The sequence below is a fragment of the Saccharothrix mutabilis subsp. mutabilis genome, assembly GCF_039521145.1.
Taxonomy (GTDB): domain Bacteria; phylum Actinomycetota; class Actinomycetes; order Mycobacteriales; family Pseudonocardiaceae; genus Actinosynnema; species Actinosynnema mutabilis.
The window spans coordinates 227049-284088 of the sequence record NZ_BAAABU010000002.1; the positions used below are offsets into that span (position 1 = coordinate 227049).

The 57040-nt window shown below is 72.7% G+C and carries 51 protein-coding genes (2 of these 51 only partly in view); 27 read left to right on the forward strand and 24 right to left on the reverse strand.

Going from position 1 to position 57040, the window contains the following annotated elements; all coding sequences use genetic code 11:
- Positions 1–1253, forward strand: partial view of a neutral zinc metallopeptidase gene (locus ABD126_RS04850; RefSeq protein WP_343932401.1) — the 3' portion only. 16 nt of this gene lie to the left of the window's left edge; 1253 of the gene's 1269 nt are visible here — the last part of the coding sequence; its start codon lies beyond the left edge, outside the window; its stop codon occupies positions 1251–1253.
- A 15-nt stretch (positions 1254–1268) separates the two neighbouring features.
- Positions 1269–2168, forward strand: a complete 900-nt coding sequence (locus tag ABD126_RS04855; protein ID WP_343932402.1) for a neutral zinc metallopeptidase — start codon at positions 1269–1271, stop codon at positions 2166–2168.
- Here ABD126_RS04855 and ABD126_RS04860 read toward each other — a convergent pair.
- Positions 2138–2584, reverse strand: a complete 447-nt coding sequence (locus ABD126_RS04860) for a hypothetical protein (RefSeq protein ID WP_343932403.1) — start codon at positions 2582–2584, stop codon at positions 2138–2140. The genes ABD126_RS04855 and ABD126_RS04860 overlap by 31 nt on opposite strands.
- 300 nt (positions 2585–2884) lie before the next feature.
- Here ABD126_RS04860 and ABD126_RS04865 point away from each other — a divergent pair, with 300 nt between their 5' ends.
- From ABD126_RS04865 to ABD126_RS04890, 6 genes are all read left to right on the forward strand, one after another.
- The gene (locus tag ABD126_RS04865) at positions 2885–3562 is read left to right on the forward strand and encodes a response regulator transcription factor (RefSeq protein ID WP_343932404.1); all 678 of its coding nucleotides are present in this window, start codon (positions 2885–2887) and stop codon (positions 3560–3562) included.
- A complete protein-coding gene (locus ABD126_RS04870; RefSeq protein ID WP_343932405.1) occupies positions 3559–5259 on the forward strand; it encodes a sensor histidine kinase in 1701 nt (566 codons plus the stop codon). The genes ABD126_RS04865 and ABD126_RS04870 overlap by 4 nt, the downstream gene beginning before the upstream one ends.
- Before the next feature lie 231 nt (positions 5260–5490).
- Positions 5491–5886 (forward strand): hypothetical protein, encoded by a 396-nt coding sequence (locus ABD126_RS04875; protein ID WP_343932406.1) that lies wholly within the window; start codon positions 5491–5493, stop codon positions 5884–5886.
- Positions 5887–5920: 34 nt separating this feature from the next.
- On the forward strand, positions 5921–7879 hold the full coding sequence (locus tag ABD126_RS04880; protein WP_343932407.1) for an ATP-binding protein: 1959 nt from the start codon (positions 5921–5923) through the stop codon (positions 7877–7879).
- 99 nt (positions 7880–7978) lie between these two features.
- Entirely contained in the window at positions 7979–8647 is a 669-nt protein-coding gene (locus ABD126_RS04885) for a response regulator (protein ID WP_343932408.1), read from the forward strand.
- Positions 8648–8730: 83 nt separating this feature from the next.
- Positions 8731–9654 carry a hypothetical protein gene (locus ABD126_RS04890; protein ID WP_343932409.1) on the forward strand — a complete coding sequence of 308 codons (924 nt, stop codon included), beginning with the start codon at positions 8731–8733 and terminating at the stop codon, positions 9652–9654.
- Here the strand turns inward: ABD126_RS04890 and ABD126_RS04895 are convergent.
- Positions 9623–10690: a potassium channel family protein gene (locus ABD126_RS04895; RefSeq protein ID WP_343932410.1), complete on the reverse strand. Its 1068-nt coding sequence runs from the start codon at positions 10688–10690 to the stop codon at positions 9623–9625. The genes ABD126_RS04890 and ABD126_RS04895 overlap by 32 nt on opposite strands.
- A complete protein-coding gene (locus ABD126_RS04900; protein WP_343932411.1) occupies positions 10687–12099 on the reverse strand; it encodes a M20/M25/M40 family metallo-hydrolase in 1413 nt (470 codons plus the stop codon). The genes ABD126_RS04895 and ABD126_RS04900 overlap by 4 nt, the downstream gene beginning before the upstream one ends.
- A 59-nt stretch (positions 12100–12158) precedes the next feature.
- Here ABD126_RS04900 and ABD126_RS04905 point away from each other — a divergent pair, with 59 nt between their 5' ends.
- A complete protein-coding gene (locus tag ABD126_RS04905; protein ID WP_343932412.1) occupies positions 12159–12539 on the forward strand; it encodes a DoxX family protein in 381 nt (126 codons plus the stop codon).
- Between the two features lie 78 nt (positions 12540–12617).
- Positions 12618–13154 (forward strand): hypothetical protein, encoded by a 537-nt coding sequence (locus ABD126_RS04910; protein ID WP_343932413.1) that lies wholly within the window; start codon positions 12618–12620, stop codon positions 13152–13154.
- Here the strand turns inward: ABD126_RS04910 and ABD126_RS04915 are convergent.
- Together ABD126_RS04915 and ABD126_RS04920 are read right to left on the reverse strand one after the other, a co-directional pair.
- A complete protein-coding gene (locus ABD126_RS04915; RefSeq protein WP_343932414.1) occupies positions 13151–16585 on the reverse strand; it encodes an ATP-dependent helicase in 3435 nt (1144 codons plus the stop codon). The genes ABD126_RS04910 and ABD126_RS04915 overlap by 4 nt on opposite strands.
- Before the next feature lie 456 nt (positions 16586–17041).
- Positions 17042–20203, reverse strand: a complete 3162-nt coding sequence (locus tag ABD126_RS04920; RefSeq protein ID WP_343932415.1) for an ATP-dependent helicase — start codon at positions 20201–20203, stop codon at positions 17042–17044.
- Positions 20204–20377: 174 nt separating this feature from the next.
- Between ABD126_RS04920 and ABD126_RS04925 the strand changes: the two genes are divergently transcribed.
- The gene (locus ABD126_RS04925; protein ID WP_121222825.1) at positions 20378–20704 is read left to right on the forward strand and encodes an MGMT family protein; all 327 of its coding nucleotides are present in this window, start codon (positions 20378–20380) and stop codon (positions 20702–20704) included.
- Here ABD126_RS04925 and ABD126_RS04930 read toward each other — a convergent pair.
- The 3 genes from ABD126_RS04930 to ABD126_RS04940 all read right to left on the reverse strand — a co-directional run bounded on the left by ABD126_RS04930 (position 20667) and on the right by ABD126_RS04940 (position 22300).
- The gene (locus ABD126_RS04930; RefSeq protein WP_343932416.1) at positions 20667–21056 is read right to left on the reverse strand and encodes a tetratricopeptide repeat protein; all 390 of its coding nucleotides are present in this window, start codon (positions 21054–21056) and stop codon (positions 20667–20669) included. The two genes, ABD126_RS04925 and ABD126_RS04930, sit on opposite strands and share 38 nt — an antisense overlap.
- Position 21057: 1 nt before the next feature.
- A complete protein-coding gene (locus ABD126_RS04935) occupies positions 21058–22014 on the reverse strand; it encodes a pirin family protein (RefSeq protein ID WP_343932417.1) in 957 nt (318 codons plus the stop codon).
- A 94-nt stretch (positions 22015–22108) separates the two neighbouring features.
- Positions 22109–22300: a hypothetical protein gene (locus tag ABD126_RS04940; RefSeq protein WP_343932418.1), complete on the reverse strand. Its 192-nt coding sequence runs from the start codon at positions 22298–22300 to the stop codon at positions 22109–22111.
- A gap of 160 nt (positions 22301–22460) precedes the next feature.
- On the opposite strand from ABD126_RS04940, the gene ABD126_RS04945 reads away from it, so the two are divergent.
- A complete protein-coding gene (locus tag ABD126_RS04945) occupies positions 22461–23378 on the forward strand; it encodes an ECF-type sigma factor family protein (RefSeq protein WP_343932419.1) in 918 nt (305 codons plus the stop codon).
- Between the two features lie 11 nt (positions 23379–23389).
- On the forward strand, positions 23390–24859 hold the full coding sequence (locus tag ABD126_RS04950; protein ID WP_343932420.1) for a hypothetical protein: 1470 nt from the start codon (positions 23390–23392) through the stop codon (positions 24857–24859).
- Between the two features lie 529 nt (positions 24860–25388).
- Here ABD126_RS04950 and ABD126_RS04955 read toward each other — a convergent pair.
- The 11 genes from ABD126_RS04955 to ABD126_RS05005 form a co-directional block, all read right to left on the reverse strand.
- Positions 25389–26057 carry a sirohydrochlorin chelatase gene (locus ABD126_RS04955; protein WP_343932421.1) on the reverse strand — a complete coding sequence of 223 codons (669 nt, stop codon included), beginning with the start codon at positions 26055–26057 and terminating at the stop codon, positions 25389–25391.
- Positions 26054–27169, reverse strand: coding sequence for a uroporphyrinogen-III synthase (locus ABD126_RS04960; RefSeq protein WP_343932422.1), 1116 nt, complete (start codon positions 27167–27169; stop codon positions 26054–26056). Before ABD126_RS04960 ends, ABD126_RS04955 begins: the two co-directional genes overlap by 4 nt.
- A complete protein-coding gene (gene nirD, locus ABD126_RS04965) occupies positions 27166–27486 on the reverse strand; it encodes a nitrite reductase small subunit NirD (RefSeq protein ID WP_309116780.1) in 321 nt (106 codons plus the stop codon). The genes ABD126_RS04960 and nirD overlap by 4 nt, the downstream gene beginning before the upstream one ends.
- Positions 27483–29975 (reverse strand): nitrite reductase large subunit NirB, encoded by a 2493-nt coding sequence (gene nirB, locus ABD126_RS04970; protein WP_343932423.1) that lies wholly within the window; start codon positions 29973–29975, stop codon positions 27483–27485. Before nirB ends, nirD begins: the two co-directional genes overlap by 4 nt.
- Positions 29976–30106: 131 nt before the next feature.
- Positions 30107–31459, reverse strand: a complete 1353-nt coding sequence (locus tag ABD126_RS04975; RefSeq protein WP_343932424.1) for an MFS transporter — start codon at positions 31457–31459, stop codon at positions 30107–30109.
- 93 nt (positions 31460–31552) lie between these two features.
- Positions 31553–32998 carry an FAD-dependent oxidoreductase gene (locus tag ABD126_RS04980; RefSeq protein ID WP_343932425.1) on the reverse strand — a complete coding sequence of 482 codons (1446 nt, stop codon included), beginning with the start codon at positions 32996–32998 and terminating at the stop codon, positions 31553–31555.
- Complete coding sequence (locus ABD126_RS04985) at positions 32995–35010, reverse strand: molybdopterin oxidoreductase family protein (protein WP_343932426.1); 2016 nt, start codon at positions 35008–35010, stop codon at positions 32995–32997. The genes ABD126_RS04980 and ABD126_RS04985 overlap by 4 nt, the downstream gene beginning before the upstream one ends.
- 95 nt (positions 35011–35105) lie before the next feature.
- Complete coding sequence (locus ABD126_RS04990; protein ID WP_343932427.1) at positions 35106–35903, reverse strand: TIGR02569 family protein; 798 nt, start codon at positions 35901–35903, stop codon at positions 35106–35108.
- A 227-nt stretch (positions 35904–36130) separates the two neighbouring features.
- Complete coding sequence (moeZ, locus tag ABD126_RS04995) at positions 36131–37303, reverse strand: adenylyltransferase/sulfurtransferase MoeZ (protein ID WP_343932428.1); 1173 nt, start codon at positions 37301–37303, stop codon at positions 36131–36133.
- A gap of 144 nt (positions 37304–37447) precedes the next feature.
- Positions 37448–38467 (reverse strand): DUF3152 domain-containing protein, encoded by a 1020-nt coding sequence (locus ABD126_RS05000; protein WP_343932429.1) that lies wholly within the window; start codon positions 38465–38467, stop codon positions 37448–37450.
- 75 nt (positions 38468–38542) lie between these two features.
- A complete protein-coding gene (locus ABD126_RS05005) occupies positions 38543–39520 on the reverse strand; it encodes an alpha/beta fold hydrolase (protein WP_343932430.1) in 978 nt (325 codons plus the stop codon).
- A 142-nt stretch (positions 39521–39662) separates the two neighbouring features.
- On the opposite strand from ABD126_RS05005, the gene ABD126_RS05010 reads away from it, so the two are divergent.
- Positions 39663–40307 (forward strand): TetR/AcrR family transcriptional regulator, encoded by a 645-nt coding sequence (locus ABD126_RS05010; RefSeq protein ID WP_343932431.1) that lies wholly within the window; start codon positions 39663–39665, stop codon positions 40305–40307.
- A gap of 44 nt (positions 40308–40351) precedes the next feature.
- Here ABD126_RS05010 and ABD126_RS05015 read toward each other — a convergent pair whose 3' ends face one another.
- Both ABD126_RS05015 and ABD126_RS05020 read right to left on the reverse strand, forming a co-directional pair.
- The gene (locus ABD126_RS05015) at positions 40352–41221 is read right to left on the reverse strand and encodes an alpha/beta fold hydrolase (protein WP_343932432.1); all 870 of its coding nucleotides are present in this window, start codon (positions 41219–41221) and stop codon (positions 40352–40354) included.
- Positions 41218–42117, reverse strand: a complete 900-nt coding sequence (locus ABD126_RS05020) for an AurF N-oxygenase family protein (protein WP_343932433.1) — start codon at positions 42115–42117, stop codon at positions 41218–41220. The genes ABD126_RS05015 and ABD126_RS05020 overlap by 4 nt, the downstream gene beginning before the upstream one ends.
- A gap of 66 nt (positions 42118–42183) precedes the next feature.
- On the opposite strand from ABD126_RS05020, the gene ABD126_RS05025 reads away from it, so the two are divergent.
- Together ABD126_RS05025 and ABD126_RS05030 are read left to right on the forward strand one after the other, a co-directional pair.
- Positions 42184–42906 carry a TetR/AcrR family transcriptional regulator gene (locus ABD126_RS05025; protein ID WP_343932434.1) on the forward strand — a complete coding sequence of 241 codons (723 nt, stop codon included), beginning with the start codon at positions 42184–42186 and terminating at the stop codon, positions 42904–42906.
- Complete coding sequence (locus ABD126_RS05030; protein ID WP_343932435.1) at positions 42906–43217, forward strand: DUF4873 domain-containing protein; 312 nt, start codon at positions 42906–42908, stop codon at positions 43215–43217. The genes ABD126_RS05025 and ABD126_RS05030 overlap by 1 nt, the downstream gene beginning before the upstream one ends.
- A gap of 212 nt (positions 43218–43429) precedes the next feature.
- Here ABD126_RS05030 and ABD126_RS05035 read toward each other — a convergent pair whose 3' ends face one another.
- Positions 43430–43657, reverse strand: coding sequence for a DUF3107 domain-containing protein (locus ABD126_RS05035; protein WP_343932436.1), 228 nt, complete (start codon positions 43655–43657; stop codon positions 43430–43432).
- Between the two features lie 66 nt (positions 43658–43723).
- Positions 43724–44404: a ferritin-like fold-containing protein gene (locus tag ABD126_RS05040; protein ID WP_343932437.1), complete on the reverse strand. Its 681-nt coding sequence runs from the start codon at positions 44402–44404 to the stop codon at positions 43724–43726.
- 398 nt (positions 44405–44802) lie between these two features.
- On the opposite strand from ABD126_RS05040, the gene ABD126_RS05045 reads away from it, so the two are divergent.
- The 3 genes from ABD126_RS05045 (at position 44803) to ABD126_RS05055 (ending at position 48888) form a co-directional block, all read left to right on the forward strand.
- Entirely contained in the window at positions 44803–46428 is a 1626-nt protein-coding gene (locus tag ABD126_RS05045; protein WP_343932438.1) for a DEAD/DEAH box helicase, read from the forward strand.
- Between the two features lie 81 nt (positions 46429–46509).
- Complete coding sequence (locus ABD126_RS05050) at positions 46510–47928, forward strand: Rv3212 family protein (protein WP_343932439.1); 1419 nt, start codon at positions 46510–46512, stop codon at positions 47926–47928.
- Between the two features lie 84 nt (positions 47929–48012).
- Complete coding sequence (locus ABD126_RS05055) at positions 48013–48888, forward strand: alpha/beta fold hydrolase (RefSeq protein WP_343932440.1); 876 nt, start codon at positions 48013–48015, stop codon at positions 48886–48888.
- Position 48889: 1 nt separating this feature from the next.
- On the opposite strand, the gene ABD126_RS05060 is transcribed toward ABD126_RS05055, so the two are convergent.
- The gene (locus ABD126_RS05060) at positions 48890–49561 is read right to left on the reverse strand and encodes a prepilin peptidase (protein ID WP_343932441.1); all 672 of its coding nucleotides are present in this window, start codon (positions 49559–49561) and stop codon (positions 48890–48892) included.
- Positions 49562–49781: 220 nt separating this feature from the next.
- On the opposite strand from ABD126_RS05060, the gene ABD126_RS05065 reads away from it, so the two are divergent.
- The 8 genes from ABD126_RS05065 to ABD126_RS05100 form a co-directional block, all read left to right on the forward strand.
- Complete coding sequence (locus ABD126_RS05065) at positions 49782–49976, forward strand: Flp family type IVb pilin (protein ID WP_343932442.1); 195 nt, start codon at positions 49782–49784, stop codon at positions 49974–49976.
- A 75-nt stretch (positions 49977–50051) separates the two neighbouring features.
- A complete protein-coding gene (locus tag ABD126_RS05070; protein WP_343932443.1) occupies positions 50052–50447 on the forward strand; it encodes a TadE/TadG family type IV pilus assembly protein in 396 nt (131 codons plus the stop codon).
- On the forward strand, positions 50435–51499 hold the full coding sequence (locus tag ABD126_RS05075; RefSeq protein ID WP_343932444.1) for a pilus assembly protein TadG-related protein: 1065 nt from the start codon (positions 50435–50437) through the stop codon (positions 51497–51499). Before ABD126_RS05070 ends, ABD126_RS05075 begins: the two co-directional genes overlap by 13 nt.
- Before the next feature lie 10 nt (positions 51500–51509).
- Positions 51510–52262 carry a Flp pilus assembly protein CpaB gene (gene cpaB, locus ABD126_RS05080; protein WP_343932445.1) on the forward strand — a complete coding sequence of 251 codons (753 nt, stop codon included), beginning with the start codon at positions 51510–51512 and terminating at the stop codon, positions 52260–52262.
- Positions 52263–52266: 4 nt separating this feature from the next.
- Positions 52267–53418 (forward strand): CpaE/TadZ family protein, encoded by a 1152-nt coding sequence (locus ABD126_RS05085; protein WP_343932446.1) that lies wholly within the window; start codon positions 52267–52269, stop codon positions 53416–53418.
- Positions 53415–54773, forward strand: coding sequence for a TadA family conjugal transfer-associated ATPase (locus ABD126_RS05090; protein ID WP_343932447.1), 1359 nt, complete (start codon positions 53415–53417; stop codon positions 54771–54773). The genes ABD126_RS05085 and ABD126_RS05090 overlap by 4 nt, the downstream gene beginning before the upstream one ends.
- Positions 54770–56626 (forward strand): VWA domain-containing protein, encoded by a 1857-nt coding sequence (locus ABD126_RS05095; RefSeq protein WP_343932448.1) that lies wholly within the window; start codon positions 54770–54772, stop codon positions 56624–56626. Before ABD126_RS05090 ends, ABD126_RS05095 begins: the two co-directional genes overlap by 4 nt.
- A 1-nt stretch (position 56627) precedes the next feature.
- On the forward strand, positions 56628–57040 hold the 5' portion of the coding sequence (locus ABD126_RS05100) for a type II secretion system F family protein (RefSeq protein ID WP_343932449.1). It continues 487 nt past the right edge of the window; only the first 413 of its 900 coding nucleotides appear in the window; it begins with the start codon at positions 56628–56630; its stop codon lies off the right edge, out of view.

The following is a 57040-nucleotide window of genomic DNA, read 5'->3' on the forward strand; positions in this document are numbered from 1 at the left end:
ACCCCCAGCCCACGCGTCCCTGGCCGACCCAGCAGCAGCCCGGCCAGCAGCAGCCGCCCATGCAGCAGCCCGGCCAGCAGCCGTGGCCGCCGGCCCAGCAGCCCGCTTCCCAGCCGCAGTTCCCGGGCCAGCAGTTCCCGGGTCAGCAGCAGTACCCGCCCACGCCGCCGCCCGGAATGCCGCCGGTGGGCCCGCCGCAGCCCCCGCCCATGGCTGCACCGCAACCGCCGCCCGCGAACTGGGGCCCGCAGCCGGGTTGGGGACCGCCCGGTCAGCCTTATCCGCCGCTGCCGCGCAAGAAGAACAACGGACCGCTTGTGGCGGGCGTGGTCGTCGGAGTCGTCGTCCTGGGTATCGCGGCCATCGGAATCATCGCCACGACCACCAAACCGAAACGTCTGAACGACTCCGCGTATTCGGGCTACTCCAGCTACACGTACTCGTACCCGACGACGACCACCACGACGACAACGACCACCACGACGACCACTACAACGCGGACAACGTCCACTAGCACCACCAAGGCCGGCCCGAAGGCGGTTATCGCGCTCGGCGACAACCCGATTCACGGTGCGGGTCTGGGCGCGTTCAACATCGACGGGTGTCCGCTGCCCGCCATGAACTACTCGCCGGCGGGTCAGGACAGCTTCCTGCGGGCGGCGCTGCCGTGCATCGAGGCCATGTGGAAGCCGTCCTTCCAGAAGGCGAACCTGCCGTACCAGCCGGTGGAACTGGTCATGGTGACCTCGCAGATCACCAACCCGTGCGGCGGCATGGGGCCCGACCGGACCGCTATGTACTGCGAAGGCACCATCTATTGGACGCCGAACCACTACGCGAACGAGCAGGGCGCGGCGAACCCCAACCACCCCGGCAAGTACCTCGGGCAGTTGGCGCACGAGTACGGCCACCACGTCCAGTGGCTGTCGGGCATCCTGCGCGCGTCCGGCCAGGCGCAGTACGACAAGGGCGGCTGGGACACCCCGGCGGGTCTCGACCTGAACCGGCGCAAGGAACTCCAGGCGACCTGCTTCGGCGGCATGACGCTGGCCCCGCTCTCGCACGGCGCGGTGCCCGGCGACGTGATCTCCGTGGCGCTGAGCGACGCCGGCAGCCGGGGTGACTACCCGATCTACCCGCACCGTGACCACGGCGCTCCGGAGCGGAACGCCGCCTGGGTCAACCACGGCTTCAAGAACAACGAGACGAGCGCATGCAACACTTGGCTCGCGAGCGCGGAGGATGTGAGCTGACCCGACTGGAGGACCGTGCACACGCCTGAGGAGCCCAAGAACAACCCGATGGTGCTCGTCGGCGTGTTCGCGTTGATCGTGTCCTCGGTCCTCGGTCTCGGTCTGGTGACCCAGTGGGACAACGCGCGCAAGATCCCCGGTAAGGCGGTCGCGGGTCCTTACACGCCTCCGTCGACCCCTACGACGACGGAGGCACCACGTCCGCGCGCGGTGCACCGGTTGGCCGACCACCCGTTGTTGACCACGCCCGTGAAGTTGACGGCGACGGGGTGCGTGTTGCCCGAGTTCGGGGTGTCCGACGCGGAGCTGTCGGCGTACTACACCGCCGGGGTGGCGTGTCTGGACCAGGCGTGGAAGCCCGCGTTGGCGCAGGCGAACCTGCCGTTCGAGGCGCCTGCGCTGGACTCGTCGCCGGACCTCAAGGAAGGCCCGTGTGGCGCCGCGCCCGCTGAGAGCGAGGCCGTGGCGTACTACTGCGGTCGCAACCGCACCATCTACATGCCTACGAGCAGGCTGCGGGACAACGGCGGTGGCGAGCGCCCTGGGATGCACCTGGCGACGTTGGCGCACGAATACGGGCACCACGTGCAGGCGTTGAGCGGGATGCTGCGGGCGGCGGACAGCAAGATCGCCGACGCGGGCGAGGACACGCCGGCCGGGCTGGAGATGTCCCGCCGGATCGAACTGCAGGCCAACTGCTTCGCGGGGATGTTCCTCACGGCGGTGTCCGGGACCATCGGTGAGGACCTGGCGCGAGAGGCCACGGACGACTTCCAGTACGCCGTGGAGGAGCCTGCGGACAAGAACGCGCACGGGAGCCCGAAGAACCAGGGCATGTGGGCGTCTTACGGGTTCGACACGGGCACTACGACGTCGTGCAACACCTATACGGCTTCGGCGGAGGCCGTGGCCTGAGGTCTGTGCCGTCCGCCGACGAGGTGGGCGTAGAGGCCGCCGGCCATGCCGCTGAGGCAGGTGAGCAGGACGGCCAGCCTGGTTTCCAGCGGCATGCCGACCGGGGCGCTGGTCGCCGCCTGCACGGTGAAGTCGCCGCTGGTGTCGGCGGGGACCACGACCTCGACGACCTCGTTCTGCTGGTGGCCGCAACCGTCGAGGCGGGCGGTGCGGGTCTGGTCGTCCACCTTGAGTTCGACCCGGTCGTAGGCGTCGCCGCCGCCGCAGGGCGCCGGGGTGACGACGGTCGCGGAGGTCCGGTGGGCGGTCGCGGCGGAGCCGGCCGGCCACCAGAACGCGACCGCCGTCGCAATGCCCGCGAGTCCCAGGACCAGCAGGACCAGCGCCCAGCGCACTGGGCTCAGCCGAACCGCCACAGCGTGGATGGTCGCAGACGGGGTGGCCGGTTGTCGTGCGGCCCGGGGTGCGTGGAGGGCCGGCCACGATCACCCGAAAGTGATCTTGACGCATTCGAACACCAGTTCGAAACTGGATCCATGAAGAACCGACCCGATCCAGTCCCCCGACCGATCCCGACCCGTTCCGGCCCGGCCAGATGTCCTTCCCGTCGCGCGCGGGGGCCGTGAGGCGCGGCGGAGCTGAGCGGTGGCTGAAGAGGTGGGCGGTGCCCGACGTCCACCACACGTTCCCCGTTGCCGACCACGCAGAATGAGGAGGTGTCGACTGCAGCCAGGGTGCTGGTGATCGAAGACGCCGAGGCCATCGGCGCCGCGGTGGGTTCGGCCCTGCGCGAGGCCGGGTACCAGGTCCAGGTCCGTCCGGACGGCCGGGACCTGGAAGGCGACCTGGCGCGGTTCCGCCCGGACCTGGTGGTGCTCGACGTGATGCTGCCGGGCCGGGACGGGTTCATGCTGCTGGAGGTCATCCGGCGCACCAGCGGGGCGGGCGTGGTCATGCTGACGGCCCGCGACGGTGTGGCGGACCGGCTGCGCGGGCTGGACCGCGGCGCGGACGACTACGTGGTGAAGCCGTTCGTGCTCGCGGAGCTGGTCGCGCGGGTCAGCGCGGTGCTCCGGCGGCTGGGCCGGACGCCGTCGACCGTGCAGATCGGCGACCTGCTGGTGGACGCGGACTCGGCGGTGGTGCTGCGCGGCGACGTGCCGGTGGAGCTGACCGCGACGGAGCTGCGGTTGCTGCGCTACCTGGCCGCCCAGCGGGGCCGGGTGGTCGGCAAGACGCAGATCCTGACGGCGGTGTGGGGCTACGAGGACTACGACCCGAACCTGGTCGAGGTCCACGTGAGCGCCCTGCGCCGCAAGCTTGAGGAGCACGGCCCGCGGTTGCTGCACACCGTGCGGGGGCTGGGGTACGTGTTGAGGGCGGACGAGACGTGAGCCTGCGGACGGTGTCCCTGCGCCGCCGGGTCACCATCTCGGCGATCGTCGTCCTGGGCCTCGTGCTGGTCGGCTTGGTGCTGGTGGTGGACGCCATGTTCGCCGCGCAGTCCCGGCGGGACGTCGAGACCGCGTTGTCCGACAAGTACCGCGCGGCGCAGGGCATGTTCGCGAAGCAGCCGCGGATGCGCGGGCAGGAGTTGGTGAGCCGGCTGGAAGGCCGGGGTGTGCAGGCGTACGTGGTGATGCCGGACGGCACGGCGTTCGGCCACTCACCCGCGGAGGACGTGGCGCACAAGGTCAGCCGGGAGCTGCCGGACGGGTCGAAGCTGACCTTGTGGGCCGAGTCGTCGGTGATCACCGACGCGCAGGCCCGGCTGCGGCGGTTGCTGCTGCTCGTCGGGTTCGCGGCGCTCGGGGTGACGGCGGTGGCGCTGGTCTGGGTGGTCCGGCGGGCCTTGGCCCCGTTGGACGCGATGACCACGCTGGCGCGGTCGATCGCGAGCGGCGACCGGGGGCACCGGCTCAACCCGTCGCGGACGGACAACGAACTCGGCCGGACGGCGGCGGCGTTCGACGACATGTTGGACTCGTTGGAGGGATCGGAGGAGCGGACCAGGAGATTCGTCGCGGACGCCGCGCACGAGCTGAGGACGCCGATCGCGGGCGTGCAGGCCGTGTCGGAGGCGATGATGCAGACCGGCAGCGCCGAGGACCGGGAGCGGCTGAACCTGTTGCTGGTGCGGGAGTCCCGCCGAGCCGGCCGGCTCGTGGACGACCTGTTGGCGCTGGCGCGGATCGAGGCGGGCCTGGAGCTGCACCGGGAGCGCGTGGACCTGCTCGCCTTGGCGGAGGCCGAGGTGGGCCGCACCAGGCTGCTCGCGCCGGACTTCGACATCGCCGCGTCCGGCACGTCGGCCCACGTGTGGGGCGACCCGCAGCGGTTGGCGCAGGTGCTGGCGAACCTGGCCGACAACGCCCGCCAGGCGACGGGCCCGTCGGGCACCGTGCGCCTGCACGTCTCGACCTCGGGCAGCTACGCGTTGCTGACGGTCACCGACGACGGCCCGGGCGTGCCACCGGAGGACCGCGAACGCATCTTCGACCGCCTGGTCCGCCTGGACGAGGCCCGCGACCGCCGCTCCGGCGGCTCGGGCCTGGGCCTGCCCATCGCCCGGGGCGTCGTACGCGCCCACGGCGGCGAACTCTCCTGCACAACCCCGACCACTCTCATCCCACCCCACCCGGCCTCGCACTACCCCACCGATCCGGCGGAGCAGGCAACCCCAACGCCCGCCACACCAACGCCAGCCACCCCGCCCGCCGCACCAGCCACCCCGACGCCCGCCACCCCGACGCCAGCCACACCAACGCCAGCCACACCAACGCCGGCCACACCGACGCCGGGCGGCGCGGGCTCGGAGGGCCGTGGTGTGAGCCCAGGCGACGGCACGGTGCAGGCGAGCAGTGCGGGCGCGGTGAGCGCCGAGACGCCGGCGGGCAATGGCGGGGTGCCCGCAGGCAGCGCAGGCGCGGCGGGCATGGGCCGGGGCGGCGAGACACCCGCAGGCGGCGCGAGCACGGCAGGCAGCGCGAGCACGGCAGGCGGCGAGGTCGAGGGGGCAACGTTGGGGGACTTCGCCGGCGGTGGGGTTGTGGGGGCGGTGTTCTTGTTGCGGTTGCCGTTGGCTGATTGACGGGCTGCGGCTTGCTGGGTTTGGGTCATATGACCTTGTTGGTGGCGTCGGTCTTGGTGATTCTTGTGGCGTGAGTGCCAGGGGCCGCAATTGTGCGGAGCGGCTTGGGCTCGCTTTCACTGGAATGGGTGTCCTGTTCCCGGCTTTTCGGGAAGTCGGCCTCTGGTTTCCGGGAAGTCGGGACCGGAATGCTGCACCACCGGGCACCCCGAGTTCACCGAGGATGTGATCATGTCCGCCCCCACCGAAGACCGAGGACAGCACCAACCCCGCCCGCGCGACCGCCGGACTCCGGAACGCACCGCGCACGAAACCACCGAGCACCGGCACCCGCGACTCGGTGACCTGCGGCTTTGGTACCCCGCGTTCGAGGTGTACGCCGCCAGCGCCGGCCCGCGCAACCCCTACTTCCACGGGCCGCACGTCAGCTCCCCCGTCGATCTCGACCGGGTCTGGCTCGGCATCCAGTGGTTCCAGGACCGGTACGGCGACGGGGCGCTCGGGTTGCCCTCGCTGGCCGAGATGAACGCCGAATTGCGGGTTCGGGGACACGGCGGCGGCGGTCCCGGCGTCACCGACGAAGGGTCGCCCTGTCACAACTTCTGGCACTGGATCCACGGGGAATGAGAAAAGACCCGTTACTTCCCTAGAGGGGGCGGCAGTGCATTCCGGTGGTGCGGCGGCGGCGCGTCGGTCGTGGCCTGATCCGGCGATCGTGGTGTCCCGGCTGCTCGCGGCGGTGGCGGCGGTGCTCGTGGTGGGCGCCGTCGTCCGGGCCGTCGCGGTGGACGGCGTCGCGTCGCACCCGCGGAACTGGTTCGTCGCGGTCGTGTTCACGTTGGTCGGGGTCCGGGTGGTCGCGCACGCGCGGGGCAACGCAGTCGGGTGGACGATGTTGGCCACCGGTGTGTCGTGTGCGGTGGCGGTGGGGGCCGAGGCGTGGCCCGGGGTCTGGTTCGCCGCCTGGGTCGGGACCTGGTCCTGGTGGCCTGGCTATTCGCTGCTCTCCGTGGTGATGCTGCTGTTCCCCGACGGGCGTCCGCTGTCGCGGTGGTGGTGGCCGGCGCTCGTGCTCGCGTTCGCCGGTGTGGTGTTGCCGGCGGTCGGGTTCGGGTGGGCGTCGTGGTCGGCTCCGGCTTCCTTCTGGCAGGACGCGGTGCACGGGGCCGCGCGGCGCGGGGTGCCGTTGGTCGTGGCGGTCGTCGGGTTCCTGTGCTTCGTCGTGGGGCTCGTGGGCGGGCTCGTGTCGCTCGTCGTGCGGGCGCTGAGAGCCACCGGCGCGGAACGGCGGCTGTTGTGCGCCGCGATCGTCGGCGGGGTCGTCGCGGTCGTGGCGTTCGTGTTGGAGGTGGTGGCGTCGCTGGACGGGGCGTGGCTCGCGATGGCGGCGGCGTTCCCGACCGCCGCGGTGGTCGCGATCCTGCGCTACGGCCTGTACGACATCGACCTGGTCATCCACCGGACCTTCCTGTACGGGCTGCTGGCGTCGTCGTTGATCGGCGGGTACGTGCTGACCGTGCTGGCCGCCGCCGCGGTGGTCATGCCGGGCACCGCGCACGTCGTGGGCACGGTCGCCGTCGTCCTCGCGGTCGCGCCGCTGCACCGGGCCCTGCTGCGCGGGCTGAACCGGCTGCTCTACGGCAACCGCGCCGACCCGTACCGGGTGCTGTCCGATCTGGGCCGGCGGCTGGAGCACCCGTTACACCCCGACGCGGTGTTCCAGACCGTCGCGCGGTCGGTGGCTGAGGCGTTGAAGCTGCCCTACGTCGCGGTCCACCTGGAGACCGGGGACGACTTCGAGGTCGTGGCGCGGCACGGGCGGGCGCGTGGGCGGTCGCGGGTGCGGTTGCCGATGGTGGTGAGCGGGCGGCGGGTCGGGGAACTGGTCGCCGAGGCCCGCTCGCCGGAGGAGCGGTTGAGCCGGCTCGACACCAAGCTGCTCGCCGACGTCGCCCGCCAGGCCGCGCCGGCCGCCGAGTCCGCCCGCCTCGCGCGGCAGCTCAGACAGGCCGACGAGCACTTCGAGCAGGAGCGCAAAGAGGACCTGAAGCGGATCATCCGGGACCTGCACGACGCGATCGGGCCGAGCGTGTTCGGCATCCGGCTGCTGGTGAAGGCGGCGTTGCAGGAGGTGGAGAGCGGTTCGCCGTTGAGCGGCCGGCTCTCGCAGGTGCTCGACCGGCTGGACGCGCTGCAATCCGAGGTGCGGGCGGTGGTGCGCAGCGCCCGGCCGCGCGACCTGGACCACGGGCTGGTCGAGGCGGTGCGGCGGCAGGCGGAGCGGTTCACCCGCGAGTTCGACGTCGAGGTGGTCGCCGACCCCGGCGTGGACGGGCTGCCCGACCGGGTGGAGCTGACCGTGTACTGGATCGTGAGCGAGGCGTTGAACAACGTCGCGCGGCACGCGGACGCGTCGTCGTGCCAGATCCGGATCACCCGGACGCCCGAGCTGGAACTGGTGGTCACCGACGACGGGCGGGGCGTCCGGCCCGACCAGGCGCTGTCCGGCGGGCTGGCCACGATGCGCGAGCGCTGCACGGAAATCGGCGGCACATTCAGCGTCGAACCTGCTTCTCCGGGTACCCGAATCGTGGCCCGACTCCCGGTCGGAACGCATTGATCGCGAATGCGTTCGGGTCGGGCCCGCCGGTCCGGTCACCCAACGGGCCGGGGGTACGCTGGCGGCACCGACACCTGATCGGCGGGCTAGGAGTGCATCGTGGCCGAAGAGGCGCTTCCGGTTTTGATCGTCGATGACCACCCCACGTCGCTAATGGGTCTGCGCGCACTGCTCGCCATGTCCGGATTCAGCGTCGTCGACGAATGCCGGAACGGCGAAGACGCGGTGCGAAAGGCGTTGGAGCACAAACCGGCGGCGATCGTGATGGACCTGCGGATGCCGCGCCGGGAGGGTGACGCGGTGACCTCGTGCGGGGCCGAGGTGATCCGGGAGATCCGCGACCAGTGGCCGGACGCCGTGGTCGTCGTGCTCACGATGGACGAGGACGACGAGCCGGTGCTGACCGCGTTGCGCGCCGGCGCCCGCAGCTACCTGCGGAAAAGTGATGAATCGTCGGACCTGGTGCAGCACGTGCGGCTCGCGGTCGCGGGCAAGGCGGTCATCGAGGCGTCCATGTTGGACGCGCTCGCGCGGCGGGTGCCGCAGGCGCCGAACGGGGCGCGCAGGTACCGGCTGACCAACCGCGAGCAGGAGATGGCGGCGCTGCTCGCCGACGGGCTGTCCAACCGGCAGATAGCGCGGGAACTGGGGCTGCAGCCGAAGACCGTGGACAACCGCATCAGCGACATCCGGGTCAAACTCGGGGCGCGGGACCGGGCCGAGGCGGTCGTGATCGCCCGGGACGCGGGATTCGGGCCGGAAAGCTGAGCCGTTCCCGGGAGGGGCATTCCCGGATTCCCGGGAAAACGGGGTCTTGTCCCCGGGACGGCGGGAGGTGGACCGTTCCCGGCGTGACTGATTTGCCGCTGCGGCACCCGGTGTACCGCACGGTGCTGGCCTTCGACGTCGAGGGTTCCACCGGGCGGAACAATCGTGGGAAAGCGTTTCTGCGGGAACAGGTGTTCCAGGTCGTCACGGCCGCGCTGCGGGCGTGGGGCATCGGGGAGCGGGACTGCGACGCGGTGGTCCACCGGGGTGACGGCGTGCTCGTGCTGGTCCACCCGATCGACCACGCGCCGAAGACGGTGCTGCTGGGGTGGGTCGTGCCGACCGTGCGGCGGTTGCTCGACGCGCACAACCGGCGGCGGCCGGAGGACGCGGTGCGGTTGCGGGCCGTGCTGCACGCGGGCGAGATCGCGCACGACCGGCACGGGACGTTCGGCGAGACGCTCGACGTGGCGTTCCGGCTGCTCGACGCGCCGGAGGTGAAGCGGGCGCTGCGGGAGACGGCCGCGCCGCTGGTGCTCGTGGTGAGCGACGACGTGCACCGGTCGGTGGTGCGGCACGGGTACGCGGGGATCACGTCGCGGGAGTTCCGGCGGGCGGTGGCCGTGGAGGTGGGTGGTTCGTGCTGGTCGGGGTGGTTGCACGAGCCGGGTGGGTCGCCGCTGCCGCGGCCTGCGGCCCCCGAGTCGATCGTCTCACGGGGGACCGACAGTGCCGTGGGTGATGGGGAGTGGGGAGTTGTCGGGGACGTGTGGCTGGGTGGCGAGGTGACCTTCGCGGGTGGCGAGGCGGCGTTTGCGGGTGGCGAGGCGGCGTTTGCGGGTGGCGGCGCGACGCTCGCGGGTGGCGAGGTGACCTTCGCGGGTGGCGGCGCGACGGTCGCGGGTGGTGGGGCGGCGTTCGCGGGTGGTGGGGCTCCCGGGGCCGACGGGGTGGGGGCGGCCCCGGGAGGTGTGGTCACGTTTCCTTCGGTGGGGTCACCTTCTTGACGTACAGGAGGCGGTCGCCGGCTTCCACCGCGTCCGCTTCCGGGGCGTCCACGCGGTAGAGGGTGCCGGCGCGGACCACGCCCAGCACTATGTCCGGCAGGTGGCGGGGGGAGCCGCCGATCTCGGACGGTTCCACGTCGCGTTCGGCGATCGAGAGGCCCGCGTCGGGGGTGAGCAGGTCCTCGACCATGTCCACCACGGACGGGGTCGCGGTGGCCATGCCCAGCAGGCGGCCGGCCGTCTCGCTGGACACCACCACCGAGTCGGCGCCCGACTGGCGCAGCAGGTGCTCGTTCTCGCGTTCCCGCACCGACGCCACGATCTGGGCCTTCGGGGCCAGTTCGCGGGCGGTCAGGGTGACCAGGACGGCCGTGTCGTCGCGGTTCGCCGCCACGACCACCGCCCGGGCGCGGGGGACGCCGGCCACGCGCAGCACGTCGTTGCTGGTGCCGGTGCCGTGGACGGTCACCAGGCCGATGGCCGACGCCGCGTCCAGGGCCTCCTGGGTCGTGTCGACGACGACGATCGACCCGGGCTCGATGCCGTCACCGAGCAGGGCGCTGACCGCGGAGCGGCCCTTCGTCCCGTAGCCGATGACGACGACGTGGTCGCGCACCTTGGTCCTCCACTTCTGGATGCGCAGCGCCTGCCGCGAGCGTTCCGTGAGCACTTCGAGGGTCGTGCCGACCAGGACGATCAGGAACAGCACCCGCAGCGGGGTGATGACCAGGACGTTCACCAGCCGCGCGGACGAGCTGGCGGGGGTGATGTCGCCGTAGCCGGTGGTCGAGAGCGACACGGTGGCGTAGTAGAAGGCGTCGAGGAAGGACAGGCCGTCCTCGTTGACGTCGCGGTAGCCGTCGCGGTCGAGGTAGACGATGAGCACGGCGGCGAGCAGGGCCGCCATCGCCCCGACCACCCGCTTCGCGATCGCCCGCGCCGGGCTCTGCACGACGTCGGGCATCCTGATCACGCCGACGAGCGAGTGGCCGGGTCGTTCGGCCAGCGGCTGGCTCGCGTGGAACCGGCGGATCATGACAGCCTCTCCGGGAGCAGCCGCCACAGGCGGGCCGCGGCCTCCGCGCCCCGGAGCAGCTGGGGCACGACGACGCGCTCGTTGGGCGCGTGGATCCGATCATCCGGCAAGGTCGCCCCGAGGTACACGACCGGCACGCCGATGCGCTGGTGCAGCAGCGCCGCGGGGCCGCTGCCGCCGGTGCGGCTGTACCGGACGGGCTGGTCGAACGCGGCCTCGACCGCTTCGCGCAGCGCGCCGACCGCCGGGTGGGTGACGTCCACGGCGTAGGGCGGCGCGCCGTCGCCGGCGGGCAGGACCTGGGCGTGCAGGCCGGCGGGGGTGTGCTCGGCGACGAACTCGCGCAGCGCCGCCGCGACCCGTCGCGGGTCCTGGTCGGGGACGAGCCGGAAGGACAGCTTGATCCGCGCCTCGGCGGGCACGATCGTCTTCAGGCCGGGTCCGCCGTAGCCGCTGTGGATGCCGTTGACCTCGGCGGTCGGCCGGACCCACACCCGTTCGAGGGTGGACCAGCCGTCCTCGCCGGCCAGCGCCCGCGCGCCGCCGGAGTTGGCGAGCCACACGTCCTCGTCGAACGGCAGGGCGGCGTAGTCGGCGCGTTCGGCGGCGGTGGGTTCGACGACGTCGGCGTAGAAGTCGCGCAGCGCCACCCGGCCCTCGTCGTCGTGCAGCGCGGCGACGAGCCGGGCCGCTGCGGTCGCCGGGTTGGGCACGCTGCCGCCGGCGCGGCCGGAGTGCACGTCGGACGCGCCGCCGGTGATGACGACCTCCGCCCCGTACACGCCGCGCTGGCCGGTGCAGATGGTGGGCGCGTCGCGCGCGTAGATCGGTGTGTCGCTGAACACGACCAGGTCGCACGCGAGTTCCGCGCGGTGGTCGTCGAGCAGGCGCAGCAGGTTGGGCGAGCCGGACTCCTCCTCGCCCTCCACGAACAGCTTCAGCGTCACCGACGGGTGGTCCGCGCCGAGGGCCGCGACGTGCGCCTTGACGCCGAGCAGGTGCATCGCGACCTGGCCCTTGTCGTCGCTGGCCCCGCGCCCGAACAGCTCCTCGCCGACCACGGTCGCCTCGAACGGCGGGTGCTCCCACTGCTCGACCGGGTCGACCGGCTGCACGTCGTGGTGGCCGTAGACCAGGACCGTCGGCGCGTCCGGGTCGGCGGCCGGCCAGCAGGCGTACACGGCGGGCAGCGCCGGGCCGGTGTCCCAGACGCGCACGTCCGGCCAGCCGTCGCGGCGCAGGGTGTCGGCGAGCCAGTGCGCGGATCTGCCCACGTCGCCGTGGTGCGCCGGGTCCGCGCCGATCGACGGGATCGTGACCCACTCGCGCAGGTCCGCGAGGAAGTCCTCGGCGAGCGCGGCCACCGCCGCGCGCTCGGGATGTTCCGGATTTTCGGGATCACCGCTCACGATGCGGGAGGATAACCCTGGGCGGGCCGGCGGGCGGGAGGCATGACAGGGTGGGCGGCATGGAACCCACTCGTTCCCGTTCGCGGTCGGCCCTCGCCCTGGCCGCGCTCCTCGGCGCCGCGGGGGTCACGCACTTCGCCAAGCCGAAGCCCTACGACGCGATCGTGCCGCGTTCCCTGCCCGGCAAGCCCCGGACCTGGACCTACGCGTCCGGTGTCGCGGAGGTGGCGCTGGCGGCGGCGGTCGCGGCCCCGCGCACGCGGCGGTTGGGCGGGCTGCTCGCGGCGGGCTTCTTCGCCGCCGTGTTCCCGGCCAACGTGAAGATGGCCTACGACTACCGGACGAAGTCGCCCAAGGCGCGGGCGATCGCTTACGGGCGGCTGCCGCTCCAGGTGCCGCTGGTCCTGTGGGCGCTGCGGGTCCGTCGCGACGCGCCCTGATCACTCTCGGCGTCGGGTTCGACACCCTGAGCGCCCGAGGACTGTCATTGAAACCGCAACCAGCCCTAGGATGCCCGAGTGCAACCGCTCCTCCACCCTGCCGCGTCGGCACTCGGTTGGCGCGGCATCGTCGTACCCGACGTCGCCGTGCTGGGACACCAGGTGTCGGCGGTCGTGCGGGTCCGTGCCGACGTGCACGAGTGGCGCACCGCGAACGGCTGGCCGCCCCAGGCGGACCCGTCGTGGTTCCGGTCCTGGTTCGAGCCGGCCGCGCACGACCGGCTGCCGGTGCCCGCGGTGGAACTGGTCGGCGTCCTGGTGGGTGAGTCGACGGTGGACCGCGCGCTCCAGTCGTGCGGGACGCTGATGACCCTCGCGCCGTGCTCGGTGGTGCTGCCCGCGCCGCAGGGGTCGCAGTCGTGGCCGCTGATCGAGCTGGACTACTACGGCATCGGCGTCGTCGCGGTGGACGAGGCGGGCGCGGCGGAGCTGCTGGTGCCGCCGGAGGACCGGTCGACCGAGTTCGGGCCGTCGCTGTTCGGGCGGTGGCTGCTGGAGGTCCTCTACGACCGGGTGCTCAAGGAAGTGCCCGCGCACGCCCGCGTCAACAGCTAGCCGGGCACCTCGCGGATCAGGTCGCGCAGGCCGTCCGCGTCGAGCAGGTCCGCCGGGCGCAGGGTGTGGTCGTGCCGCACGTAGTGGAACGCGGCCCGCACCTTCTCCACCGGCGTCTTCTTCAACGCCGCCCACGCCAGCCGGTAGGCGGCGAGCTGCACGGACAGCGCGGGCAGGCGCTCCTCGTCGGGCACCGCGCCGGTCTTCCAGTCCACGACGGTCCAGCCGCCGTCGGGGTCGGCGAACACGGCGTCCATCCGGCCGCGCACGGACAGCCCGTCGATCTCGGTCTCGAACGGCACCTCGACGTCGTACGGGGTGCGCTCGGCCCACGCGCTGGCCAGGAACGCCTCCTGGAGGCGCTTGAGCTCGGTGTCGGGCGCGGCGCCCTCGTCGGCCGCGCCGGGCAACTCGTCCAGGTCGAGCAGGCGGCTCGCGCCGAACCGCTGTTCCAGCCAGGTGTGGAAGGCCGTGCCGCGGCGGGCCATCGGGTTGGGCGGGAACGGCAGCGGGCGGCGCAGGCGGCGGGCGAGCAGGTCGGGGTCGGCGGCCAGTTCGACCAGCTGGCTGACCGACAGGTGGTCGGGCAGCACGACCCGTTCGCGCCGGTCCGCGGCGGCGGCCCGTTCGGCGAGCAGCACGTCGACGTCGCGCGCCCAGCCCTCGGGGTCGGGGTCCTCGGGTTCGGGCACTTCTGGTTCGGGCAGTGCGGGTTCGGGCGGCTCGGGTTCTGCGAGGTCTTCCGGCTCGGGTGGTTCGTCGTAGTCGTCCGGTTCAGGCGGGAGGTCGTAGTCATCCGGTTCGGGCGGCAGGGGTTCTTCCGGCGCCAGGACCAGCGGCAGTTCGGTCTGCTCGGGGGTCTGCTCGGCGAGGTGCCGTTCGAGGGCGTCCAAGACCATCCGCGCGCCCTCGGCCACGGCTTCGCGGCGCTTGCCCAGGGGGTCGGCGGGCCAGCGGGAGCTCTTGACCTCGGACGCGAGCGGGTTCGGCTCGTCGTCGGCGGGCGGCGGGGACCAGTGGGCGATGTCGGCGGGCGGGTGGTCGGCGGCCAGCACGGCCTCGCGCAGCTCGACCAGGAACGCCGACGGCCCCTTCGGCTTGTCACCGGTCTCGGCCCACCAGTGGCCGGACACCAGCAGGCTGTGCTCGGCGCGGGTCAGCGCCACGTAGAGCAGGCGGCGCTCCTCGACCAGGCGGCGGGTCTCGAAGTCGTCGGCGTGCCGGTCGAGCGCCTCCTCGACCTCCTTGCGGTTCGCGCCCGGCGGGATGCGCAGCGTCGGCAGGTCCTGGGCGTCGCCGCGCAGCTCGGCGGGCAGCTCCGCGACGGCCTTGAGCCAGCACGACGACTTCTTGCGGCCGGGGAAGACGTCCTTGACCACGTGCGGCAGGGCGACGATGTGCCACTCCAGGCCCTTCGCGGAGTGCATGGTCAGCACCTGCACGCGGTTGGCGGCGACCTCGACCTCGCCGGGTTCCAGGCCGTCCTCGGCGTGCTCGGCGGTGTAGAGGTAGTCCAGCAGGGCGGGCAGCGTCGCGGACGGGCTGGCCGCCGCGAAGTCCGCGACGACGTCGGCGAACGCGTCGAGGTGGGCGCGGCCGACGCCGCCGGGCCGGGCCATCGCCTCGATGTCGAGCAGGAGGGTGCGTTCGACGTCGGCGACGAGTTCGGGCAGCGGCTGGTCCAGGCGGCGGCGCAGCGCCGACAGCTCCGCGCCCAGCCGGCGGATGCGGCGGTAGCCCTCGGCGGAGTAGGTGGTGGGGTCGCCGGGGTCGTCCAGCGCGTCGGCGAGGCCGGCCTGTTCGGCGTGCTCACCGGGCAGGGCGTCGGCGAGGACGGCGAGCGGGTCGTCCACGACGGACTGGCGGCTGGGTGACCCGGCGAGGTCGCGGGCGCGGGACCAGAGCGCGGCGAGATCCTTGGCGGCGACCCGCCAGCGCGACCCGGTGAGCAGGCGGGCGGCGGCCGTGCCGGCGAGCGGGTCGACCAGCACGCGCAGGGCGCTGACCAGGTCGCGGACCTCGGGTTCGTCCAGCAGCCCGCCGAGTCCGACGACCTCGACCGGCAGGCCGCGCTCGCGCAGGGCGGCGGCGATCGGGGCCATGTCGGCGCGGCGGCGGACCAGGACGGCGGCGGTGGGCGGCTCGTCGCTCTCGTCCAGGTGCGCCTCCCACTGGGCGGCGACCGTGTCGGCCATCCAGTCCAGCTCGGCGCGGACGGTGTCGAACAGGGCGATGCGGACGTCACCGGGTCCCGCGCCGGGGCGGGCGCGCAGCTCGTCCACGTCGAGGCCGGAGGCGCGCAGGGGCGCGGAGACGGCGTTGGCCAGGGCGAGGACTTCCGGCGGGTTGCGGAAGCTGGTGAGCAGGCCGTACTCGCGGGCGGGCGGGAAGTCCTGGACGAACCGGGGCAGGTTGGCCGCCGACGCGCCGCGCCACCCGTAGATCGCCTGGGCCGGGTCGCCGACGGAGGTGACGGCCATGGGTTCGCCCCGGCCGAACAGGGCGCGCAGCAGGACGCGCTGGGCGTGACCGGTGTCCTGGTACTCGTCCAGGAGGACCGCGCCGTAGCGCTCGCGCTCGCCCTGCGCGACCTCCGGGTACTGGTCGGCGAGGCGGGCGGCGAGGGACATCTGGTCGGCGAAGTCCATCGCGGCTTCCCGGCGCTTGCGGGCCTGGTAGGCGTCCAGGAGCGGGAGGAGGTTGACGCGCAGGCGTTGGGCGTTGACGACGTCCTTGAGCTTCTCGGGCAGGCCGTCGCGCTGGCGGGCGGTCTTGGGGGCGTTCTCGATGATCGCGGTGAACTTCTCGGCGTGCGCGCGGAGGGCTTGCGGCTCGACGAGGTGTTCGCCGAGTTCGCCGGCGAGGGCGAGCAGGTAGCCGGTGACGGTGGGCGGGACCTTGTCGGTGTCGATGTCCTCGGCCCAGGTGGAGACGACGCGGTGGGCGAGCTGCCAGGAGGCGGTCTCGGTCAGGAGGCGGACGCCGGGTTCGACGGGCAGGCGCAGGCCGTGCTCGCCGACCAGGCGGCCGGCGTAGGCGTGGTAGGTGAGGATGACCGGTTCGGCGGTGAGGACGGCGGCCCGGCGCTCGCCGCCGGGGTCGAGGCGGTCGAGGAGGGGGGAGCCGCCGAGTCGGCGGAGGCGGGCGCGGACGCGGTCGGAGAGCTGGCGGGCGGCCTTGCGGGTGAAGGTGAGGCCGAGGACGCGGTCGGGGGTGACGAAGCCGTTGGCGACGAGGTAGACGACGCGGGCGGCCATGGTCTCGGTCTTGCCGGCGCCCGCGCCCGCGACGACCAGGGCGGGGGCGGTGGGGGCGGCGATGACGGCGGCCTGCTCGGGGGTGGGCTTGGGCAGGCCGAGCGCTTCGGCGACCTCGAACGGGCTGGCGAGCTGTACCCGCCCGTCCGCCCGCTGCTCACCTGGTGCCGCCACCCCTGCATTCTCCGACTCCGGTCGGACGAATCTTCGGCGACCCGCAGTAGTGGGGGTGGAGGGGTGGGTGGGGTGATGTCGGTTACGCGTGTCCGTGGCCTCCGGCCCCCGAGTCGATCATCTCACGGGGTACCGACATTTCCGGGTTGAGGCCGGGCTGGGACGTGGGTCGGAGGCGCGAGGCGTGGGGGGCCGGCTGGGCGGGGGGCGCGACTCGGGCGGGGCCGGATGGGCGGGGGCGCGACTCGGGACGGGCGGGAGTCGCGAGGCGAGCGGGTCCGGGCGGGAGCGCGGGGCGGGCCGGGCGCAGGCGGGCCGGGCGGGCCGGGCGCGGGCGGGCGCGGGCGGGCGCGGGCGGGCCGCGGAGATTGGCGGCGGGGGCGGTGAGTGCGGGGGGGCAGGGTCGGAGTGGGCGCGGGTGGGCCGGGTGCGCGGGTGGGTGGGGGCGTGGCGGGGTTATTGGCTTACTTGGCGGCCTGAGGGGTGGATTGGGCAGGTTGTTCGGGCTGGGCAGCGGTCGCAGTCCGGGTTTTCGGTGGCTGTGTAGGTGGGTCCCACGCTGGAGCCTGCTGCTGCCTGCACCGCTTCCAACCACACTCGGACGCCCTGCTCGTCCAGTGGGGCCTGTTCCAGTTCGGTGGCACCCGTCTTCTTGTTCTCCTTGGCCACGTAGAGCAGGCGGGCGCCGCCCGGGTCCGTGCCCAGGCCCAGGTGGGTGAAGCCGCCCAGTGAGGACGCCAATTGGTAGACGGCCAGCTGCGGGTGTTGGCGGGCCTCCTCCTTCGTCACCGGGGACTTGCTGGTCTTCAGGTCGATCACCACGGGACGGCCCTCGCGGTCGGTTTCCAGGCGGTCTACTCGGCCCTTCACGCGCAGCCACGGGCCGCCGTCCTGCTTCGGGACCTCCACGTTGATCTCGTGTTCCACCGCCACCTGGGTCAGCTGGTCGCGGCTGGAGGCCAGCCAGGACAGGAAGGTGTCCAGCATCTTCTCCACGCGCAGGCGTTCTCGGCGGGAGAACCACGGGGCTCCGGCGTCCACCGCCGACCACGCTTCCGCGAGCTTGGCGCGCAGCTCCTTCTCGTTGGCACCGGTCGCCGCCGCCTGGGCCAGGGCGTGGACCAGGGTGCCCGTCACGGACGCCAGTTCCGCCGGGTCCTGGCCGCCGTGGCGTTCCACCACCCAGCGGAGGGGGCACTTGGACAGGACCTCCACCGTGGACGGGGACACGCTCACCGTGTGCTCCTCCGTCCACAGTGGATCGGCGGTGGTCACCTCCGCCAAGCCGTACCAGGAGTCCGGGTGTGCGCCCGGGACGCCGGCCGCCGCCAGGCGGGCCAGTTGGGCCGCGGCACGGGTTCTGCGGTCCTCGGGCTCGTCGTCGGAGCACACCACCCGGCGCAGTTCGCCCACCAGCTCGGCCAGCACGAGACCGCGTTCGGGGGTGTAGGTGGGCCGCTCGGGCTGGTCGGTGGACAGCTCCTCCAGCTCGTCCAGGAACCGCGACGGCTGCTCGTCCTCACCCCGCACGGCGCTGACCAGCAGGGTTCGCCTGGCGCGGCTCACGGCCACCAGGAGCAGGCGGCGCTCCTCGGCCAGGAGCGGCGCGATGGCGGAGACCTCCTCGCCCACGCCGGTCAGGGTGTCCACCATCCGTTCCACGCCCAGCAGCGAGCCGCGCAGGCGGAGGTCGGGCCAGCTGCCCTCCTGCACGCCCGGGACGGCGACGACGGTCCACTCGCGGCCCGCCGACGCGTGCGCGGTCAGGACCGTCACCGCCTCGCCCACCGGGGCCGATGCGGCGAGCGTGTCGCCGACGATCTCCTGGGACGCCAGGTAGTCCGCGAAACCCTCGGCACCCGCACCCGGCAGGCGGTCCACGTACTTGGCCGCCGCCTCGAACAGGCCGACGATCGCGTCCAGGTCGCGGTCGGCCTGCATGCCGGACGTGCCGTGACGGCCGGATTGCGCTACCCAGCGGTTCTCCAAGCCGGTGGTCTGCCACAGGTCCCACAGCACCTGCTCGACGCTGTTGCCGTCGGCGATGCCCTTGCGCGCCTTGCGCAACAGCCCGGCGACGCGCCGTGCGGGCATGGCCTCGGCGTCTTCCAGAGCGGCCAGACGGTCGCCGGATTCGATGACCTCCACCAGCAGCTCGCCGCTGGGGCGGTCGCCGCCCGCGGCCATCTCCAAGCGGCGCAGGCCGCGGCGCAAGCGACGCAGGGCCAACGGGTCCGCGCCGCCCAGGGGGGACGCCAGGAGCATGGCCGCGGTGTCCTCGTCCAACGTGCCGGGGACCGCGGCGCACCGGAGCAGGGCCAGGAACGGCGCGACGGCCGGTTGTTGCGCCAACGGCAACTCGTCGGTCGGCACCGCCACCGGCACGCCCGCCGCCAGCAACGCCCGTTGCAGCACCGGCAGCGACCGGCTGGTGGACCGTGCCACCACCGCCATCCCCGACCACGGCACCCCGTCGATCAGGTGCGCCCGCCGCAGCTGGTCGGCCACCCAGCTCGCCTCCTGCGCGCCGGACGCGAACAGCCGCACCTGCACGTGCCCCGACCCCTCGGCCGGCAGCACGTCCCGGGTCGGCGACGCGCCGGGCAGCCGCGCGGACAGCCGCCGCACCGCGTCCCGGATCTCCGGCGCCATCCGGTGGCTCCGCCGCAGCACGACGGTCGGCCAGTCGGAATCGGCCAGCAGCACCGGGTCCGCCCCGCGGAAGGAGAACACGGCCTGGTCCGGGTCACCGGTCAGCACGAACTCCTCCGCCGCCGCCCCCAGCCGCGACACGAACTCGAACTGCAGCGGGTCGAGGTGCTGCGCGTCGTCCACCAGCAGGTGCCGGACCCGCCGCTGCTCGGCCGGCAGCACGTCCGGTTCGGTGTCGAACGCCAGCAGCGCGCTGCCGACCAGCTCCGCCGCGTCGTAGGACGCCGCCAGCCCCTGCCCCGCCCCGGCCAGCAGCCCGACCTGCTCGTACTGCGCCGCGAACAGCCCGGCGGCCACCCACTCGTCCCGCCCCTGCGCCCGCCCCAGTTCGACCAGGTCCTCCGGGGCCAACCCCCGCTCGGTGGCGCGCAGCAGCAGGTCGCGCAGCTCGTGGGCGAACCCGGGCAGCGCCAGCGCCGGCCGCAGCCGCTCCGGCCACTTCCGCGCGCCCATGCTCACGTCGCCGGCCAGCAGCTCGCGCACCACCGCGTCCTGCTCCGGACCGGACAGCAGGCGCGGTGTCGGCTCCCCCGCCCGCACGGCCTGCGCGCGCAGCACCGCGTACGCGTAGGAGTGGACCGTCCGGACCAGCGGTTCCTGCGTGGTCGGCAGCACCTCGCCCTCGGCGCGGCTGGTGAGCAGGCGCGTGATGTGGGCGCGCAGGGACACCGCCGCCCGCCGGTTCGGCGTGAGCACCAGGATCCGCTCCGGGTGCACCCCGCCGCGCCGCACCCGGTCGGCCACCACCTCGGCGAGCAGCTCGGTCTTGCCCGTGCCGGGGCCGCCGAGCACCCGCAGCGGCCCGCCGGCGTGGTCGAACACGGCGCGCGCGGGCGCGTCCCAGTGGCGCTCGGGGCGGTCTTCCCGCACCCGGCGCACCAGCAACGGAGCCCGGTTCACTGCCATGTGCCGATGGAACCACGCCCCACCGACAATCCCGGCACCACCCAGCGGTTGCGGTTGACGATCGCGCTCACCGCGGTGTCACGGCGATGGCCTTGGTCACGGTCGCGCCAGGCCGCGCCGACACTTCACGAGGGTCGTGGCCGGCCGCACGGGCCGAGTGGAATCCTTGGCCGGGTGGATGAAGAGCTGCACGAGTTGGTCCGCGAGGTGGTGCGGTCGATCCCCCGCGGACGCGTGGCCACCTACGGCGACGTCGCCGACCTGTCCCGCGCCCCGTCGCCACGGCTGGTCGGCCAGGTCCTGAACCAGGACGGGCACGACCTGCCGTGGCACCGGGTGCTGCGGGCCAACGGCACGTGCGCGCCGCACATCGCCGACGAGCAGTTGCAACTGCTCCGCGAGGAGGGCGTGGTGGCCGACAACGGGAAGGTCAACCTGCGCACGTACCGCTGGGAAGAGGCCGTCAAGGAGAAGGAGGAGGAGCCGCCGGGCCTGTGGTGACCCGCGCGGCGACCCGCTCGACCTCGGCGGCGACGTCGGGGTCGCGGGTCAGCGCGGCGGCCAGCCGCAGTTCCGGCAGCGCCTCCGCGGGCCGGCTCCGCCGGGTCAGCGTGCGACCCAGCAGCAGGCGCGCGTAACCGTCGGACGGGTCGAGGTCGACCAGCGTGCGCAGCACGGCCTCGGCCCGCCCCAGCGCGGCGGACTGGAAGTGCGCCAGCGCCAGCTCGGTCAGCACGGTGCGGTCGGTCGGGGCGTGCTCGGCGGCCTCGGCCAGGAACCGCGCGGCGCCGCTCGGGTCGCCGGCTGCCCGGAACTCGCGGCCCTTGGCCAGCAGCTCGCGGACGTCGGACATGTCAGACCTCCTCGTCCGCCGGGCTCACGTGCGGCACGTGGGTCCGGCCCAGTCGCCCGGCCTGGAAGTCCTCGATCGCGTCGAGGATCTCCCGCCGGGTGTTCATCACGAACGGCCCGTACCGGGCCACCGGCTCGTTCAGCGGCAGACCGCCCAGGACCAGCACGTCCCAGGTCGTGTCGGCCCGCATGGTCAGCGCCGACCCGCCGCCGAACACGGCCAGCCGCCCCTCTTCCAGCGGACGCCGCTCCGCCCCGACGGTCCCCCGCCCGGACAGCACGTAGACCAGGGCGTTGAACTCCTCCGGCCACGGCAGCGCCAGCCGGGCGCCCGCGCTCAGGGTCGCGTGCAGGTAGGTGATCGGCGTGTAGGTCATGCCCGGTCCGCGGTAGCCCGCCACGTCCCCGGCGATCACCCGCACCAGCGCGCCACCGTCGTCGCTGGAGAGCAGCACGGCGTCACGCGCCTTGATGTCCTGGTAGCGCGGCGGGGTCCACTTGGCCGCCTTGGGCAGGTTCACCCACAGCTGCACGCCGTGGAACAGGCCGCCCTTGGCCACCATGTCCTGCGGCGGCAGTTCGCTGTGCAGGACGCCGCTGCCGGCGGTCATCCACTGCGTGGCCCCGTCGGTGATCAACCCGCCGCCACCGGCGGAGTCCTGGTGCTCGAACGCCCCGTCGATCATGTAGGTGACCGTCTCGAACCCGCGGTGCGGGTGCCACGGCGCGCCCTTGGCCTCACCGGGCCCGTACTCGACCGCACCCATGTGGTCGAGCAGCAGGAACGGGTCGGCCAGCGCGAGGTCCACGCCGGGGAACGGCCGCCGGACCTGGAAGCCCTCCCCTTCGAGGAACTCCCGCGCCTGCACCACCTTGCGCACCGGCCGCCAGCCGGTGGCCGCCTCGGGCAGTTCCGGCAGCCTGGGCAGGGTCAGGGTGTCCGCGGTGACGGCGGGCATCGCTGCCTCCTTCGACGGGGACCTCCAGGATGCGGGGGTCGCTCGACCCGCACAACCTGGTTGAAGGCTCAACTATTCCCTCGACCGGCTGCGGTCAGCCGATGAGGCGGTCCCAGAAGAACCAGGCCCCGGCGAAGGCCCCGCCGCCGGTCAAGAAGGCCATCGGCAGCGAATGCATGCCGGCGTGGAACAGCCAGCCGGCAGCGAGCGCCGTCAGTAGCGAGAGCAGTAGCACCAGCGCGGTACGCACGCTGAAGTGCGGCTTCTCCCGGTCGTTGTCGCACATGGCGTTTGCTCCTCGGGTGTGGTTTCGCGGTAGTCCTAGACCTGAGGACGGCTCGTCACCCCCTGTGACGAAGATTGTTGGGGGAGACCGGCGGGGACATGCCTATGACTAGGGCGTGACCACCCGGGAACCTTCGCAGCCCTCGCCCACGGGAGAGCGCATGACTGAAACCGGTTCGCCTGACCTGCCAGAGGTCGGCGAGCAGGTCGACACCGGGCTGATGTTGTCGGACGGCGAGATCGAAGAGGTCGTCGCCGAGGCGATCACCACCGAGGTGGTGGCGGAGGCCGAACGCGATCTCCTGGGCTCGTCGGCGGCCGGCACGTCCGACGCCGAGCGGAGGCAGCGCCTCGAAGCGGACCGACGCATGGTGGAGATGTTGCGATCCACGGGCTTCACGGGCCGCCAGTTCGAGATGGCGACTCGCCGCCTGATGGGCGACTTGATGGCGTACGCCCATCCTGTTCTCCGTTCGATGTTGACGAAGGGCACGATCTTCTCCAAGGCGTTCCGGTTCAGACACCCGATCGCGAAGGACGCCAAGGACGCGACAGCGCGGTGGACAGCCGAAGAACGCGACGAGGCGATCGACGACGCCATGGTCGTGGGCAGCAAGTTCTTCCTCGACTACGGCATCAAAGCCGGCAAGTGGGACCACCGGCGTGGCGCGGCCTTGACGACCTACTTCGTCGGGGCGTGCATCTGCGGCTTCATCAAGGTCTGCAACGAGCGTTGGAAGATCCAACAGTTGGAACGGGCGTTCGTCGAGTCCGCTCCCCACCGCGAGACCGAGCACGGGGTGTACGAGGACCTCGTGCACGCGATCCCCGCCCGAGGTGTGGAGGGGCGGGATCCGGCCGAGGTGGTGGCGGCCAGGGACGAGGCGACGAGGACGCTCGCCAAGATCAAGAGCTCTCAGGTGCGCGAGGCACTGCTGCTCCAGGCCGATGGGATGACCCAGGCCGAAGCCGCCACCGCCGTCGGGCTGACGCGCAAGGGCTTGGAACGTCGCTTGGCTTATCAGCGGTCAAAACTGCGGCCACCGACGAAGACCGACAACACCGAGGACGAGGGGTAGGGGGTACGACTATGAACATCAACGACACCCATTACGCCGCCCCACAGGAAGGCACGGACGGCGAGGCGGAGTTCGCGGAGCAGTTCGAAGAACTGCTGGCGAAGTCCAGCCTCGGCGCGGCCAACGCGCGCGCTGTCCGGGAGCTGACACCGACGTCCAAGGTCGGGGAACTGCTGGACATCGTCGAGAACGCCGATGCCGACCACAAACCCGGCAGGCGCGGAGACGCGGACAAGGCGCTGCTCACACTCGTTCGCACCGTTGCCACCGGCTTCCCCGGTGCCGAAGTGAACCCCGACAGCCCCGCCGAGTCGGACACACCCGTAGTGGACTCCCACCCACCGGGCGTCTCGACGACCGCGGCGGCCGATGCGGCGGTCATGCACCAGTCGGAGCGTCCTCGGGGAAAGTCGGTGTGGTCACTCGGCGCGGTGACTTCCTGGGGGATGTTGCTCCGCTTGGCCGAAGCGGACGTCTTCCGCTACGTCCGTCGTGACATCGCACGCCTTGTGCTCGAAGCCGCGCTCAAGACGACAGCCCCACCGGAACTGGCGAGACTGACCAACGGCGCCATTGAATCGAGCCGGCTCGCTGACGAACTGGTGGAGGCACTCCTGTACCGCGAGGGGGTGCCGACGGACTCCGGTTCACATCCCGGATCCAACCCGGAGCTGGACGACTTGATCGTTGAGGGTTCGACCATGGCGTCTTCGCCTTCCGGGCCGCTGGTCGAGGAGTTCACTGCCGAATCCGGCCGGACCGATCCACCGGAGCCGTGCAGAGCCCAATTCCTGCTCATGCGCCTCGAAGCACCTGTAGAGATGCGAGACGAGTTCGACCGGGCTCGAACGATCAGACAGAACCGCCTCGATGAATTGGCCAGGGAAATCGCGCGGTTCATCCGCCATGCGATCGACGTCGCCACCGCCGCCCCCGGGACACCCGTCCGCGGAGACGACGCCGGGGCCGAACCAGGCGGAGTCGACCTGGCCAGCGCCCTCATACTCGCATCCTTGTACGAAGGACCGAAGAACACGCAGGCACTGCAATACACGATCCGCGCACACCTTGGCCTATCGGAGTTCACGGAGGCCGAACTGAAAGAACGCGTGCGGATGCTGTATCGCCGGCGACTCATCAGCAAGGCCGGAAGACCGGCGGTCAACTCACCTTCACCCATGTGTTTCCGGCTTACCGGAATGGGTGGTCACGCCTTCGCCGAGTGGCTTTCGCGACGACCGGATCGAGATCGCATCAAGCTGGTGTCACGGATCTTGAAATCACCTGCGTTCAGCCACGACCAGCGCGTGTTCAGGTTCATCTTCAGCGACGAGCACTCGCCTGACGACCGTTGCGCACAGAGGATCCGCACCTGGTTCAGCGTTCTCCTAACGCAGCAATCACCCGCACCCTGCTCCTGCGCACAACACCCGACCGAGGCATCGCGCAACGCGCCAGAGAAAGCCATGGGGGAAAGATGAACACGCTCGACCCGGGCGAGTGGGGATCTCCGAGGAAGCGACCTTCCCGCCACCTCCACCGAGCAAGCCGCTTCGGTCGCACGCGAACCGGAAACGGATCGCCTCGCCGCAGACCTCCGGCCAGGCGGTTAAGCTCGGACCAGTTGCGACGGACCAGCCGGCGCGCGTGAGGCCGAACAGTCGCAGCCAACCTTGACGAATCGCGCCACACCGGGCGGTCGACACGGGCAGTTGATCGAACCGAATCGCCAGAAACACCCGTGGCGGATCGAAACCTTCGCATTCGCGATCGGCCGGGGTCGCCTCAAGTGTCACACGTCGACACCAGAGGGGGCCTCGGCCGTGCTTGCACACCCGCGACACATCGCATCGCAACAGGCATAAAAAAGTGCGACACCCACCCGAAGCCGGATAGGTCCGATCAAGATATCACGTCACCCACCGAGAGAGTGAATCCGCGTAGATTCCAATCCGAATGGCATGATTTGCCATGCGGGCTACGAGGAGCGACATCGCCCAGTCGCGCGGCCTATGCGACGTCCTCCAGGCAGCGGGCCTGGTAGTAGCGCAGCAGGACCGCCTCGACCACCCTCAGGTGCGCACCGATCGGGGCCGCCACCACCGCCGCGCCCGACGACGCCACCGCCCGGTGGAACAGGCCCGGCGCGAGCAGCCAGGACGCCACCGCCACCCGGCCCGGCGTCGATGCGACCACGTCCGAAATGTGGGGAGACGCGGTGGCCGCGTACCCGATGCGCACCGGTCCGCCCACCCGGCGCGACAACGCCTGGGCCACCTTCCCGACCTCGGCCAGCGCCCGCGGGTCCGACGAGCCCGCCGCCGCCAGCACCACCGCGTCGCCGGGCTCCCAGCCGGCCTCCTCCAGCCGCGCCACCAGGGCCGGCACCAGGGCCGGGCCGATGGGCGCGGTGACCGTCACGTCCCCCTGACCCGACGCCTCGACCTGCGCCGGGATGTCCACCCGCACGTGGTAACCCGCCGCCAGGAACGCCGGCACCACCACCGCCGGACCGTGCACCGAACCCAGCACGGCGGTCACGTCGGGCTGCCGCACGTCCGCGTAAGCCACCCGCACCGGCACGCCGCCCAACCGCGCCCGCACCAGCGCGGCGATCTCCTCCACGACCACGGCGCCGGCCGGGTCACGGGTGCCATGCGCCACCAGGACCAACGTCATACCGCGACTCCAGCGGGGTCCATGGCCAAGCGGTAGCCGCGCTTCACGACCGTCGCCACCATCCGGGGCTCGCCCAACGCCGTCCGCAACCGGCCGATCGCCGTCTCCACCGCGTGCTCCTCACCGCCGCTGGGCAGCGCCGCCAACAACTCGCGCCTCGACACGACCCGTCCGCGCGCGGCGGCCAGGACGCGCAGCACCGCCATCGGCGCGGGCGCGACCGGGCGCAGTTCGCCGTCCACCACGACCGCCTGCCCGCGCAGCTCGATGTCCCGCCCGGCGATGCGCAGGCGGGTCGCCCGCGCGGGCAGGGCCAGGGTCAGCTCCCGGGCCAGCGCGCCGATCCGCGCCCGCGCCGGCTGGACCACGGGCACCCCCGCCGCGACCAGCGGACCGGCCGTGATCGAACCGACGCCCACCACCAGCACGTCCGACCGCAGAGCGCCCACCAGGTCCTTGTAGCGCCCCGAAGCCGAAGCCACCTTCAGCACGTTCGCCGCCGCCGGCGCGCTGGTGAACGTCAGCGCGTCCACCTGGCGGGCCAGGACGGCGTCCACCAGGCGGTCCAGCGGGGCGGTGTCCACCGGGCCCGTCCACCGGTACACCGACACCGGCACGACCTCCGCGCCCGCCGCCTCCAGGGCGGACACGAAGTCGGGCAGCGGCTCGCCGTGCTGCTGCACCGCGATCCGCTTGCCCGAAACCCCCGACCGGATCAGGTGGTCGAGCAGCTCGGCGTTGCTCTCCCCCTCCGGCGACCACGCCTCCACCAGGCCCGCCGCCCGCACCGCGCCACGCGCCTTGGGGCCCCGCGCCATCACCCGCGCGCCCGCCAACCTCGTCAGCAGGCGCGCGGCCAGGCCCCAGCCCTCCGCCGCCTCGACCCAGCCCCGGAAACCGATGCCGGTGGTGGCCACCGCGATGTCCAGCGGCCGTTCCACCACCTCGCGGGTCGCGGCCAGCAGCTCCGCGTCGTCGGGCAGCGGCACGATCCGGATGGCGGGACCGTGCAGCACGGTCGCGCCCTTGCGCTCCAACAGAGCCGTCAGCTCGTCGGCCCGCCGGGCGGCGGTCACTCCGACCGTGTACCCGGCCAGCGGGGCGGCGTTCACGGCGACCCGACCTGGACGATGCCGTCGGCCACGCGGACCGGGTGGACGGGGACCGCCGTGGACGGGTCGTCCAGGCACTTGCCGGTGCTCAGCTCGAACGCCTGCTTGTAGACCGGCGACACCACCACGGGCACGCCGCCCCGGTCGCCGACGATGCCGCGCGCCAGCACCGCCGCGCCGCTGAACGGGTCGATGTTGCCCAGCGCGTGCACCTGGCCGTCGTGGGTCAGGAAGACGGCGACCTGGGTGCCGTCGGGCAGCAGGGCGGCCACGCCGCTCTCCGGCTGCAACGCGCTCAACTCGCACACGGGTGTCATCGGACGACCTCCGGAATCCCCAGCAGGACAGGAACCTTCTGACCGCGTTCCGCGCGGAAGGAAATCGTCGGGTCGGGCGTGCCGGGCGCGTTCACGAACGAGGTGAACCGGGCCAGCTTCTCCGGGTCCTCCAGCACGCCGCGCCACTCGTCGGCGTAGTTGTCCACGTGCTTGGCCATCGCGGCCTCCAGGTCGGCGCAGATGCCGAGGCTGTCGTCCACGATGACCGACTTCAGGTGGTCCAACCCGCCCTCCAGGCCCTCGATCCAGGTCGAGGTGCGCTGCAACCGGTCCGCCGTGCGGATGTAGAACATCAGGAACCGGTCGATGAGCTTGATCAGCGTCTCGGTGTCCACGTCGGAGGCGAGCAGGTCGGCGTGCCGCGGCGTGAACCCGCCGTTGCCGCCCACGTAGAGGTTCCAGCCCTTCTCCGTGGCGATGATGCCGAAGTCCTTGCCCCGGGCCTCCGCGCACTCGCGCGCGCAGCCGGACACCGCGGACTTGAGCTTGTGCGGCGACCGCAGGCCCCGGTAGCGCAGCTCCAGCTCGATCGCCAGGCCCACCGAGTCCTGCACGCCGTAGCGGCACCACGTGGTGCCCACGCACGACTTCACCGTCCGCAGCGCCTTGCCGTAGGCGTGGCCGGACTCGAACCCGGCGTCCACCAGCCGCTTCCAGATCTGCGGCAGCTGGTCGACGGTCGCGCCGAACAGGTCGATCCGCTGCCCGCCGGTGATCTTGGTGTAGAGGCCGAAGTCGCGGGCCACCTCGCCGATCACGATCAGCTTCTCCGGCGTGATCTCGCCGCCGGGGATGCGCGGCACCACCGAGTACGTGCCGTTGCGCTGCAGGTTGGCCAGGAAGCGGTCGTTGGTGTCCTGCAGGACCGCCTGCTCGCCCTCCAGCACGTGGCCGTTCTCCAGCGACGCCAGGATCGAGGCCACGGCGGGCTTGCACAGGTCGCAGCCCCGGCCGCCCTTGCCGTGCCGGGCGATCAGCTCGCTGAACGTCGTGATGCCGGTCACCCGCACGATCTCGAACAGCTCGGCGCGCGACTGCTCGAAGTGCTCGCACAGCGCCTTGGACTGCTCGACACCGCACTCCGACAGCAGCTTCTTCAACATCGGCACGCACGAGCCGCAGCCCGTGCCCGCCTTGGTGCACGCCTTGATCCCCGGCACGTCCACGGCCTCGCCGGAGTTCACCACGTCCACGATGTGCTGCTTGGTCACCGCGTGGCACGAGCACACCTGGGCGTCGTTGGGCAGCGACAGCTCCACGCCGCCCGCCGGCCCGATCAGCGCCGCCGGGTCGCCGGGCACCGGGCGGCCGACCAGCGGGCGCAGCACCGGGTACTTCGAGGCGTCGCCGACCAGGATGCCGCCCAGCAGCGTCTTCGCGTCGTCGGACACCACGACCTTGGCGTAGGTGCCCGCGACGGCGTCGTTGACCACGACCTCCAGCGCGCCCTCGGTCCGCGCGTGCGCGTCGCCGAACGACGCCACGTCCACGCCCAGCAGCTTCAACTTGGTCGACGTGTCGGCCCCGGGGAACTCAGCGGCGCCGCCGAGCAGCCGGTCCGCCACCACCTCGGCCATCGAGTAACCCGGCGCGACCAGGCCGTACACCACGCCGCCGATGTTGGCGCACTCGCCGATGGCGTAGATGTTCTCGTCGGAGGTCCGGCACGCGGAGTCCACGACGATGCCGCCGCGCTCCCCCACCGCCAGGTCGAACTCACGGGCCAACTGGTCGCGCGGCCGGATGCCCGCCGAGAACACGACGACGTCCAGGTCCAGCTCGGTCCCGTTGGACAGCTTGGCGATCAGCCGGTCGCCGTCGCGCTCGATGGCCGACGCCGACGTGCCGGTGTGCACGGTCAGGTCCAGCTTCTCCACCAGCCGGCGCAGCAGCCCGGCGCCGCCCTCGTCCACCTGCAACGGCATCAGGCGCGGACCGAGTTCGACCACGTGCGGGGAGATCCCCATGCCGCGCAACGCGTTCGCGGCTTCGAGACCGAGCAGACCGCCGCCCAGCACCATGCCCGCGTGCCGGCCGGACGAGTGCGCGCCCTCGACCGTCGCGCGGATCGCGTCCAGGTCCTCGATCGTCCGGTACACGTGGCAGCCGGGCAGGTCGCGGCCGGGCACCGGCGGCACGAACGGCACCGACCCGGTGGCCAGGACCAGCGCGTCGTAGGCCTGCGCGCGGCCGGACATGCTGCGCACGACCTTGTCGTCCCGGTCGATGTGCACGACCAGGTCGTTGAGGTTCAGCTCCACCAACGGGTCTTCGTGCGGCGCGAGGCTCAGCGTGCCCGCGTCCCAGGTGTCCACATAGGACGACAGCGCGACCCGGTCGTAGGCGGGACGCCCCTCCTCGGCGAACACGACGATCCGCCACTGGTCGGTGACGTCCTTCTCGCGCAGGGCCTGCACGAGACGGTGTCCGACCATGCCGTGACCGACGACAACCAGCGTTCGCGTCATGGGACCATTCCTTCCTCTTGCCCGGCTATGCTCACCGGGCACCGTGTCGTGACAAGGTCGCGAATGTTGCGCAGGTGTTAAAGCAGCCTCACGCCGCACTTCAGAGCGTCGTGCGCGTCACAACCCGCGCGTCACACGCCCGCGTAGGCGAGGCTGGGCACCCGCGCGAAGACGCGGCTGCGCAGGTAGAACCACCACGTCGTGGCCACGCACAGCGCGTAGAACACCAGGAACGCGGTCAGGGCGGGGGCCAGCGTCTTGCTGCCCTCCAGCGAGAACTTGAAGACCAGGTTGACCAGCACGCCGCCGAACGCCCCGATCGCGCCCGCGATGCCGACCACCGCCGCGGCCTGCCGCTTGGCCGACGCCGTGTCCTCCACCTGGGTGGCGAAGATGGCGGGGATCATCCGGTAGGTCGAGCCGTTGCCGATGCCCGCCAGCACGAACAGGGCGATGAACGAGCCGAAGAACAGCGGGAAGTTCTTGGTGCTCACGCTGGTCAGCACGCCCACGACGCCCACCGCCATGCCCAGGAACACCGCGAGCGTCACCTTCGCGCCGCCGAACCGGTCCGACAGCCACCCGCCGAACGGCCGGCTCACCGACCCGATCAGCGCGCCCAGGAACGCCAGCGCGACGAACCCCTTGTGCTCCACGAAACTGATCTTGATCAGCGACGGGAACGCGAACGAGAAGCCGATGAACGAGCCGAACGTGCCGATGTAGAGGAACGACATCACCCACGTGTGCTTGTTCGACATCGCCCTGCGGTAGGAGGTGCCGTCCGGCTTGGCCTGGGTGAGGCTGTCCATCAGGAACCACGCGCACGCGGTGGCCAGGACGATGAACGGCATCCAGAACAGCGCCGCGTAGGCCAGGTTCACGCCGGCGCCGATGCTGATCACGATCGGCACGACCAGCTGCACCATCGCGACGCCGAGGTTGCCGCCGGCGGCGTTGAGGCCCAGCGCCAGGCCCTTCTTGCCCTCCGGGTAGAAGAACGAGATGTTCGCCATGGAGGAGGAGAAGTTGCCGCCGCCGAAGCCCATCGCCGCCGAGGTGAGCAGGAAGAACCAGTAGGGCGTGCCGGGGTTGGTGACGGCGATGATCAGCATGGTGGTCGGGATCAGCAGCAGGCTCGCGCTGACCGTGGTCCACGCCCGGCCGCCGAACTTCGGCACCGCGAACGTGTAGGGGATGCGCAGCACCGCGCCGACCAGGTTGGGCACGATCAGCAGCCAGAACGTCTGGCCGACGCTGAAGGAGAACCCGACCGAGCCCAGGCTCACCACGACGATGCTCATCAGGCTCCACACCGTGAAGCCCAGGTTCTCCGCGAGGATCGAGAAGACCAGGTTGCGCCGCGCGACCCGCTTGCCGGTGCGCTCCCAGAACTCCGCGTTCTCCGGCTCCCAGTCCTCGATCCACCGTCCGCGTCGTTTCGCCTGCGGGGCAAGGGTTTCGGTCTCAACCACCGTGCTCATTGCGGCCTCCCAAGCTCGTGATGCGCAGACCGTAGGAACGGCCCGTTACCTCGGCGTGCGATGAGGTGTCGCGTGCGGCAACTCCGGCGCACATCAGACGGGTTGGGGCTGTGAGGCGGCGAGCCAGTCGACGATGCCGCACACCGCGTCCTTGCAGCCGCCGCAGCCCGTGCTCGCGCGGGTCTTCTCGGCGATCGCGGACACCGTGGTCGCGCCGGACCGCCACGCGCCGACGATCTGTCCTTTGCTGACGGTGTTGCACCGGCAGACCACGGCCGACGCGGGCAGGTCCGCCGGGCTCGCCTCGTTCTCCGCGGGCAGCGCGCGGCCCAGCAGCAGCGCCAGCCGGTCGGTCGGCGCGGGCAGGCCGCGGTCGAACAGCTGGGTGATGGCCGCCGCCGCGTCCGGCGCGCCGAGGACGATCGCGCCGGTCACCCTGTCGTCGCGCAGCACCAGCTTCGCGTACCGGCCGCGCGCGGGGTCCTGGAAGCACAGCACTTCCGCGTCCGGCGCGTCCACCTCGCAGTGCACGTCACCCAGCGCGGCCAGGTCCACGTCCCGCGCCTTGAGCCGGGTGACGACGGTGGTCCCGGCGTAGCGGGAGGCGGGCGCGGCGCCGGTGACCAGGTCGGCCACCACGGCGGCCTGCTCCCAGGCCGGCTGCACGAGCCCGGACACCGTGCCGACGTGCTGCGCGCAGTCGCCGATGGCGTGCACGCGCGGGTCGCTGGTGCGCAGGGCGTCGTCCACCAGGATGCCCCGGTCCACGGCGATGCCCGCCTGCTCGGCCAGCCCGGTCTCCGCCCGCACGCCCGCCGACACCACGACCAGCTCGGCGGGCACCTGCGTGCCGTCGTCGAGCAGGAGCCCGTCGCCGGGCGCGTACTTCACGGCGAGCGCCCCCAGCCGGAACTCGATGCCCAGCGTTCCCAACGTCTTCGCCAGCACCCGGCCCGCGCCCGGGTCGAGCTGGCGCTCCATCAGGTGCCCCACCGGGTGCACGACGGTGACCAGGCAACCCCGGCCGGCCAGGCCCCGGGCCGCCTCCAGCCCGAGCAGGCCGCCGCCCAGCACCGCGACCGGCGTGCCCGGCGACGCCGCCGCCACGATCCGCGCGCAGTCGTCCAGCGACCGGAACGCCACCACGCCCGGCGCCGGTTCGCCGTTGCCGTCCAGCAGGCCGTCGGTCGGCGGCACCCACGAGCGCGCGCCGGTGGCCAGCACCAGCGCGTCGTACGGGACCTCGGTGTCGTCCACGTGCACGACCCGGCGCGTGCGGTCGATCTTGGTGACGCTGCCGCCCAGCCGCAGGTCCACGTGGTGCTTGCTCGCCCAGCCGGGGTCGTGCAGGCGCACCGCCTCCGGGGTCAGCGACCCGGCGACCACGCTGGACAGCAGCACCCGGTTGTAGGCGGGGTGCGCCTCGTCGCCCAGCACGGTCACCGAGACCCGTTCCGCCCGCGGGTCCCGCCTGCGGATCTCGTCGGCCAGCCGGGCCCCGGCCATGCCGTAGCCCACGACGACAACGTTCCTGGTCATACCGACTCCAATCGGACGGCGCACACCTTGAACTCGGGCATCCGGCTGGTCGGGTCCAGCGCCGGGTTGGTCAGCAGGTTCGCGCGGCCGACGCCGGCGAAGTGGAACGGCAGGAACACCACGTCGACGCGCATGGACGGCACGCACCGCACGCGCGCCACCGTCCGGCCGCGCCGCGACACCACCGCGCCCAGGTCGCCCTCGCGCAGGCCGGCGCGGGTCGCGGTGTCCGGGTGGACCTCGACGTAGGCCTCCGGCTCGGCGTCCACCAGCTCCTTGACCAGCCGGGTCTGCGCGCCGGACTGGTAGTGCTGGAGGACCCGGCCGGTGGTCGCCTGCAACGGGTAGTCCGCGTCGGGCAGCTCCGCGGGTCCGCGGTGCTCGACGGGGATGAACCGGGCGCGGCCGTCGGGGTGGGCGAAGCGGTCCAGGAACACCCGCGGGGTGCTGCGCTCGACCACCGGCCAGTGCAGGGCCTCCCCCGCGCGCAGCCGGTCGTAGGTGACGCCGGAGTAGTCGGCGAGCCCGCCCTTGGACGCGACCCGCAGCTCCTCGAACACCTTTTCCGGCTCGACCGGGAACCGCTCGACCGGCTGACCCAGGCGGGTCGCGAGGCCCTGGATCACCTCAAGGTCGCTGCGCACGCCTTCGGGCTTCTCGACGGCCACCTGGCGCAGCAGGATGCGGCCTTCGAGGTTGGTCATCGTGCCGCTCTCCTCCGCCCACTGCGTGATCGGCAGCACGACGTCGGCCATCTCGGCGGTCTCGGACAACACCAGGTCGCAGACCACGAGCAGGTCCAGCGCGCCCAGGCGGTCGGCGACGTGCTGCGACCGGGGCGCGGAGACGACCAGGTTGCTGCCGAACACCAGCAGCGCCTTGGGGCCGTTCTCCTGGCCCAGGGCGTCGAGCAGCTCGTAGGCGGAACGACCGGGTCCGGGCAGGTCGGCCACGCCCCACACGTCCTGGATGTACGCGCGGGCGGCCGGGTCGTCGATCTTGCGGTAGCCGGGGAGCTGGTCGGCCTTCTGGCCGTGCTCGCGCCCGCCCTGGCCGTTGCCCTGGCCGGTCAGGCAGCCGTAGCCGGAACCGCGTCGGCCGGGCAGGCCCAGCGCCAGGGCCAGGTTGATCCACGCCGACACGGTGTCCGCGCCGCTGGCGTGCTGCTCGGTGCCCCGGCCGGTGAGGACGTAGGCGTTCTCCGCCTCGGCCAGGATGCGCACGGCCGCCCGCTGGTCGGCGACCGGGACGCCGGTGACCCGCTCGACCCGTTCCGGCCACCAGGAGGCTGCGATCCGCCAGGCTTCGGTGAACCCGTTCGTGCGCTCGTCGAGGTAGTCCTGGTCGAGGTGGCCGTCGGCGACGGCGCAGTGCAGCAGGCCCAGCGCGAGCGCCAGGTCGGTGCCGGGCGCGGGGGCGAGGTGCAGGGTGGCCAGCTCGGCGGTGGCCGTGCGGCGCGGGTCCACGACGATCAGTTCCGCGCCCTTGAGGTGCTGCACGAACGGCGGCATCGTTTCGGCCGGGTTTCCGCCGACCAACAGCACCGCGTCGGCGTGGTCGAGGTCTGTCACGGGGAACGGCATGCCCCGGTCCAGCCCGAACGCCCGGGTGCCGGCCGCCGCCGCGCTGGACATGCAGAACCGGCCGTTGTAGTCGATCTGGGAGGTGCCCAGCGCGACCCGGGCGAACTTGCCGAGCAGGTAGGACTTCTCGTTGGTCAGCCCACCGCCGCCGAACACGCCGACCGCGTCCGGCCCGTGCTCGGCGCGCAGGTCGCGCAGCTTGGCGGCGACGAGGTCGAGCGCCGTGTCCCACGTGGCCGGGTGCAGCGCGCCGTCGCGGCGCACGAGCGGCGTGGTCAACCGCGCGGGCGAGGACAGCAGCTCCGCGGACGTCCAGCCCTTCTGGCACAGGCCGCCGCGGTTGGTCGGGAACTCCCGCGGCGACACCTTGCCGTCGGTCACGGACATCGCGCACTGGAGCGCGCAGTACGGGCAGTGGGTGTCGGTCACGGGGCCGACGGTAAGAACGGGCTGTTAACAGCGCAGCGCGGAATGTTTCGTCCACGCGAACTTGCACCGTCACCACGCGTGCGGTGCGGGTGAGGTCACAGCAGGGAGGTCACCTTCGTGGCCGTCCGCTCCAGCCCTACCAGCGATTGCGTGCTCGACAGCGGGTGCAGGGCGTGCACGGCGAGGCGGAAGAGTGTCGCTCGCAACAGCACCTGCGGCCATTCCGCCAGATGGGCCCACCGCTGGAGGATGCCGTGGTCCGCGCCGCCCCAGGAGAGCGCGTCGACCACGACGACCGCCGCGCCGTACTCGGCCGGCCGCCAGTAGGGGGTGAAGTCGATGATGGCGGGCGCCGCGTCCCCGGCGAACAGCACGGTCCCGAACAGGTCGCCGTGCACGACCTGCGGCTTGAGCTGGACGGGCTTGCGGTAGGCGGAGAGCAGCTCGAACAGCCGGCCGCCCAGGCTCGGGTCGAGTTCGGCCTGCTCCTCTTCCCAGGCCAGGCGGTCGGCCTTGGCGAACAAGTCCGTGCGGGCGTCCAGGAAGCGGGGTTTGGGCAGGTCACTGGTGGCGGCGTGCAACTTCACCGCGACCTCGACCACCTCGTCGTGCCGCGGCTCGGCCCGTCCCGACAGGTACTTGGTGGCGGCCCACCCGCCGACGACGTAGCGCCCGTCGGTGGACCGCAGGGGTCTGGCGATGCGCAGGTTGTCCACGGAGAGCGTGTCGAGCGTCTTGGCGACCCACGTGGCCTCGGCCGGCTTCCCCGCGGGCCGGACCGCCACGTCACCACACCGCCACACGGGCCCGGCGTCGATCAACTCCGGTTCGGCGTCACGCGCACCGAACGCGGCCCTCACGTGCGACGGCGGCGGCTCCGGGGATGGGGTCACGGCAGGGCACGCTACCCGTCGAAGCCTCGTGTTTGGTGGACCTCACGCGGCTCTGCCGCCGGGTGCACCCGTCCGGCCTATCCGCACAATTGCGGTGTTGGAGGCCGCGACTCCGTCGCGGCGGCTCGGCCGCCCGGAGGGTCGGTTCGTCGCGACGTGTTTCCCGCCGATCGAAAAGCGTGATCGTCGGGAAACACGTCGCGACAAACCGACGGCGGCCTCGCGGGTCAGTAGGTCGGGAGGCTGGTGTCCACCTCGCGGGCCCACGCCAGCACGCCGCCGCCCACGTGCACGGCGTCCTTGAAGCCCGCCTGGTGCAGCACCGCGAGGGCTTCGGCCGACCGCGCGCCGGACTTGCAGTGCAGCACGATCTGCTTGTCCTGCGGCAGTTCCGCGAACGCCTCGCCGGACAGGATGCGATCCTTCGGGATCAGCACCGAGCCCGGGATCTTCACGATCTCGTACTCGTGCGGCTCGCGGACGTCGATGAGGACGAAGTTGTCGCCGCTGTCCTGCTTCTGCTTCAGCTCCAGCGGGGTGATGGTGTTGCCCGCCGCCGCCTGCTGGGCCTCGTCGGAGACCACGCCGCAGAACGCCTCGTAGTCGATCAGCTCGGTGATCTTGACGCTCTCCGGGTCCTTGCGGATCTTGATGGTCCGGTAGGACATCTCCAGGGCGTCGTACACCATCAGGCGACCCAGGAGCGGCTCGCCGATGCCGGTCAGCAGCTTGATCGCCTCGGTCACCATGATCGAGCCGATCGACGCGCACAGCACGCCCAGCACGCCGCCCTCGGCGCACGACGGGACCATGCCGGGCGGCGGGGGCTCCGGGTAGAGGTCGCGGTAGTTCAGGCCCTGGCCGTCCGGGGCGTCCTCCCAGAAGACGCTGACCTGGCCCTCGAACCGGAAGATCGAACCCCACACGTACGGCTTGCCCAGCAGCACCGCCGCGTCGTTGACCAGGTAGCGGGTGGCGAAGTTGTCCGTGCCGTCGAGGATGAGGTCGTAGTCGCGGAAGATGTCGAGCACGTTCTCCGAGTTCAGGTGCGTCTGGTGCAGGTTCACCTTGACGTACGGGTTGATCTCGGCGATCGACTCGCGCGCGGACTCGGCCTTCGGCTTGCCGATGTCGGACTGGCCGTGGATGACCTGGCGCTGCAGGTTCGACTCGTCCACGGTGTCGAAGTCGACGATGCCCAGCGTGCCCACGCCGGCCGCGGCGAGGTAGAGCAGCGCCGGGGAGCCGAGGCCGCCCGCGCCGACGACCAGGACCTTCGCGTTCTTCAGCCGCTTCTGCCCGTCCACCCCGACGTCCGGGATGATCAGGTGCCGGCTGTACCGCGCGACTTCCTCCTTCGTCAGCTCCGCTGCGGGCTCCACGAGCGGCGGAAGCGCCATCTGATCCTCCTCGACGAGACATGTCCTCTACCGACGGACAACACCAGACTGGACCACCGTCTTCCCGGATGGGAAGTCGTCCCATTGCGTGGACACGAAGTGACCGCGCCCACCCGACGAGGGGCTTCGGCGCGGCGCGACGGGTCAGCGCGGCGCGACGGGGAAGGCGTTCGGGGAGCAGACCTTGCCGTCCGCCGGCACCCGGCCCCGGTTGGAGGCGTCCACCTCGTTCAGGCGGGCCACGTAGTCGTTCGCGACGCCGAAGGTCTGCTGCATCATCACCGGCGCGGGCTGGCCGGTCTCCTTGCAGCCCTCGTGCGGGTTCTCCAGGACGTGGCCGACCTCGTGGTTGATCGCGTACGCCCGGTAGAACGCCAGGTCCGTGCTGAACGCCTTCGCGCCCCGCACCCACCGCGCCGCGTTGATCACCACGCGCTCGGACGGCGGGTGCCAGCACGACGTCTCGTACTGGATCTGGAACCCGCACAGCCCGTGCGTGGTGTTCGTCGTGGTCAGGCTGATGGTGAAGTCCACCGGGCCGCTGTCCACGCGCTGCATGGCCACCCGGCCGGTGCCGATCCAGCTGCGCTGGTCGGCCAGGATGCCGTCGATGGTCCGGGCGAAGGCGTCCCGGTCGCCGCCGAAGTCCGCCGCGTCCACGCCGTCCTCGATGGCGATCGCGTACTTGTAGAGCCGGCCGGTGCCGGCCTGCGCGGTCCCGCCCGGCACGACCTGCCACGTCCCCGCGCCCTGCTCGGAGTACTTGGGCCCGTCGGGCAGCTCGGCGGTCGGGATGTTGACCAGGTCCACCTTGGCGGGCGGCGTCTCGGTGGCCACCGGCGGACCCGACGACGTGCTGGTCCCGGGCGCGCCGCCGGCGTTGTCGGCGCCGGTCTGGCCGGCCTCGCCGATCTTGGTCGGCGCGGCCGTGTCGAGCACCACCAGGGCGGTCAGGACGAGCAGCACGGGGACGGCGTAGATGCGCCAGCCGTAGTTCGCGACCAGGCCCTTCAGGCCGCGCCTGCGCTTGCGGCGGTGGCGGCCCGCCGGTTCCCAGGACGCGGTCAGCGGCTCGGCGGTGGTGCGTCGGGCGCCGCGGCGGTAGCGGTCCTCGGAAGGCGGGGACGGTGCCGCCGCACGCCCAGCCTCCGACGTCCGGTTCACGGCGACCAGAGTGCCACAACCGGGGGGACCTCGTGGTAGCCGGTGGCCCCGCGCAGGTCACGGCGCTGAACCGATCTACCAGTCCCCACCGCGCTCCCACATCCCGAGCACGGCCCGCGCGACCGTCGCCGGCCGCTCCATCTGCGCCACGTGCCCGGTGCGGGGCAGCACCAGCAGCCGCCCGCGCGGCAGCAACCGGGCCACCCGGGGCGCCTTGCGGGCGCTGACCAGCTTGTCCTGCGCACCCCACACGACCAGCGCGGGCGCGGTGACCTTCGGCGGCAGGAGCCACATCGACTTCGACCGCGGCACCAGCCACGTCCGGATCAGCTCGGCCGTGCTGCGGCCCAGCGCGTCCGGCGCCCACGGCTGCGAGGACCGCTCGGTGTACTCCTCCACCGACTGCCGGAACCGCTTGTCGGGCACCTGGGACGGGTCGGCGAAGCACAGGTCGAGCATCTGCCGGGCCCGCTCCTCCGGGGTGACCCGCGCCAACTGCCGCCGCACCCGCGGACCGAGGATCGGCAGGAACGCGAGCGGCATCCGCCGGTCGGACACCCGGCTCAGCCGGGGCCGCAGGTCCGGCACCGCGGGCGAGATCAGGGTCAGCGTCTTCACCAGGTCGGGCCGCGTCGAGGCCACGATCAGCGCGATCGCCCCGCCCATCGAGTTGCCGAACAGGTGCACCGGCCCGACGCCGAGCCCGTCGACGAACCCGGCCACGACCTCGGCGTGCGTCGCCATGCTGAACGTGTAGCCCGGGATCGGCTCGGACCGCCCGAACCCCGGCAGGTCCAGCGCGTGCCCGGAGACGTGCTCGGACAACTGGCCCGCGAGGTCGGTCCAGTTCGTCGACGAACCGCCCAGGCCGTGCACGTAGACGGCGGTCTCGCCGGCCCTTCCGGGCGTGCGCCGGACGTGCACGCGGTGCCCCGCCACCTCGACGTAGTCACCAGGCCAGGGGGCGCTCGTTGAGTCCAGCGGAGGTAGCGGTGCGGAGGACAGGGGCACGTGGGTGATGGCGGGTCTGCTCGCCTCCAGGGTCTCGGTCACCTCCCCAGGATGCCTGCTCGGACGTCCTACGAAACGAGAAGCTTTCCCGCAACGCTGCTACCAGCGAGTAAGGTTGCTCCCGACGAACCGGGGAGGCCACCCCCCGCCCGGTTCCGCGATGTGAAGGTTGGCTGGAGGCACCATGACGGAGACGGCCCAGACCACGGTCGGGCACAACGGCGGCGCGGGTCGAGGGGTCCGCCTCCCACGCACCGCCCGGCGTGCCCAGTTGCTGGCCGCGGCGCAGGACGTGTTCGTGACCAACGGCTACCACGCCGCCGCGATGGACGAGATCGCCGAGCGCGCGGGCGTGAGCAAGCCGGTGCTCTACCAGCACTTCCCGGGCAAGCTTGAGCTGTACATGGCGTTGCTGGAGTCCCACGTGGACGAGCTGGTCAACCGCGTGCGCGGTGCGCTGGCGTCCACGACGGACAACAAGCAGCGCGTGAAGGCGACGGTCGCGGCGTTCTACGACTTCGTGGACGGCGAGGGCCAGGCGTTCCGGATGGTGTTCGAGTCCGACCTGCGCGGCGAGCCCGCGGTGGCCCAGGCGGTGGAGCGCGCGACGACCGACAGCGTGGACGCGATCACCGAGACGATCACCGCCGACACCGGCCTGGACCAGGACCGCGCGCGCCTGCTCGCGGTGGGCCTGGTGGGTCTGTCGCAGGTGACCGCCCGGTCGTGGCTCGCCGACGACCGGAAGGTCCCCAAGGAGGACGCGGTCGCGCTCATCTCGAACCTCGCGTGGCGTGGCATCGGCGGCGGCTTCCCGCTCCAGCATTGAGCAGCGAAGAGGGCCGGTCCCCCGGGAACCGGCCCTCTCCTCGTTCACAGCAGCGCGGTGATGTGTGCTGTGACCTCGGCTGATCTCTCCAGCGGCAGCATGTGCCCCGCTCCCGGGTAGATCACCAACTCCGTGCCCGGCAGCTCGTCCGCGATGGTCCGGGCGTGGCGCAGCGGCGTGAGCTTGTCCGCACCACCCGCCAGGACCACGCTCGGGACGCCGGCGAACTCCTTGAGCGCGGCCTTGCGGTCGTGGTCGTTGAGCGACTCGCGGAACGCGACCATGGCCACCGGGTTGCACCGGCCGACCATCGCCGCCGTCGACGCCACGTCCGCCCACGACGGCCGCTTGCCGAACAGCAGCCAGCGCAGGCCCGGTCGCAGCACCTCCGTGCGCTGGAGCAGCTGCGCCCGCTTCAGCTTCGCGAGCTGCCGGTTCGACGCGGCCTCGCCGGCGAGGAACACCCGGCCCAGCACGCCCGGCAGCCCGAGCGTCGAACCGGACAGCTCACCGCACGAGGTCGCGACGAACACGGCCCCGGCGACGCGGTCGAGCAGCTTGGGGTGCCGCTCGGCCAGCGCCATGAGCGTCATGCCGCCCATCGAGTGCCCGGCGAACACGATGCGCCCCTTGGGCACCCGTGCCGCGAGCAGCTCGGCCAGGTCGTCCGCGCACTGCGCGATGGTCGCGTCCCGGGCCGTGGCCGCCGCGGATCCGCCATGTCCGCGGTGGTCGTAGCGCAAGACCCGACCGGGCAGCGCGGGGGCGACGTGGTCCCACGACGTGTGGTCCAGCGTCCACCCGTGCACCAGCACGGTGGTCACGTCGGCGTCGCGCGGACCGGTGTCCACCACGTGCAGGGCGGTGCCGTCCGCGGTCACGAACCGGTGGTCCGGTTCCCAGGGGGCGCTCATCCGATGAGGAACGACCGGCGCCACGCGCGCATCCCCGGGTTGCCGACGAGCCCGTTGTCGTCGAGGAACTTCATGATCCCCTTGCCCGCCCACTGGATCGTCTCGTGCCAGTGCGGGTTGGACAGGGCCGCCTTGTGGGCCTCGTCCTTGTCCAGGCCGACCGCCGCGTACACCTCGGGGTTGATGATCGACCGGGTCACGAACATCGACGTCGTCGCGAGCAGCCACCGCTGGAAGGGCAGCTCCTTCTTGGTGAGCGTCTGCATCCCGCGCACGACCTCCTCGCGGGCGAACCGCACGTGCCGCGCCTCCTCCAGCACGTGGATGCGGTTGACCATGCGCACCAGCGGCTGGACGGTCTCGTCGGCCATCGTCTCGCGCTGGAGCTTGTCGAGGATCTCCTCCGCGACCAGGATCGAGCCGTACAGCGCGGGGCCGTAGCCGATCACCGGCAGCAGCTTGGCCAGGTGGTAGGTGTAGCGGCGGGGCCCGTAGGGCGGGCACCCGATGCGCTCGACCATGCGCGCGAACATCGTGGAGTGCCGGCACTCGTCGGCGACCTCGGTCAGCGCGTACTGCGCGTGCTTGGTCGTCGGGTCGGACCGGTAGACCTCCTTGAGCAGCATCTGCATGAGCAGGATCTCGAACCACAGCCCGACGCTGGCGACGCTGGCCACCTCGTGGCGCGACAGGTCGATCCGCTGCTCCTCGGACATGCGGTCCCACAGCGCGGTGCCGTAGAGGGAGCACCGGTGCTCGGGGGTGTAGCGCAGGCCTTCGACCAGCGGCGCGTTCCAGTCGATGTCCACCTCGGGGTCGTAGAACTTGTCAGCCGAGGAGTTGAGCAGCCGCTCGGCGGTCTTCTCGCGATCGGCGACCTTCAAGGTCCTCGTCATCGGGCCCCTCCCCGGTTGGTTTATCTGTGACTTGAGGTAACAGTTACTTCTGGTAGCGTGCGTCACATGGCTCGAACTGTCAAGGGCGGAACGGACGCACGCCGGGAGCGCTGGAAGGGGCACCGCGAGGCGCGCCGGGCCGAGTTCGTCGAGGCGACCATCCGCGCGGTCGCCCAGCACGGCCCCGACGTGGGGATGGACGAGATCGCCGCGGAGGCGGGCGTCAGCAAGCCCGTGCTGTACCGGCACTTCACCGACAAGTCCGACCTGTACCTGGCGGTCGGGCGGCGGGGCACCGAGCTGCTGATGGAGTCGATGGTCCCGGCGATCGCCGAGGACGGCCCGATCCGCACCCGCATCCGGCGGATCGTGGACTCCTACCTGACGGTCATCGGGGACAACCCGAACCTGTACCGGTTCGTGGTGCGCAAGTCCTTCGCCGACCGGCCCGTCGAGCAGGACGTCGTGCAGGAGGACAAGGAGCTGATCGCCGCGGCCCTCGCCCGGCTGCTCGGCGACTACCTGCGCGCCTTCGACATGGACTCCGGCGGCGCGGAACCGTGGGCGCACGCCCTGGTCGGCATGGTGCAGAACGCGGGCGACTGGTGGCTGGAGCGCCAGTCGATGACGCGGGCGAGCCTGAGCGACTACCTGACCACCATCATCTGGCACGCGATCGACGGACTGCTCCGCTCCGCGGGCGTCGAACTGGACCCGGACGCGCCGCTGACCACCGATTTCTCCACCGAGCCCGCCCGGCTGCGGCTCGTCAACGGCGAGGAGGCGTGATGTCCGCGCAGCACGAAGCGCACGAGGAGCACGACGAGGACGGCTACACCGGGTCCGCGGTGCTGGTGTTCGACCAGCGCGAGGTGCCGGTCGAGGTGCAGCTGCGCGGGTACTTCCAGCCCATCGACGGGCGGTACCACTGGTACGGCCGGGTCGCGGCGAACGAGCAGGTCACCGAGCTGGTGGAGGGCGGTGCGCGGACCGCGCTGCTGCGCACCCCGGACGGTTCGGCGACCGGCCAGCTCACCGACCCGGACCCCTGGTCGCGCTACCGGGTGGCGGGCATTTCAACGCCGCCGTTCGGTGTCTGATTGCGCCGCCTCCGGCGTCGCGGCGAGGCCGCCTGGAAGTCAGCCCATCGCGCCGCGTTTCCCACCGATCGGAAGAGCTGATCGGCGGGAAACGCGGCGCGACAGGCCGACGCGGCCTCGCTCCCCGGGCCTGGGACGGGTAGCGCCGACCTGCATGAACGACGAGAGGGGCACCCGCGGCGGGTGCCCCTCTCGTCGTACGGCTGCTGTTCTCAGTCCGCCACGAAGCCCACGCGACGGCTGTCGCTCGGACCGATCTCGACGTACGCGATGCGCGCCGCGGGCACCACGTAGCGGGCGCCCTTCTGGTCGACCAGCGTGAGGTGACCGCTGCCCGCCTTCAGCGCGTCCGCGACCTGGGACTCCACCTCGTCGGGGGAAAGAGCGCTCGACACCACCAGCTCACGCGGGCTGTCCGCGACGCCGACCCTGACCTCCACGCTGACCTCCGTACACGCGTGGACCACCGGCTTGCGGCGGCGGTCCGACAACTGTCGAAACCAACCCTAGCCGAGGCCGAGGGCCGTCATGCGGCGCGTGTGGCTCTGCTGGAGCCGCCGGAACAGCGCCGCGATGCCCGCGAGGTCCCCGGAGCCGCGCACGATCAGCTCGGCCAGCGGGTCGCGTTCGGCCACCACGTACTGGGCCTGCGTCAACGCCTCCCCGAGCAGCCGGCGACCCCACAGCGTGAGCCGGTCCTTCACCTTCGGGTCGTTCGCGCAGACCGCCCGGACTTCGCGCTCGGCGAACGCGGAGTGCCCCGTGTCGGCCAGCACGGCGAGCACCAGCTCCTTGGCCGGCTCGTCGTCGAGCCACTGGGCGACCTCGCGGTAGAAGTCGGCGGCCAGCCCGTCGCCGACGTAGGCCTTGACCAGCGACTCGTGCCACGACTTGGGCGCGGTGGAGGCGTGGAAGGCGTCGAAGCCCGCCACGAACGGGCGCATCGCGTCCTCGATCGAGTGACCGTGGGCGGCGAGGTACTTCTCGATCTGCGCGTAGTGGCCGATCTCGGCCGCCGCCATCGCCGACAGGTCGGCGCGCCCGGCCAGCGTGGGCGCGGTCCGCGCGTCCTCGGCCAACCGGTCGAACGCCGACAGCTCGCCGTACGCGAGCGCGCCGAGGAGGTCGACCACACCCTCCGCCACCTGCCCGGACACCACCGTCTGACCCGCCTCCGCCTCACCCATGCCGAGCAGCCTAGTAGGGGGACACCGCACTGCCGCCGACCTTCGTCCCGCAGGACGTCCACAGTGGGTTTGGCCATAGTCCACGCGTGGGAAGCCGCAGGTACTCCACCTCTTCCACCCCGATCGGCCTAGTAGCCGGGTAGACTCGCACCTTGACGCCCGGCGCGGCGCGGCCCAGAAGGGGCTCGCAGCGGTGCCGCCGGCGGAAACTACGGCGGCACCGTGCCGCCCGGAGAGGGTGCGCGCATACCTCGCAGGCCCTCCCGCGCCACTGCCCGGCCGCTCCCCACGGCCGAGAGGCGGCAGGCGTGGTCGAGCGGCCCGTACAGGCCGTGCGCGCTGGTACGAGAGAGGCGATCACCCTGACCGCGACGAACGAACGAACGCACCTTGATCCGGTGGCCCTGGAGCACTCCGAGGCCGGAGTCCCCGACGAGGACACCTCCCACCCGCTGGTCGCGAACGCGCCGGTCCGCAACGACTCCCCCACGTTCACCGAAATGGGTGTACGCGAGGAGATCGTCCGGGCGCTCGCCGAGGCCGGCATCGAACGGGCCTTCGCCATCCAGGAGCTGACGCTGCCGCTGGCCCTGGCCGGTGACGACGTCATCGGGCAGGCCCGCACCGGCACCGGCAAGACCCTGGGCTTCGGCATCCCGCTGCTCCAGCGCATCACCGTTCCGGGGGACGGCACCCCGCAGGCGCTGGTGGTCGTGCCGACCCGCGAGCTGTGCCTCCAGGTCACCCACGACCTGACCGACGCCGCCAAGCACCTGGGCGTGCGCGTGCTGGCCATCTACGGCGGCCGGCCCTACGAGCCGCAGATCGCGGCCCTGCGCAAGGGCGTGGACGTGGTCGTCGGCACCCCGGGCCGCCTGCTGGACCTGGCCGAGCAGCGCCACCTGGTGCTGGGCAAGGTCCGCGGCCTGGTGCTGGACGAGGCCGACGAGATGCTCGACCTGGGCTTCCTGCCCGACATCGAGCGCATCCTGCGCATGGTGCCCGACCAGCGGCAGACCATGCTGTTCTCGGCGACCATGCCCGGCCCGATCATCACGCTGGCCCGCACGTTCCTCAACCAGCCCACGCACGTCCGGGCCGAGGAGAACGACGCCGGCGCGATCCACGAGCGCACCGAGCAGTTCGTCTACCGCGCGCACGCGCTGGACAAGAGCGAGCTGCTGGCCCGCGCCCTCCAGGCCCGCGAGCGCGGCCTGTCCATGATCTTCGCCCGCACCAAGCGCACCGTGCAGAAGGTCGCCGACGAGCTGGTGGAACGCGGGTTCGCCGCCGCCGCCGTGCACGGCGACCTGGGCCAGGGCGCGCGGGAGCAGGCGCTGCGGGCGTTCCGCAGCGGCAAGATCGACGTGCTGGTGGCCACCGACGTGGCCGCGCGCGGCATCGACGTCGAGGGCGTCACGCACGTCATCAACTACCAGTGCCCCGAGGACGAGAAGACCTACGTGCACCGCATCGGCCGCACCGGCCGCGCGGGCCGCACGGGTGTCGCCGTCACGCTGGTGGACTGGGACGAGATCCCCCGCTGGAAGTCGATCAGCGACGCGCTGAACCTCGGCAAGCCGGAGCCGGTGGAGACGTACTCGACGTCGGACCACCTGTTCGCCGACCTGGACATCCCGGCCGGCTCGACCGGCCGCCTGCCGCTGGGCCTGCGCACCCGCGCCGGCCTGGACGCGGAGGTCGAGGAGGACCTGAGCGGCGGCAAGGGCAAGTCCCGCAAGCGCCGCCGCCGCGGCTCGGGCTCCGGCTCGGGTTCCGCCGAAACCACCCCGCAGGCGGAGGAGCAGGCGGAGGGCACCACCCGCCCGCGCCGCAGCCGCCGCCGCAGCCGGGCCGGGGTCGTCGTGAACGGCGAGAACACCGCCGAGACCCCGTCGCCGGAGGCGAAGCCCGCCGAAGCGCAGACCACCGAAGGTTCCGCCGAACGGCCGCGTCGCCGCCGTCGCCGCCGCTCGGGTGTGGAGACCAGCGGTTCCGCCGACGCCACCACGTCGGCAGACTGACGCCTTACACGGATCACCGGCCACGTGCGGCAGCATGTGGCCGGACAGATCACCCCACCGAAACGCAGCGGGAGCCGGGCAGTGGGTCAGCCGGAGCAGGCGGAGTCGAACGGTCCGGTCGTCGTGGACGCGGCGACCGACGACGCACCCGCGGACGTCGCCGAGCACCAGACCGGGCACGACACCGGGCACGACACCGGGCACGACGCGGTCCGGGAGACCGAACAGGTGCCCGGTGAGGACGTGCTGGACGACGGGCCGGTCCCGCCGGTGGACGACGAACCCGTGCTGCCCGCCCGGTCGTGGCGGCGGCGCGGGGACTACATCGCGTTGACGCTGGTCGTCGTGGGCGTCCTGGCCGCCGGCCTGCTCGTGTGGGCGACCAGCGACGCCCGCAACACGGTGTCGCAGACCGGCCCGAGCCAGGTCACGCCGCTGCCGCCGGTGACGGTGCTGCCGCCGTCGCTGGGCGAGATGTGGCGCGCTCCCAGCGCCGCCACCCAGCAGCCGGTCAGCCTGGACTCGGTGGTCGTCACCGGCGACGGCGGCGAGGTCGTCGGCCGGGACGCCCTGACCGGCGACGTCCGCTGGCGGTACAGCCGCGACTGGCCGCTGTGCACGGTGAGCACCGCGTGGGGCCGCGTGTTCGCGCTCTACCGCAAGGACACCAACTGCTCGGAGCTGACCACGCTCGACGCCGCGTCGGGCAAGCGCGGCCCGCAGCGCAACGGCGACGCCGCCCTGGACACCCGCCTGCTCAACGAGGGCTCCCACGTCACCACCACCGGCGAGACGTACTTCGAGGTCTACCGCCGCGACGACCTGGTCCGCTCGCTGGAGTACGGCGCCCTGCGGGCCATCGTGAACCCCGGCAAGCAGCCCCGGCCGGGCTGCCAGTACGGCTCGTTCGCGGTGACCGGCGGCAAGCTCGCGGTCATCGAGCGCTGCTACGCCCAGGACCCGTCGGACCGCCTCACCGTGCTCAAGCCCAACCCGGAGAAGTCCGACGAGCCGCAGGTCCTGAGCACCACCATCATCGGGGCCAAGGGCGCGCGGGTGATCGCGGTGAGCGGCAACCGGGTGGCCGTGGCGGTGCCGGGCAAGGTGCAGGTGTTCGACGGCGACTCGGGCAGCCTGGTCGCGGACCACCCGGTCGAGGTCGGCGAGGCCGAACTGGCGGGCGACCCGCCCGGCCGCGTGGTGCCGACCATGACCAGCACGGCGAACGTGTACTGGTTCACCGGGTCGCGCACGGTCGCGTTGTCGCTGGTCGACCTGAAGCCGGTGTGGTCCATGCCGTCCAAGGGCCCGGGGACGACGCTCGCGGGCCGCGTCCTGGTGCCGGTGCCGGGCGCGCTGGCCGTGGTGGACCAGGTCAGCGGCCAGGAGGTGGGCCGCTTCCCGGTCGACCGCGGCGGCTACGACGGCCCGGTGCAGCTGGCCACCGAGGGTCCCGTGGTCCTGGAGCAGCGCGGCGACACCCTGGTCGCTCTGCGCTGACGCCCGGGGACGCACCGGAGCGCACCCGTCCGGCCCAGCGGTTCGGGCACGCGCGAGTCCACGCGGTGCGGCACACTTCGAAGGGTGTACTCGCAGCTCAGCCCCCACCGCGCGCACCGGGTCGACCTGCCGGGCCGCTACGGCCCCGTGGCCGCGCTGCGCGCTCCCGCCGCGGGCGTCGACCTCGGTGCGACGGCGCTGCTGGTGCCGGGCTACACGGGGTCCAAAGAGGACTTCGCGCCGATGATCGACCCGATCGCCGACGCGGGCCTGGAAGTGGTCGCCATCGACCTGCCGGGCCAGTACGAGTCGGCCGGTCCCGCCGCCGAGGCCGACTACCGCCCGGGCCCCCTGGGCGCGGCCCTGGCGGAGCTGGTGGGCAAGCTGAGCGCGGAGGGCCGGAAGGTCCTCCTGCTGGGCCACTCCTACGGCGGCCTGGTGGCGCGCGGGGCCGTGCTGGCCGGCGCCCCGATCGCGGGCCTGACCCTGCTGTCGTCCGGCCCGTCGGAACTGCCGCCGGGCGAACGCCGCACCGCCCTCGACTACGGCGAGGTCACCCTCCGCGAGCAGGGCATCGAGGCCTCCCAGCGGCTCAACGAGGTCCGGGCCGCCCTGCACCCGAGGTGGTCGCTGATGCCGCAGGAGCTGAAGGACTTCTACCGCGAACGCTTCCTGCGCTCCACGCCCGCCGGCCTGCTGGGCATGGGCGACTCCCTGCGCACCGAACCGGACCTGGTCGCCAAGCTGGCCCGGACCCTGCGCGCGACGTGCGTCCCGTGCCTGGTGCTGTGCGGCGAGCTGGACGACGCCTGGTCGGCGGCGGGCCAGCGGGACATGGCCGAACGCCTGGACGCGGACTTCGCCGTCCTGAAGGGCGTGATGCACTCGCCCAACACGGAAGCGCCGAAGGAGGTGCTGGCCACCCTCCTCCCGACGTGGCGCGCCTGGCTCTCCGCCTGACCTAGAGGGCGATCGCCACCAGCGCGCCGACCAGCATGAACGGGCCGAAGGCCAGCGCGTCCCGCAGGGTGATCCGCCGGGCCGCGAGCAGCACCGCGCTCGTCAGGCCGAGCAGCACGAAGGCCAGCGCGCCGCCGACCACCAGCTCCGGCCACCCCAGCCAGCCCAGCGCGAGCCCGAGGACGCCCGCCAGCTTCACGTCCCCCGGCCCCAGCCCGCCCGGCCGGGCCAACCCCAGCACCAGGTAGGCCCCGCCCAGCGCCAGGCAGCCCAGCCCGGCCCGCCCCAGCGCCGCCCAGTCGCCCGCCGCCGCCAGGAGCGCCACCAGCACCGGGTAGGCGGGCAGGGTCAACCGGTCCGGCAGGCGTTCCACCGCCACGTCGATCAGCGCCAGCACCACGCCCAGCACGCCGAGGAACGCGAACGCCACCACCTCCGGCCGCCCGGCGAACCGCACCGCGGCCGACGCCACCACCGCGGCCGTGACCAGCTCCAGCCGCGGCCCCAGGACGCGCCCGCAACAGCGGCTGGTCCAGCCGACCGGTCCGCCGCACCGCGGGCAGCCCCGGTCGGGGGCGCCACCCGGCACGGCCAGCCGGTGCACCAGGCCGCGGCCGACGACACCGGCGAGCAAGCCGGCCACCGCCCCCGAAAGGGCCCACACGACGGTCATGCGCGGGACGGTAGGCCGCCGCACGCCCTGAGCGGAACGTGACGGCGGAAGGTCTGACCGGTCGGCCCCCGGATGTCGGCCGATCGACCGACATGTCCCCCGGACCAGCGGTTCGTTACAGCTCTTCGCCCGATACCCCGGGCCCGGCCCGTCACGGAGAGTTCCCACCATCACGACCCGACCGGCGGTCTCTCCGCCGGCACGACCCCAGGAGACCGCCATGCTCACGGTGTTGCTCTTCATGCGGAACTTCCTCGACGACCGGCTGCGCGGGTCCGACCGCGGCGCCACCGCGGTCGAGTACGGGCTGATGGTCGCCCTCATCGCGGTGGCGATCATCGGGATGGTCATGGCCGTGGGCGACGAGCTGAACGGGCTCTTCGCCGACGTCGTCGACGGCCTCAACGGCCCCTGACCCCCGACCCGAGCCCGCCCGGACGACCCCACCGGGCGGGCTCGCCCCATCCCAAGACCCGCGAAAGGCAAGCGCATGCGCACCGACGACCGGGGCGCGGCGGCCGTCGAGTTCGCGCTGCTGCTCCCGATCCTGCTCGTCCTGGTCCTGGGCCTGGTCGACTTCGGCCGTGCGCTCAACGCCCAGGTCACGCTCACCCAGGCGGCCCGCGAGGGCGCCCGGGTGGCCGCGTTGAAGAAACCGAACGTCGTCACCCGCACCCAGGACGCCGCCACCAACCTCGACGGGGTCGCCGTGACGGTCGTCGCGTGCCCGACGACCCCGTCCCCGACCGCCGACGCGAGCGTCACGGCCACCTACACGTTCGAGTTCATCACGCCCGTCGGGGCCATCGCCGGGATCTTCGGCGACGGCGGCTTCGGCGACCCGCTCACCTTGTCCGCCCAGGGGGTCATGCCATGCGAAGCCTGAACCGCGACCGGGGCGCGATCGGCGTCCTGGTGGGCGTCCTCCTCGGCGGCGGGGCGCTGCTCGGCGTCGGCGCGCTGGTCATCGACGCCGGCCGGATCTACCAGGAGCGCGCGGAACTCCAGAGCGGCGCGGACGCCGGAGCGCTGGCCGTCGCACGGAGCTGCGCCCAAGGCGCCTGCGACCCGGCGAAAGCCGACACCTACGCGGACGCCAACGCCAAGGACGGCCTGTCCGCGGTGGACGCCGTCTGCGGTTCGGGTGGCACGCTCCCGTCCTGCTCCGCGTCCACCGGCGACATCACCGACTGCCCGCCCGCGCCGGCGTCGGGCAAGTACGTGGACGTCCACACCGCCACCGAGACCGACACCGGGACCCTGCTGCCGCCGGACTTCTCCCGCACGCTGCTGGGCAACGAGTCCTTCGACGGCGCCGGGTCCAAGGCCTGCGCCCGCGCCGCGTGGGGACCGCCGTCGTCGGCCACCACGGTCGCCATGACCATCTCGTACTGCGAGTGGCGGGACGCGACGGCCAACGGCACCGCCTTCGCCCCGCCGCCGCCCGCCGTGCCGCCGGTGAGCGCCGACCAGGTGCTCAAGCTGCACGACCCGAGCAAGCCGACGACCTGCCCCGACGGGCCGGCGGGCAGCGACGGGCCGGGCATGTTCGGCTGGGTCGACGACGGCGACGGCGACTGCGAGGCGTTCATCAGCGGCGGCAGCTACAGCGCGGACACCGGCGTGTCGGCGGGCAAGTCGTGCCAGGCCGCGCTCGCCGCCGCCCAGGCCGACCGGACCGTCGTCTACGTCCCCGTCTACACGTCCGTGAGCGGCAGCGGCACCGGCGGCACGTACGCGCTGAAGGGTTTCGCCGCGTTCGTCGTCACCGGCTACCACCTGCCCGGCTTCACCGCGTCGGACTGGCTCAACCCCAAGAACGACTGCAAGGGCGCGGACAAGTGCGTCAACGGCTACTTCACCCAGGGCCTGCTGCCCGCCGCCGGGACCATCGGCGGCCCCGACCTGGGCGTGGACATCGTGCAGCTCACCGGCTGAGGAGAGGGAAATGAAACGTCGTCTGCTCGTCATCGGCCTGGCCGTGCTGCTCGCGGTCGTCGGCACGGTCGGGGTGCTGCTCTACGTCCGCGCCGCCGACGACCGGGCGCTGGCCGGCCGCGAGGCGGTCACCGTGCTGGTGGCCGGGAAGCGCATCCCCGCCGGCACGTCGGCCAGGTCCGCCCAGGAAGCGGGGTTGCTGCGCAGCGAGCGGATGCCCGCCGGGACGGTGCCCGCCGACGCGCTCAAGTCCGCCGCCGACGTGGACGAGCTGGTCGTGTCCTCGGACGTGTCCGAAGGCCAGCTCCTGGTGCGCCCCATGTTCGTCACGGCCGCGCGGCTCACCGACGGCATCGAGATCCCCGAGGGCAAGATCGCCGTCACCGTGCCCGCCGAGGCCTGGCAGCGCGTCGGCGGCCTGGCCAAGCCGGGCGCGAAGGTCGCGGTGTTCGACAGCTTCAACGTGCTGGAGTCCAAGCCCGGCAACACCCCCGCGGGCGACGGGCTGCAGAACCAGCACGACTACAACAAGGCCACCCGCCTGCTGCTCACCGACGTGGAGGTCCTCGCGGTGCAGCAGGAGAAGGCGGTCGAGGAGGGCACGGTCGGCAAGGCGCTGGTGACCGTCGCCGTGGACCAGGCGGGCGCGGAGAAGCTCATCCACGCCCAGCAGACCGGCGCGCTCTACCTGGCGCTGCTGGGCGAGAACCCCGACGTCAAGCCCGGCGCGGGTGTGGACAACCGTTCGGTGTTCGGAGGCTGAGGACATGGCCATCCTGTGCGAGCGGCCCGAGCGGGTCGCGGAAGTGGTCGCCGGCATCGGCGGCGAGGTCCGGGCCGCGGGCGACCTGGCCGAGGCGAACCGCCTGCTGCACGCCGACGGCGCGGAGACCCTCGTCGTGGTCGGCCCGGAGACCGACGCGGAGGAGGCGCTGGCCTTCGCCGCCCGGCTGCGCGTGGAACGGCCCGCCGTGGGCGTGGTCCTGGTGCGGCGCAACGTGGACGTGGCGCTGCTGACCCGGGCGTTGCAGGCCGGGGTGCGCGAGGTCGTGCCGGCCGGGGACGTGGCGGCGCTGTCCGTGGCGTGCGCCCGGTCGCGGGAGCTGTCCTGGCGGTTCGCCGGCGGCCCGGCCGAACCGGTCCGCGAGGGCCGCGTGGTGACCGTGTTCTCCGCCAAGGGCGGCTGCGGCAAGACCACGCTCGCGGTGAACCTCAGCGCGGTGCTGGCGGCGGGCGGGCAGCGGCGGGTGTGCCTGGTGGACCTGGACCTCGCGTTCGGCGACGTCGGCATCAGCCTGCAACTGGACCCGGTGCGCACCATCGTGGACGGCCTGGGCATGGTCGGGCACCTGGACGAGCGCGGCGCGGCGTCGCTGCTCACCGAGGCCGGGCCGGGGTTCGCGGCGCTGCTCGCGCCGGTCGAGCCGGGTGACGCCGAGCGCGTCCCGGCGCAGCTGGTCGCCGAACTGCTGGTGGTGCTGCGCGGCATGTTCGACCACGTCGTGGTGGACACGCCCTCGCAGTTCAGCGAGCACGTGCTGGCCGCGATGGACGCCTCCGCCCACCACGTCCTGCTCACCACGCCGGACGTGCCCGCGCTGAAGAACCTCCGGGTCACGCTGGACATGCTGGACCTGCTGTCCTACCGGCGGGACGTGCGCTCGGTGGTGCTCAACCGGTCCGACGCGAAGGTGGGGCTGTCCGAGCAGGACGTCGAACGGGTGGTGCGGGCGCCGATCACCGCGCGCGTCCCGTCCAGCCGGGACGTGCCGATCTCGACCAACCGGGGCGTGCCGATCACCGTGGCCACCCCGGCGCACCCGGTCAGCACGGCCATCGCCCGGTTCGCGCGGGCCGGCGTGCTGGGTGAACCGGCGGCGCCGGCGCGGCGGTCGTGGCGCAGGCGGGGTGCGGCATGAGCCTCACCGACCGCCTGGCGCAGAGCAGGCCCGCGCCCGGCGCGCCCGCGACCCCGCGCCGCACCGCCCGGCACGCCGACCCGTTCGGCGCGATCAAGCGCAGCGTCCACCTGGGACTGGTCGAGGCGCTCGGCCCGTCGCTCTACGACGTGCACCTGGACCAGGGCGAGCTGGAGCGGAAGGTCCGCCAGACCCTCCAGGCCGTGCTGGAGCGCGACGAGACGCCGCTGACCGGCGGCGACCGCACCCGCATCGCGCAGGAGGTGGCCGACGAGATCCTCGGCCACGGCCCGCTGGAGCCCTACCTGCGCGACCCGGACGTCTCCGAGATCATGGTCAACGGGCACGACCAGGTGTACGTGGAGCGCGCGGGCCGGCTGGAACCGGTGGACGCCGCGTTCACCGACGAGAGCCACCTGCGGCGCACCATCGACAAGATCGTCGCCGGCGTCGGGCGTCGCGTGGACGAGGCGAGCCCCATGGTGGACGCCCGCCTGCGCGACGGCAGCCGGGTCAACGCCGTGGTACCGCCGATCGCCCTGGACGGCTCGCTGCTGACCATCCGCAAGTTCGCCACCGACCCGTTCACCGTCACCGACCTGATCGGGTTCGGCACGCTGTCGCCGCAGGTCGCGGCCGTGCTGGAGGCGTGCGTGCGGGGCCGGCTGAACGTGCTGATCGGCGGCGGCACCGGTTCGGGCAAGACCACCAGCCTCAACGTGCTGTCGTCGTTCGTGCCGGCCGACGAGCGGATCGTCACCATCGAGGACGCCGCCGAGCTGCAACTGCGGCAGGACCACGTGCTGCGCCTGGAGGCCCGGCCGCCGAACGTGGAGAGCCGCGGCGAGGTCGCCGTGCGGGACCTGGTGCGCAACGCCCTGCGCATGCGGCCGGACCGGATCATCATCGGCGAGGTCCGCGACGGCGCGGCGCTGGACATGTTGCAGGCCATGAACACCGGCCACGACGGCTCGATCACCACCGTGCACAGCAATTCGCCGCGCGACTCGCTGGCCCGCCTGGAGACCATGGTGCTGATGGCGGGCGTGGACCTGCCGCAGCGGGCGGTCCGCGAGCAGATGGCGTCGGCGATCGACCTGATCGTGCACCAGTCGCGGCTCAAGGACGGCACCCGGCGGATCACGCACGTGACCGAGGTCGTCGGCATGGAGGGCGAGGTCGTCACCCTCCAGGACCTGTTCCTGTTCGACTTCCACGCCGGGGTGGACGAGCGCGGCGTCTACCGGGGCGCGTTGCGCGGCACGGGGTTGCGGCCCGGGTTCGCCGAGCGGCTGGCCGACCGGGGCGTGCACCTGCCGCCCGGGGTGTTCGCCGGTGGGGAGTTCCCGCGATGAGCGTGCTGGTGCGACTGGCCCTGGGCGTGCTGCTGGCCACCGCGGGCCTGGTGTTCTGGGGCGTGGCCGACGCCGACGACGTGACCGTGTCGTCGGTCGAGACCGCGCCCGGCCGGGTGGGTCTGGTGCTCACCACGCCCGACCTGGCCGCCGACCGGGTCGAGGTGCGGGCCGGGGACGTGCCGCTGACCGCCCGGGTCACCGCCGCGGACCGCCTGGAGGCCGACGCGCCGGACCGCGGTGTGGTGCTGGTCGTGGACACCAGCGGGTCGATGGCCGGCGAGCGCATCGCGACCGCCCGGCGGGCGGCGTCGGGGTACGCGGCGAGCGTGCCGGCCGACGTGCGGGTGGGACTGGTCGCGTTCGCCGACACCCCCGCCCTGCTGGTGTCGCCGACGACCGATCGCGCGGCCCTGGCGGCGGCGTTGGAGTCGTTGCGCGCCAACGGGAACACCGCCCTGTACGACGCGCTGCCGGTGGCCGTGGCCGCGTTGGACGGCGTCTCCGCGCCCCGCTTGGTGGTGCTGTCCGACGGACAGGACACCTCCAGCCGCGCCGGGCTCGACGCCGTGACGGGGCTGCTCGCGCAGCGGTCCGTGCCCGCCGACGTCGTGGCGCTGGCCTCGGACGACCCGGCGCTGGGCCGGATCGCGGCGGCCGGCGGCGGACGCGTGCTGCCCGCCGCCGAGGTCTCCGACCTGGCCGGCGCGTTCGCCGCCGCCGCGCGCACGTTCACCCACCGCACCGCGGTGGAGGTGGAAGTCCCGGACGCGTTGGCGGGCAGGACCGCCGACCTGACCGTGGTCGCCTCGGCCGGGTCGAGGTCCGTCACCGCCACCGTCCCGGTGACCTTCGCCGCCCTGCCCGCGCCACCAGCCCCGCTCCCGCCGACCTGGTCGCTGGAACTGTGGCTCCTGGTCATCGGCACGTTCAGCGCGTTCCTGGTGGCCGCCGTGCTGCTGTTCGGCCTGGTGGGGCGCAAGGAGCCGGTGCCCTTGGAGGACCGGATCGAGCGGTACGGCCCCCGCCGCACGCGGCCCGTCGCGCCCGAGCAGGGCCAGGTGGCCCGCGGCGCGCTGAGCGTGACCGACACCCTCCTGGGCGGCAGGGCCGACGCCATCGCCGCCCGGTTGGACCTCGCGGGCATGACCGTCGGCGCGTCCGAGTGGGCGTTGCTGCGGCTGTGCGGGGCGGTCGTGCTCGGCGTGGTGGCGGCGTTGGCGGTGGGCAACCCGTGGATCGGCGGCCCGGCGGGCGCGTTGGCGGCCGTGCTCGGGACGCACCTGTACGTGGGCTTCCGGATCGGCCGGCGGCGGTCGGCGTTCCAGGACCAGCTGCCGGACGTGCTGCAACTGGTCGCCGGGTCGTTGCAGTCCGGGTTCTCGCTGGCCCAGGCCCTGGACGCGGTCGTGCGGGACAACACCCAGCCGGCGGCCGGCGAGGTGGCGCGGGCGTTGGCGGAGACCCGCGTCGGCGTGGACCTGACCGACGCGCTGGACCGGGTCGCCGACCGGATGGCCTGCGCGGACCTGCGGTGGATCGTCATGGCGGTGCGGATCCAGCGGTCGGTCGGCGGCAACCTCGCCGAGGTGCTGCTGACCACGGTGACGACCATGCGGGACCGGGCGCAGACCCGCCGCCAGGTCCGGGCGCTCAGCGCGGAGGGCCGGCTGTCGGCGTACATCCTGGTGGCGCTGCCGGTCGTGCTGGCGGGCTGGCTGCTGCTGACCCGCTACGACTACATGCGACCGCTGTTCACCACGGCCATCGGCTGGGTGCTGGTGGTCGCCGCGACCGTGATGGTGGGCCTGGGGGCCCTGTGGATGCGTGCGCTCGTGCGCGTGGAGGTGTGACATGGTGCTGCTCCTCGGCGCGCTGGGTGCGCTGACCCTCGCGATCGTCCTGGCCGTGGTCGCGTTGGCCGGCGGCTCGTCCTCCGGCGGCGGCGTGGCCGGCGCGCTGGCCGTCATCGAACACGGCTACTCCCGCACCACCCCCGACCAGCCACCCGCGAGACGCTCGTTCGAGACCGCTCCCGGCTGGCTGCGGTCGTTGGTGCTGCGCTTGTCCCCAGACGGCGTCGAGGCCCGCCTCCAGCGCCGTTTGGACCTGGCCGGCAACCCGCCCGCGTGGACCCCGGACCGGGTCCTCGCGGTGAAGGGCTTCGCGTTGTTCGCGGTGGCCGGCGTCGGCGTCCTGCTGGGTTCCGGCGCCCTGCTCACGGTCGTCCTGTACGGGGCGGCCGGCGCGGCGGCGGGCTTCTTCCT

Coding starts and splice junctions, on each gene's coding strand:
- ABD126_RS05085 (WP_343932446.1), top strand. CDS start 52,267: ATGGCCATCCTGTGCGAGCGGCCCGAGCGGGTCGCGGAAGTGGTCGCC.
- ABD126_RS04950 (WP_343932420.1), top strand. CDS start 23,390: ATGAACATCAACGACACCCATTACGCCGCCCCACAGGAAGGCACGGAC.
- ABD126_RS05020 (WP_343932433.1), bottom strand. CDS start 42,117: ATGACGAGGACCTTGAAGGTCGCCGATCGCGAGAAGACCGCCGAGCGG.
- ABD126_RS05075 (WP_343932444.1), top strand. CDS start 50,435: ATGCGAAGCCTGAACCGCGACCGGGGCGCGATCGGCGTCCTGGTGGGC.
- ABD126_RS05015 (WP_343932432.1), bottom strand. CDS start 41,221: ATGAGCGCCCCCTGGGAACCGGACCACCGGTTCGTGACCGCGGACGGC.
- ABD126_RS04955 (WP_343932421.1), bottom strand. CDS start 26,057: ATGACGTTGGTCCTGGTGGCGCATGGCACCCGTGACCCGGCCGGCGCC.
- ABD126_RS05010 (WP_343932431.1), top strand. CDS start 39,663: ATGACGGAGACGGCCCAGACCACGGTCGGGCACAACGGCGGCGCGGGT.
- ABD126_RS04945 (WP_343932419.1), top strand. CDS start 22,461: ATGACTGAAACCGGTTCGCCTGACCTGCCAGAGGTCGGCGAGCAGGTC.
- ABD126_RS05060 (WP_343932441.1), bottom strand. CDS start 49,561: ATGACCGTCGTGTGGGCCCTTTCGGGGGCGGTGGCCGGCTTGCTCGCC.
- nirB (WP_343932423.1), bottom strand. CDS start 29,975: ATGACGCGAACGCTGGTTGTCGTCGGTCACGGCATGGTCGGACACCGT.
- nirD (WP_309116780.1), bottom strand. CDS start 27,486: ATGACACCCGTGTGCGAGTTGAGCGCGTTGCAGCCGGAGAGCGGCGTG.
- cpaB (WP_343932445.1), top strand. CDS start 51,510: ATGAAACGTCGTCTGCTCGTCATCGGCCTGGCCGTGCTGCTCGCGGTC.
- ABD126_RS04930 (WP_343932416.1), bottom strand. CDS start 21,056: ATGTCCGACGTCCGCGAGCTGCTGGCCAAGGGCCGCGAGTTCCGGGCA.
- ABD126_RS05040 (WP_343932437.1), bottom strand. CDS start 44,404: ATGGGTGAGGCGGAGGCGGGTCAGACGGTGGTGTCCGGGCAGGTGGCG.
- ABD126_RS04940 (WP_343932418.1), bottom strand. CDS start 22,300: ATGTGCGACAACGACCGGGAGAAGCCGCACTTCAGCGTGCGTACCGCG.
- moeZ (WP_343932428.1), bottom strand. CDS start 37,303: ATGGCGCTTCCGCCGCTCGTGGAGCCCGCAGCGGAGCTGACGAAGGAG.
- ABD126_RS04980 (WP_343932425.1), bottom strand. CDS start 32,998: ATGACCAGGAACGTTGTCGTCGTGGGCTACGGCATGGCCGGGGCCCGG.
- ABD126_RS04895 (WP_343932410.1), bottom strand. CDS start 10,690: ATGATCCGCCGGTTCCACGCGAGCCAGCCGCTGGCCGAACGACCCGGC.
- ABD126_RS05090 (WP_343932447.1), top strand. CDS start 53,415: ATGAGCCTCACCGACCGCCTGGCGCAGAGCAGGCCCGCGCCCGGCGCG.
- ABD126_RS04875 (WP_343932406.1), top strand. CDS start 5,491: ATGTCCGCCCCCACCGAAGACCGAGGACAGCACCAACCCCGCCCGCGC.
- ABD126_RS05030 (WP_343932435.1), top strand. CDS start 42,906: ATGTCCGCGCAGCACGAAGCGCACGAGGAGCACGACGAGGACGGCTAC.
- ABD126_RS04975 (WP_343932424.1), bottom strand. CDS start 31,459: ATGAGCACGGTGGTTGAGACCGAAACCCTTGCCCCGCAGGCGAAACGA.
- ABD126_RS04920 (WP_343932415.1), bottom strand. CDS start 20,203: ATGGCAGTGAACCGGGCTCCGTTGCTGGTGCGCCGGGTGCGGGAAGAC.
- ABD126_RS05025 (WP_343932434.1), top strand. CDS start 42,184: ATGGCTCGAACTGTCAAGGGCGGAACGGACGCACGCCGGGAGCGCTGG.
- ABD126_RS05065 (WP_343932442.1), top strand. CDS start 49,782: ATGCTCACGGTGTTGCTCTTCATGCGGAACTTCCTCGACGACCGGCTG.
- ABD126_RS05070 (WP_343932443.1), top strand. CDS start 50,052: ATGCGCACCGACGACCGGGGCGCGGCGGCCGTCGAGTTCGCGCTGCTG.
- ABD126_RS04935 (WP_343932417.1), bottom strand. CDS start 22,014: ATGCCCGCCGTCACCGCGGACACCCTGACCCTGCCCAGGCTGCCGGAA.
- ABD126_RS05095 (WP_343932448.1), top strand. CDS start 54,770: ATGAGCGTGCTGGTGCGACTGGCCCTGGGCGTGCTGCTGGCCACCGCG.
- ABD126_RS04905 (WP_343932412.1), top strand. CDS start 12,159: ATGGAACCCACTCGTTCCCGTTCGCGGTCGGCCCTCGCCCTGGCCGCG.